54 protein-coding genes and 2 riboswitches (2 of these 56 only partly in view) are annotated in these 55,131 nt (G+C 65.5%); of the genes, 22 read left to right on the top strand and 32 right to left on the bottom strand.

Going from position 1 to position 55,131, the window contains the following annotated elements; genetic code table 11:
• Positions 1–1,011, bottom strand: the 5' portion of a protein-coding gene (locus F9Z44_RS14070) for a M20 aminoacylase family protein (RefSeq protein WP_159607148.1). It extends 165 nt beyond the left edge of the window; 1,011 of the gene's 1,176 nt are visible here — the first part of the coding sequence; its start codon is at positions 1,009–1,011; the stop codon falls past the left edge of the window.
• A 108-nt stretch (positions 1,012–1,119) separates the two neighbouring features.
• On the opposite strand from F9Z44_RS14070, the gene F9Z44_RS14065 reads away from it, so the two are divergent.
• Together F9Z44_RS14065 and F9Z44_RS14060 are read left to right on the top strand one after the other, a co-directional pair.
• Positions 1,120–2,022: a LysR family transcriptional regulator gene (locus F9Z44_RS14065; RefSeq protein ID WP_159607146.1), complete on the top strand. Its 903-nt coding sequence runs from the start codon at positions 1,120–1,122 to the stop codon at positions 2,020–2,022.
• A gap of 65 nt (positions 2,023–2,087) precedes the next feature.
• Positions 2,088–2,831 (top strand): pseudouridine synthase, encoded by a 744-nt coding sequence (locus F9Z44_RS14060; protein ID WP_159608731.1) that lies wholly within the window; start codon positions 2,088–2,090, stop codon positions 2,829–2,831.
• A gap of 15 nt (positions 2,832–2,846) precedes the next feature.
• Here F9Z44_RS14060 and F9Z44_RS14055 read toward each other — a convergent pair whose 3' ends face one another.
• Together F9Z44_RS14055 and F9Z44_RS14050 are read right to left on the bottom strand one after the other, a co-directional pair.
• Positions 2,847–3,575, bottom strand: a complete 729-nt coding sequence (locus tag F9Z44_RS14055; protein WP_159607144.1) for a DUF2726 domain-containing protein — start codon at positions 3,573–3,575, stop codon at positions 2,847–2,849.
• Positions 3,576–3,790: 215 nt separating this feature from the next.
• The gene (locus tag F9Z44_RS14050) at positions 3,791–4,612 is read right to left on the bottom strand and encodes an alpha/beta fold hydrolase (protein ID WP_159607142.1); all 822 of its coding nucleotides are present in this window, start codon (positions 4,610–4,612) and stop codon (positions 3,791–3,793) included.
• Positions 4,613–4,739: 127 nt separating this feature from the next.
• Here F9Z44_RS14050 and F9Z44_RS14045 point away from each other — a divergent pair, with 127 nt between their 5' ends.
• From F9Z44_RS14045 to ntrC, 6 genes are all read left to right on the top strand, one after another.
• Positions 4,740–5,636: an EI24 domain-containing protein gene (locus tag F9Z44_RS14045; RefSeq protein WP_159607140.1), complete on the top strand. Its 897-nt coding sequence runs from the start codon at positions 4,740–4,742 to the stop codon at positions 5,634–5,636.
• A gap of 31 nt (positions 5,637–5,667) precedes the next feature.
• The gene (locus tag F9Z44_RS14040) at positions 5,668–6,483 is read left to right on the top strand and encodes a competence/damage-inducible protein A (RefSeq protein WP_159607138.1); all 816 of its coding nucleotides are present in this window, start codon (positions 5,668–5,670) and stop codon (positions 6,481–6,483) included.
• Between the two features lie 264 nt (positions 6,484–6,747).
• The gene (gene glnA / locus F9Z44_RS14035) at positions 6,748–8,163 is read left to right on the top strand and encodes a type I glutamate--ammonia ligase (RefSeq protein ID WP_159607136.1); all 1,416 of its coding nucleotides are present in this window, start codon (positions 6,748–6,750) and stop codon (positions 8,161–8,163) included.
• A gap of 191 nt (positions 8,164–8,354) precedes the next feature.
• On the top strand, positions 8,355–8,876 hold the full coding sequence (locus F9Z44_RS14030; protein ID WP_159607134.1) for a hypothetical protein: 522 nt from the start codon (positions 8,355–8,357) through the stop codon (positions 8,874–8,876).
• A 119-nt stretch (positions 8,877–8,995) separates the two neighbouring features.
• The gene (gene glnL, locus F9Z44_RS14025; protein WP_236574137.1) at positions 8,996–10,021 is read left to right on the top strand and encodes a nitrogen regulation protein NR(II); all 1,026 of its coding nucleotides are present in this window, start codon (positions 8,996–8,998) and stop codon (positions 10,019–10,021) included.
• Between the two features lie 51 nt (positions 10,022–10,072).
• A complete protein-coding gene (gene ntrC / locus F9Z44_RS14020; RefSeq protein ID WP_159607130.1) occupies positions 10,073–11,632 on the top strand; it encodes a nitrogen regulation protein NR(I) in 1,560 nt (519 codons plus the stop codon).
• Here ntrC and xth read toward each other — a convergent pair.
• Genes xth through F9Z44_RS13985 form a run of 7 tightly spaced genes read right to left on the bottom strand, consistent with a single transcriptional unit; the run spans position 11,619 to position 17,480 of the window.
• Complete coding sequence (gene xth / locus F9Z44_RS14015) at positions 11,619–12,395, bottom strand: exodeoxyribonuclease III (protein ID WP_159607128.1); 777 nt, start codon at positions 12,393–12,395, stop codon at positions 11,619–11,621. The two genes, ntrC and xth, sit on opposite strands and share 14 nt — an antisense overlap.
• 4 nt (positions 12,396–12,399) lie before the next feature.
• A complete protein-coding gene (locus F9Z44_RS14010) occupies positions 12,400–12,912 on the bottom strand; it encodes a dihydrofolate reductase (protein WP_159607126.1) in 513 nt (170 codons plus the stop codon).
• Between the two features lie 4 nt (positions 12,913–12,916).
• Positions 12,917–13,822, bottom strand: a complete 906-nt coding sequence (locus F9Z44_RS14005; RefSeq protein WP_236574136.1) for a DMT family transporter — start codon at positions 13,820–13,822, stop codon at positions 12,917–12,919.
• Between the two features lie 7 nt (positions 13,823–13,829).
• A complete protein-coding gene (locus F9Z44_RS14000) occupies positions 13,830–14,660 on the bottom strand; it encodes a thymidylate synthase (RefSeq protein WP_159607124.1) in 831 nt (276 codons plus the stop codon).
• Positions 14,657–15,562, bottom strand: coding sequence for a lytic transglycosylase domain-containing protein (locus F9Z44_RS13995; RefSeq protein ID WP_159607122.1), 906 nt, complete (start codon positions 15,560–15,562; stop codon positions 14,657–14,659). Before F9Z44_RS13995 ends, F9Z44_RS14000 begins: the two co-directional genes overlap by 4 nt.
• Positions 15,559–16,995, bottom strand: a complete 1,437-nt coding sequence (locus F9Z44_RS13990; protein WP_159607119.1) for an FAD-binding oxidoreductase — start codon at positions 16,993–16,995, stop codon at positions 15,559–15,561. The genes F9Z44_RS13995 and F9Z44_RS13990 overlap by 4 nt, the downstream gene beginning before the upstream one ends.
• Entirely contained in the window at positions 16,992–17,480 is a 489-nt protein-coding gene (locus F9Z44_RS13985) for a DUF2069 domain-containing protein (RefSeq protein ID WP_159607117.1), read from the bottom strand. Before F9Z44_RS13985 ends, F9Z44_RS13990 begins: the two co-directional genes overlap by 4 nt.
• 35 nt (positions 17,481–17,515) lie before the next feature.
• On the opposite strand from F9Z44_RS13985, the gene F9Z44_RS13980 reads away from it, so the two are divergent.
• Complete coding sequence (locus F9Z44_RS13980) at positions 17,516–18,802, top strand: YihY family inner membrane protein (protein ID WP_159607115.1); 1,287 nt, start codon at positions 17,516–17,518, stop codon at positions 18,800–18,802.
• Positions 18,803–18,809: 7 nt separating this feature from the next.
• Here F9Z44_RS13980 and F9Z44_RS13975 read toward each other — a convergent pair whose 3' ends face one another.
• Complete coding sequence (locus F9Z44_RS13975; RefSeq protein WP_159607113.1) at positions 18,810–20,093, bottom strand: cytochrome P450; 1,284 nt, start codon at positions 20,091–20,093, stop codon at positions 18,810–18,812.
• Between the two features lie 90 nt (positions 20,094–20,183).
• Here F9Z44_RS13975 and F9Z44_RS13970 point away from each other — a divergent pair, with 90 nt between their 5' ends.
• Complete coding sequence (locus F9Z44_RS13970; RefSeq protein ID WP_159607111.1) at positions 20,184–20,417, top strand: hypothetical protein; 234 nt, start codon at positions 20,184–20,186, stop codon at positions 20,415–20,417.
• A gap of 3 nt (positions 20,418–20,420) precedes the next feature.
• Here the strand turns inward: F9Z44_RS13970 and F9Z44_RS13965 are convergent, their stop codons facing one another.
• Both F9Z44_RS13965 and F9Z44_RS13960 read right to left on the bottom strand, forming a co-directional pair.
• Positions 20,421–21,239: an alpha/beta fold hydrolase gene (locus F9Z44_RS13965; protein WP_159607109.1), complete on the bottom strand. Its 819-nt coding sequence runs from the start codon at positions 21,237–21,239 to the stop codon at positions 20,421–20,423.
• A gap of 2 nt (positions 21,240–21,241) precedes the next feature.
• Complete coding sequence (locus tag F9Z44_RS13960; protein ID WP_159607107.1) at positions 21,242–22,552, bottom strand: O-acetylhomoserine aminocarboxypropyltransferase; 1,311 nt, start codon at positions 22,550–22,552, stop codon at positions 21,242–21,244.
• A gap of 131 nt (positions 22,553–22,683) precedes the next feature.
• Between F9Z44_RS13960 and F9Z44_RS13955 the strand changes: the two genes are divergently transcribed.
• Positions 22,684–23,151 (top strand): CBS domain-containing protein, encoded by a 468-nt coding sequence (locus F9Z44_RS13955; protein WP_159607105.1) that lies wholly within the window; start codon positions 22,684–22,686, stop codon positions 23,149–23,151.
• Positions 23,152–23,212: 61 nt separating this feature from the next.
• Here F9Z44_RS13955 and F9Z44_RS13950 read toward each other — a convergent pair whose 3' ends face one another.
• Positions 23,213–24,424, bottom strand: coding sequence for a polyhydroxyalkanoate depolymerase (locus tag F9Z44_RS13950; RefSeq protein ID WP_159607103.1), 1,212 nt, complete (start codon positions 24,422–24,424; stop codon positions 23,213–23,215).
• Between the two features lie 133 nt (positions 24,425–24,557).
• On the opposite strand from F9Z44_RS13950, the gene F9Z44_RS13945 reads away from it, so the two are divergent.
• A complete protein-coding gene (locus tag F9Z44_RS13945) occupies positions 24,558–25,214 on the top strand; it encodes a glutathione S-transferase (protein WP_159607101.1) in 657 nt (218 codons plus the stop codon).
• 179 nt (positions 25,215–25,393) lie between these two features.
• Here F9Z44_RS13945 and F9Z44_RS13940 read toward each other — a convergent pair whose 3' ends face one another.
• The gene (locus F9Z44_RS13940; RefSeq protein WP_159607099.1) at positions 25,394–25,816 is read right to left on the bottom strand and encodes a cupin domain-containing protein; all 423 of its coding nucleotides are present in this window, start codon (positions 25,814–25,816) and stop codon (positions 25,394–25,396) included.
• A 163-nt stretch (positions 25,817–25,979) separates the two neighbouring features.
• On the opposite strand from F9Z44_RS13940, the gene aroC reads away from it, so the two are divergent.
• From aroC to F9Z44_RS13920, 4 genes are all read left to right on the top strand, one after another.
• Complete coding sequence (aroC, locus tag F9Z44_RS13935) at positions 25,980–27,080, top strand: chorismate synthase (RefSeq protein WP_159607097.1); 1,101 nt, start codon at positions 25,980–25,982, stop codon at positions 27,078–27,080.
• Positions 27,081–27,219: 139 nt separating this feature from the next.
• Positions 27,220–28,395 (top strand): MFS transporter, encoded by a 1,176-nt coding sequence (locus F9Z44_RS13930; protein WP_236574135.1) that lies wholly within the window; start codon positions 27,220–27,222, stop codon positions 28,393–28,395.
• Positions 28,396–28,585: 190 nt separating this feature from the next.
• A complete protein-coding gene (locus F9Z44_RS13925; RefSeq protein WP_159607095.1) occupies positions 28,586–29,500 on the top strand; it encodes a 4-hydroxyphenylpyruvate dioxygenase in 915 nt (304 codons plus the stop codon).
• Between the two features lie 4 nt (positions 29,501–29,504).
• Positions 29,505–30,416, top strand: a complete 912-nt coding sequence (locus F9Z44_RS13920) for a sugar phosphate isomerase/epimerase family protein (RefSeq protein ID WP_159607093.1) — start codon at positions 29,505–29,507, stop codon at positions 30,414–30,416.
• Between the two features lie 23 nt (positions 30,417–30,439).
• Here the strand turns inward: F9Z44_RS13920 and F9Z44_RS13915 are convergent, their stop codons facing one another.
• From F9Z44_RS13915 to F9Z44_RS13880, 8 genes are all read right to left on the bottom strand, one after another.
• Complete coding sequence (locus F9Z44_RS13915) at positions 30,440–31,309, bottom strand: DMT family transporter (protein ID WP_236574133.1); 870 nt, start codon at positions 31,307–31,309, stop codon at positions 30,440–30,442.
• Between the two features lie 7 nt (positions 31,310–31,316).
• Positions 31,317–32,150 carry a shikimate dehydrogenase family protein gene (locus F9Z44_RS13910; RefSeq protein ID WP_159607091.1) on the bottom strand — a complete coding sequence of 278 codons (834 nt, stop codon included), beginning with the start codon at positions 32,148–32,150 and terminating at the stop codon, positions 31,317–31,319.
• 31 nt (positions 32,151–32,181) lie between these two features.
• The gene (gene aroQ, locus F9Z44_RS13905; RefSeq protein WP_159607089.1) at positions 32,182–32,628 is read right to left on the bottom strand and encodes a type II 3-dehydroquinate dehydratase; all 447 of its coding nucleotides are present in this window, start codon (positions 32,626–32,628) and stop codon (positions 32,182–32,184) included.
• Positions 32,629–32,729: 101 nt separating this feature from the next.
• Positions 32,730–33,731, bottom strand: a complete 1,002-nt coding sequence (locus F9Z44_RS13900; RefSeq protein ID WP_159607087.1) for a TRAP transporter substrate-binding protein — start codon at positions 33,729–33,731, stop codon at positions 32,730–32,732.
• A 92-nt stretch (positions 33,732–33,823) separates the two neighbouring features.
• On the bottom strand, positions 33,824–35,107 hold the full coding sequence (locus F9Z44_RS13895; protein WP_159607085.1) for a TRAP transporter large permease subunit: 1,284 nt from the start codon (positions 35,105–35,107) through the stop codon (positions 33,824–33,826).
• An 18-nt stretch (positions 35,108–35,125) separates the two neighbouring features.
• Positions 35,126–35,659, bottom strand: a complete 534-nt coding sequence (locus tag F9Z44_RS13890; RefSeq protein WP_159607083.1) for a TRAP transporter small permease — start codon at positions 35,657–35,659, stop codon at positions 35,126–35,128.
• A 120-nt stretch (positions 35,660–35,779) separates the two neighbouring features.
• Positions 35,780–36,460, bottom strand: a complete 681-nt coding sequence (locus F9Z44_RS13885) for a TetR/AcrR family transcriptional regulator (RefSeq protein ID WP_159607081.1) — start codon at positions 36,458–36,460, stop codon at positions 35,780–35,782.
• Positions 36,461–36,494: 34 nt separating this feature from the next.
• Positions 36,495–37,385, bottom strand: a complete 891-nt coding sequence (locus tag F9Z44_RS13880; RefSeq protein WP_159607079.1) for a DMT family transporter — start codon at positions 37,383–37,385, stop codon at positions 36,495–36,497.
• A 184-nt stretch (positions 37,386–37,569) separates the two neighbouring features.
• Between F9Z44_RS13880 and F9Z44_RS13875 the strand changes: the two genes are divergently transcribed.
• Positions 37,570–38,619, top strand: coding sequence for an SGNH/GDSL hydrolase family protein (locus tag F9Z44_RS13875; protein ID WP_159607077.1), 1,050 nt, complete (start codon positions 37,570–37,572; stop codon positions 38,617–38,619).
• Here the strand turns inward: F9Z44_RS13875 and aroE are convergent.
• A complete protein-coding gene (gene aroE, locus F9Z44_RS13870) occupies positions 38,600–39,421 on the bottom strand; it encodes a shikimate dehydrogenase (RefSeq protein ID WP_159607075.1) in 822 nt (273 codons plus the stop codon). The two genes, F9Z44_RS13875 and aroE, sit on opposite strands and share 20 nt — an antisense overlap.
• A 100-nt stretch (positions 39,422–39,521) precedes the next feature.
• On the opposite strand from aroE, the gene F9Z44_RS13865 reads away from it, so the two are divergent.
• Positions 39,522–40,181 carry a DsbA family oxidoreductase gene (locus tag F9Z44_RS13865; protein WP_159607073.1) on the top strand — a complete coding sequence of 220 codons (660 nt, stop codon included), beginning with the start codon at positions 39,522–39,524 and terminating at the stop codon, positions 40,179–40,181.
• Between the two features lie 57 nt (positions 40,182–40,238).
• Here the strand turns inward: F9Z44_RS13865 and F9Z44_RS13860 are convergent, their stop codons facing one another.
• The 6 genes from F9Z44_RS13860 to F9Z44_RS13835 all read right to left on the bottom strand — a co-directional run bounded on the left by F9Z44_RS13860 (position 40,239) and on the right by F9Z44_RS13835 (position 49,654).
• Entirely contained in the window at positions 40,239–42,167 is a 1,929-nt protein-coding gene (locus F9Z44_RS13860) for a B12-binding domain-containing radical SAM protein (protein WP_159607071.1), read from the bottom strand.
• Positions 42,168–42,486: 319 nt separating this feature from the next.
• Positions 42,487–45,384: an aminomethyl-transferring glycine dehydrogenase gene (gene gcvP / locus F9Z44_RS13855; protein WP_159607069.1), complete on the bottom strand. Its 2,898-nt coding sequence runs from the start codon at positions 45,382–45,384 to the stop codon at positions 42,487–42,489.
• Positions 45,385–45,405: 21 nt separating this feature from the next.
• The gene (gene gcvH, locus F9Z44_RS13850; protein ID WP_159607067.1) at positions 45,406–45,777 is read right to left on the bottom strand and encodes a glycine cleavage system protein GcvH; all 372 of its coding nucleotides are present in this window, start codon (positions 45,775–45,777) and stop codon (positions 45,406–45,408) included.
• A gap of 105 nt (positions 45,778–45,882) precedes the next feature.
• Entirely contained in the window at positions 45,883–46,956 is a 1,074-nt protein-coding gene (gene gcvT, locus F9Z44_RS13845; protein ID WP_236574366.1) for a glycine cleavage system aminomethyltransferase GcvT, read from the bottom strand.
• Positions 46,957–47,077: 121 nt separating this feature from the next.
• Positions 47,078–47,182: riboswitch (glycine riboswitch) on the bottom strand.
• Positions 47,183–47,194: 12 nt separating this feature from the next.
• Positions 47,195–47,296, bottom strand: a riboswitch (glycine riboswitch).
• A gap of 30 nt (positions 47,297–47,326) precedes the next feature.
• Complete coding sequence (locus F9Z44_RS13840; protein WP_159607063.1) at positions 47,327–47,839, bottom strand: hypothetical protein; 513 nt, start codon at positions 47,837–47,839, stop codon at positions 47,327–47,329.
• Between the two features lie 129 nt (positions 47,840–47,968).
• The gene (locus tag F9Z44_RS13835; protein ID WP_159607061.1) at positions 47,969–49,654 is read right to left on the bottom strand and encodes an electron transfer flavoprotein-ubiquinone oxidoreductase; all 1,686 of its coding nucleotides are present in this window, start codon (positions 49,652–49,654) and stop codon (positions 47,969–47,971) included.
• A gap of 132 nt (positions 49,655–49,786) precedes the next feature.
• On the opposite strand from F9Z44_RS13835, the gene F9Z44_RS13830 reads away from it, so the two are divergent.
• From F9Z44_RS13830 to F9Z44_RS13820, 3 genes are read left to right on the top strand one after another with little or no spacing between them, the layout of a single operon-like run.
• Positions 49,787–50,569, top strand: a complete 783-nt coding sequence (locus F9Z44_RS13830) for an SDR family oxidoreductase (RefSeq protein ID WP_159607059.1) — start codon at positions 49,787–49,789, stop codon at positions 50,567–50,569.
• Positions 50,570–51,514 (top strand): DMT family transporter, encoded by a 945-nt coding sequence (locus F9Z44_RS13825; RefSeq protein ID WP_236574132.1) that lies wholly within the window; start codon positions 50,570–50,572, stop codon positions 51,512–51,514.
• Positions 51,511–51,933, top strand: coding sequence for an acyl-CoA thioesterase (locus F9Z44_RS13820; protein ID WP_159607057.1), 423 nt, complete (start codon positions 51,511–51,513; stop codon positions 51,931–51,933). The genes F9Z44_RS13825 and F9Z44_RS13820 overlap by 4 nt, the downstream gene beginning before the upstream one ends.
• 10 nt (positions 51,934–51,943) lie before the next feature.
• Here the strand turns inward: F9Z44_RS13820 and F9Z44_RS13815 are convergent, their stop codons facing one another.
• Positions 51,944–54,340 carry an MASE3 domain-containing protein gene (locus tag F9Z44_RS13815; RefSeq protein WP_159607055.1) on the bottom strand — a complete coding sequence of 799 codons (2,397 nt, stop codon included), beginning with the start codon at positions 54,338–54,340 and terminating at the stop codon, positions 51,944–51,946.
• 11 nt (positions 54,341–54,351) lie between these two features.
• Positions 54,352–54,939: a peroxidase-related enzyme gene (locus F9Z44_RS13810; protein WP_159607053.1), complete on the bottom strand. Its 588-nt coding sequence runs from the start codon at positions 54,937–54,939 to the stop codon at positions 54,352–54,354.
• Between the two features lie 105 nt (positions 54,940–55,044).
• Between F9Z44_RS13810 and F9Z44_RS13805 the strand changes: the two genes are divergently transcribed.
• Positions 55,045–55,131: the 5' end (the start) of a carboxymuconolactone decarboxylase family protein gene (locus tag F9Z44_RS13805; protein WP_159607051.1), read on the top strand. Its footprint extends 300 nt past the window's final position; 87 of the gene's 387 nt are visible here — the first part of the coding sequence; its start codon is at positions 55,045–55,047; its stop codon lies beyond the right edge, outside the window.

The following is a 55,131-nucleotide window of genomic DNA, read 5'->3' as shown; positions in this document are numbered from 1 at the left end:
TTCGAGCATGAAGGCAAAGTCTTCGCTGCCCGTGAGCATGGGGCCCTGGGCCACCACCTGTTCGGGCGGAAAATGCGCCCGTGCCACGGCCAGAGCGCGTTCGGTCTGCAACGCGTCGTTGACCAGTACCGCGTAGCCCGGGCGCCAGTCCAGCTCGGCGCGCACACCAAAGCTGTCGGCCTGCAAGCGAACCAGTTCGCGGATGCGCTGCTCGACGCTGCGACGCACCTGTGGGTCGAGCGCGCGCACGCTCAGCTCCAGCCGGGCCGTGGCCGGGATCACGTTGTTGGCCTGGCCCGCGTGCACGGCGCCCACGGTCACCACGGCCGGCTGCATCGGGTCCACATGGCGCGAGACGACGGTCTGCAGCGCCATGACGATGGAGGCCGCGGCGACCACCACGTCGGTGGCCTTGTGGGGCATGGCACCGTGACCGCCAACGCCGTGCAGCGTGACCGTGGCGTAGTCCGAGGACGCCATCGTCGGACCGCTGCGAAACACCAGCTGGCCCTGCGCGAAGCCGGGCATGTTGTGCATGGCAAAGATGGCGTCGCAGGGAAATCGCTCGAACAGTCCGTCCTCCATCATCTTCAGGGCGCCGCCTCCGCCTTCCTCGGCGGGCTGGAAGATCAGGTTGAGCGTGCCGTCGAAGGCGCCTTCGGTGGCCAGGTGCTGCGCGGCGGCCAGCAACATGGCGGTGTGGCCGTCGTGGCCGCAGGCGTGCATCACGCCGTGGTGGCAACTGGCCCAGTCGGTGCCGGAGTCCTCGACGATGGGCAGCGCATCCATGTCCGCGCGCAGGCCGATGGCGCGCTCTGAGTGACCGCGGCGCAATTGCCCCACCACCCCGGTGCCACCCAGGCCGGTGGTCACCGCGTAGCCCCAGGCCCGCAACTTCTGCGCCACCAGGGCGCTGGTGCGGTGTTCATCAAAGGCCAGCTCCGGATGCTGGTGGATGTCGCGCCGCAGCGCGATGAACTCTTGAACCGCTTGATCGCTGAGTCGTTCCAAGGCCGTGCTCCTGTTGAATCATGAACTTTGTTGCATGTTAGGAACCGCCTGTTTTAAAGTCCAATGCATTGATGATCAACGATCCATAACTTTCACTGAGGAATCGAAATGACGTTGGTGCAACTGAGACACCTCGTGGTGCTGGCGGACATGGGCTCGTTCGTGCAGGCATCTGCCGCCTTGTTTCTCACCCAGCCAGCGCTCACCCGCAGCATCCACGCACTGGAGGACGAACTCGGCGGCACCCTGTTCGATCGTCTGGGCCGGCGCATCGCCCTGACCCCGTTCGGCCACGAGGTGCTGGGGCGCGCGCGGCGACTGGTCAGCGACGCCGAGGCGCTCAAGCAGGCTGGCCAGGGACTGCACGCCGGGCTGATCGGCCAGTTGCGCGTGGGCCTGAGCTCCGCGCCGGGCGCGCTCTTGAGCACGCCGCTGATGCTGCACATGGCAGAGCACCACCCCCGACTGCAGGTGCAGATTTCGCGCGGCAACACCGCCGTGCTGCTCAAGGCGTTGCGCGAACAGCAGCTGGACGCGGCGATCGTAGATATCCGCGACATGCGGCCCTCGGCCGAGTTGCAGGTGACGCTGGCGTTTGAACTGGCCGCCGGATTTCTGGCACGCCCGGACCATCCGCTGGCGCACAGGAGTGGTCTGGTGAGCCTGGACGATGTGATGGCTTATCCGGTGGCGTCCACACCGCTGAGTGACGAGGTGGCGCGCCTGTTGATCGCGAGGTATGGCCCCCGAGCCAACCCGGATGACATGGTCACGCTGCGCTGCGACGAATCGCTGAGCATCGTGGAGGTGGCGCGGCGCAGCAACGCGATCGTGCTGACCGTCAATGCGGTGGCGCAGGGCCTGACCCGTCTGGACGTGTCACCCAGCCTGGAGGCAACGGCACGCTTCGGTCTGGTCACCCTGGCCCAGCGCCAGGAAGCGCCGGCGCTTCGGATCCTGCGTGAGCGGTTGCCGCATTGGATTGAGCGCTTCTCCACGCTGTGGCCGTGAGCCAGTGTCCTTGAGGCGTGCACCGAAGCGGGCGCCTTCAGAGCGACGACAATGCGCGCACCATGATGCAATTGCAGGACATTCTTTTTTCACAAGGTTTTGGTACCCGCCGAATCTGTTGCGGGCTCATTCAGCAGGGGCTGGTGAAGGTGGAAGTGGGCGCGGGCTTGCAAACATGCACCGATCCCACCGCTTCGTTCGTCGAGGAGGGCCTGGTGTTCCAGGTTCAGGGAGAAGCTTGGGCATACCACGAGCGGGCGTACCTCATGGTTCACAAGCCGGCGGGCTTCGAGTGTTCGCAAAAGCCCAGCACCTACCCGAGCGTCTACACCTTGTTGCCCGGCCCGTTGCGTGCCCGGGGCGGTGGAGCGGCTGCCGGCGTGCAGGCTGTGGGTCGTCTTGATCAGGACACCACGGGCCTCTTGTTGATGTCGGATGACGGCAAGTTCATTCACCGGCTCACCTCTCCCCGTCACCACGTTCCCAAGGTGTACGAGGTGCAGGTGAAGCATCCTCTGGACGAGAAGCAGGTGAACCGCCTGCTGGAAGGCGTTGTTCTGGACGACGATCCCAAGCCTGTGAAGGCGCAGGCGTGTTCAGCCGAGAGCGAGTTTCATCTGAAACTGACGCTGACCGAGGGCAAGTACCACCAGGTCAAACGCATGGTGGCTGCGGTCGGCAACAGGGTGGAGGCCTTGCACCGGTCGTCGGTGGGGGTGCTTTCGTTGACCGGTGATTTGATGCCCGGTCGCTGGAGGTGGCTGACACCGGAGGAAGTGGCGTCGCTCACGCAAAAGGCCTCTGGCTGAGACCCACAAGCGATCTCAGAGGAGATCGCCTTTGCGGCTGTCGAGCGGCATGAGGAACGAGTTCTCTTGCCACTGGGAGTTGAAGTCGCTTCGAGGTTCGCCCGTGGTGCTGTTGGGCCAGGTGGAGAGCGGGGAAAAGTCGCTGGCGCGGGTGCTGCGCTGGCGCGTCAACACCGTGCGCAGATTGGCTTGTGCGGCAATGATGGCGCGCTCCTCCATTTCACGCTCGCGCATCGACTGGCTCAGCGCAGACTCGCCCAGGAATTCGGCGCGAATTTCGGCCACCGTGGGAAGGCTGTTGGAGCGGACGACCCAGTAGGGCAGGCCACACTGGGTCAGCAATGAGTGCTTGAGCGCCCGCGTGCTGCGAGGAAGACCTGCACTCCCGGGGACATCAAGGCAACCGAGCACCCGACCGTCGGAGCGGCACACGGTGAACGTGCAATACACACTGCCCAGCAACTTGTACCACTCCATGCCCTGCTCTCGGTCGCGGGGCAGGGTGAAACGCGTCACCGGGAGCTTGATCATCACGTGATGGTCGTAGAAAGCCCTGGCCAGCCAATGCCACACCCTGGCTTCCTCGCTGTTGGCCAGCGCGCGGGTGCTCAATGGCCAATGTTTCGGAATGCGTCTGCGCTGCCTGGCCTGCCGATCGGCCCACATGCGGTGCAGCAGCGCGCCCAGCGCCAGCATAGCGGGCACCAGCACTGCAAGCAGCCATGGGTTGGTCCAGTTGGTCATGAGCATTGGAGGGTGTTCGTCGATCTGTATCAAAGTGTATGCAGTTGCTGCCAGCCGTGGGGAGTCTGCAATCTCGATACACGAAGAAGGTGTGAACTTCTTGGGGTTTACGCCCCCTTTGATGGGTCATTTGATCCACATGCACACCTTGCTCGATTGTGCACAGCCGCTGGACGTTCGTACATCCTACATACTGGGTAACTGCGAAATGGCGCTCAAATCAAGTGACTCAGGAAGCCTTGCACCGCTTCAGTCAGTCGATCGGGTTGATCGCGGTGAGGGCTGTGTCCGCACTGGGCAAGCTCGACCTTGATGGCCCGGGGGATCGCCGTTTCAATCGATTTCAGTTGCTCCATGGTGCCGTACTCGTCGTCCACACCTTGCACCAACAGCAGAGGCGCGGTGATGGAGCGTATGTCATCTCTGATGTCGAATGCGTGGAATGCCTCGCTGAGCCAGACATCGTTCCACTGCCAGAAGGCGTTGTCGACGTCCCGATGGTGGCGGGCCAGCCGCTGCCGCAGGCCATTCTCGGACTGTGGCTCGGCCTCATAGAGCGTTTTCGCTTGAGCGATGGCGGTCAAAGACATCGCTTCCACGAACACATGGGGTGCGATCGCCACGCAGCCGGTCAGGTCATGGCGTGCTGCATGCAGCAACGCGATGGTGGCACCATCGGAGTGACCAACCAGCACCGGGCGGGCGATGCCCAGCCGCTGGAGCAGTTGTGGCAGCACCTCGTTGGCCTCCAGATGCATGTAGTCGGGTTCGTGGCGTCCGATGTGCCATGGTCCACTGCGGCGGGGGAGGCCCCTCACGTCCTCCACCGGGTCGGATTGACCGTACCCGCGTCTTGAATACAGCCAGCCCTCGCGCCCTGTCGCCGCGCACAGTTCGGCGGGCCAATGCCGCCCCCGCTGCTGCCAGAGCGACACGCTTCCCAGGCCCTCGTGCAAGAAGACCAGTGGAGCCTTGTCGATTGGGCCGGGAATGTGGGCTACTTCGAGCGCCACGCCAGAAATCACGATGCGGTTCATTGTCCGGATGCTAGCTTTGGAGCGGCGGTGAGCTTGTCTTCAACGTGATCGGCAGCTCCCCCGCGATACGTCGATCCGAGGCATTTCGCGCCCGGTCTGTGTCTTGGATTGGTTGTATTCTCATGAGATGAGTTTGTTGTTCGATTCTTTCTGGCGGGCCGTCGCGTACTGTGTGCACCCCAGGGTGATCGCCCTGTCCTTCCTCCCGTTGATCTTGATGGTCGTCCTGTCGTTCGGGTTGGGGTATTTCTTCTGGGAGGGTGCGGTCGCCTCGGTGGGGGCCTGGCTGGCTTCGTTCGAGCTGGTGGAGACTTTGCTGGGCTGGATGGACCAGATCGGGATGGGTCCGCTCAGGGGCGTGTTTGCACCTCTGCTGGTGTTGGTGCTGGCCACGCCCGTGATCGTGTTGTTGTGTCTGTTGCTGGTGGCGATGTTCATGACGCCGGCCATGGTGGATCTGGTGGGCCAGCGTCGCTTTGCAAGCCTGGAGCGCAAACACGGTGGGTCTCTGGTGGTCAGTGTGCTCTGGTCGCTGGGCTCCACCTTGCTCGCCATCGTCGCGTTGGTGATTTCCCTGCCGCTGTGGCTGGTGCCCCCTTTGGTGTTGATTCTTCCGCCCCTGATCTGGGGCTGGCTCACTTACCGCGTTTTTGCGTTTGATGCGCTGGCCACGCATGCCAGCAGCGAAGAGCGCAAATCCATCTTGAAGGAGCACCGCGGCAGCCTGCTGCTCATGGGGGTGCTCAGCGGTTATCTGGGCGCTGCGCCGAGCCTGTTGTGGGCCTCCGGCGCCATGTTCATTGCCATGGCGCCGTTGCTGGTACCGCTGGCCATCTGGATCTACACGCTGGTGTTTGCTTTCGCGTCGCTGTGGTTTGCCCACTTTGCACTTGCGGCGCTGCAGCGACTGCGTGCCGTCGTGCCAGTCGAAGTGCTGGATGCCGACCCCGAGCGTGTTCGCCCGACTGACGCACATCCCGACACGCCGCAGTTGCGGGGGCCAGACCACACAGGTGCGGCGTAACTTCTCTCTTCCATTTATTGTTGGGCACCTCATGACGCCAGCCATCGGCCTGATCATCATTGGCGACGAAATTCTCTCAGGCAAGCGCCAGGACAAACACCTGTCCAAAGTCATCGAACTGCTGAGCGCACGGGGCATGTCGCTCTCCTGGGCGCGGTTCGTGGGCGACGACCGCAAGAGCATCACGGCCAACTTGCGTGACGTCTTCGCGCAGCCAGGCATCGTGTTTTCGTGCGGCGGTATCGGAGCCACACCAGACGATCACACGCGCCAGTGTGCCGCTGCTGCGCTCGAGGTCGAACTGGCCTTGCATCCCGAAGCCAAGGCCTTGATCGAGTCGCGCATGCGTGACGTGGCGGCCGAGCAAGGCCAGGTCTTCGACCCGCAGCGTGCGGACAACGTGCACCGCTACAACATGGGGGTGTTTCCGGTGGGCTCGACCATCATCGAGAACCCGTACAACAAGATCCCTGGCTTCAGTTGCGCGGGTGTTGGTGGCGGGCAGGTGCACTTCGTACCTGGTTTCCCCGTCATGGCATGGCCGATGATTGAATGGGTGCTGGACCATACCTACGCTCACCTGCACCAACAAGGGTCCTCGCTGGAGCGTTCGGTGATCGTGATGGGCGCCATGGAGGCCGCGCTGACACCGTTGATGGAGCAGATCGAGCGCGAGTATCCGGTCAAGGTATTCAGCCTGCCCAGCGTTGACCATCCCGAGTTCGGGCGCCACATCGAGCTGGGCGTCAAAGGGGCCTCCGGCGCTGTTGCAGATGCCTTTGCCAGTCTGCTCGCTGGCCTGCGTCTGCATGGGGCCGAACTGGGCCCCGAAATGGTGCGAAACTAAAGTGCACAAATATGGTGCACTGAATGATGCATGCACCGTGAGTGTGCGATGCGTCCGTTCATCGGTCCAGCCTTCGCGTTGAACCCTGAAAACCACGGGCAGCCGCCATGGCGCGGGCCTTTATGGCGCATCTCCTGCGCCATAATCCCCGGGCGTTTGGAGACGAATGCCCCGTTCAGGTGAATCTGGGGGGCGTTTGGCACAAATACTGCTTCATCCCCAAGTCGATTTTCATTTTTCACTCACCAGCTACAGGAGTATTTGATGGCCAAGACCGTCGCAGACGTGATGCAAATGGTGAAGGACAACGACGTCAAGTTCGTTGACTTCCGTTTCACCGACACCCGGGGCAAAGAGCAGCACGTCACCGTGCCTGTGTCCCACTTCGACGAAGACAAGTTCACCTCGGGCCATGCGTTCGACGGCTCTTCGGTTGCAGGCTGGAAAGGCATTGAAGCCTCGGACATGCAACTCATGCCCGACTCCAACACCGCCAACATCGACCCCTTCTTTGAAGAGACCACGCTGTACCTGCAGTGCGATGTGATCGAGCCGGGCGACGGCAAGGCCTACGACCGCGATCCGCGCTCCATCGCCAAACGTGCCGAGGCTTACCTCAAGGCGTCTGGCCTGGGCGACACCGCTTTCTTCGGACCAGAACCCGAATTCTTCATCTTCGACGGCGTGCGCTGGAGCAACGAACCCGGCCGCGTGATGTGCGAGATTGAAGAATACGAAGCCCCGTGGAACAGCGGTGCCAAGCTCGAAGGCGGCAACCGTGGCCACCGTCCCACTGTCAAGGGCGGCTACTTCCCCGTGCCTCCCGTCGACAGCACGCAAGACATGCGCGCCGAGATGTCCCTGATCCTCGAATCGCTGGGCATCCCGGTCGAGGTGTTCCACCACGAGGTGGCGGGCGCAGGCCAGAACGAAATCGGTACCCGGTTCAGCACGCTCGTGGAGCGCGCCGACTGGACGCAGGTCTTGAAGTACGTGGTGTGGAACGTGGCCAATGCCTACGGCAAGACCGCCACCTTCATGCCCAAGCCCTACGCTGGCGACAACGGCTCCGGCATGCACGTTCACCAGTCGATCTGGAAAGATGGCAAGAACCTGTTCGCTGGCGACGGCTATGCTGGTCTGAGTGATTTCGCCCTGTATTACATCGGCGGCATCATCAAGCACGCCCGTGCGCTCAACGCCATCACCAACCCTGGTACGAACTCGTACAAGCGCCTGGTGCCCGGCTTTGAGGCCCCGGTGAAGCTGGCCTACTCGGCCCGCAACCGCTCGGCCTCGATCCGCATTCCGTACGTGGCGAACCCCAAGGGCCGCCGCATCGAAGCGCGTTTCCCCGATCCTTCGGCCAACCCCTACTTGTGCTTCTCGGCTCTGATGATGGCCGGCCTGGACGGCGTGGAAAACAAGATCCACCCGGGTGAAGCCGCCACCAAGGATCTGTACCACCTGCCGCCCGAAGAAGACAAGCTGGTGCCGACCGTGTGCCACAGCCTCGACCAGGCGCTGGAGTACCTTGACGGCGACCGCAGCTTCCTGACCAAGGGTGGTGTGTTCACCGACTCCATGCTGGACGCCTACATCGAACTGAAGATGGGTGAAGTCACGCGTTTCCGCATGGCACCGCACCCCGTCGAATTCGACATGTACTACAGCCTGTGATGGATCGCCCGGCTTGGCTGGGCGCTCATGCAGACAAGGGACGGCGCGAGCCGTCCCTTTTTGTTTCGGGGCGACATCTGGCCCCGTCATCGGGGCCGGCGGCGGCACTTTTCAAAGCGATTTCCGTCATACTGATTCGCGATGAACGGCGCCAGTCTTTGCCGTGTCGACCCAACGGAGACTTTGTGCCCATGTCCGCTCTGCCTTTCTCTTTTGTCCCATGCCTCGCCGCAGGTGCTGTGGCCTTGTGCAGCCTGCAAGTGCTGGCCCAGGAACGCATTTACCGCTGCGGCAACGAATACACCAACAACGCGCAAGTGGCCAAGAGCCGCAACTGCAGCCCGATGGAGGGTGGCAACATCACGATTGTCGAGGGCGTCAAAACCGCGCCGGCCGCGCGCGCCACGCCGGCTGCCGCCCCTCGCAGTGGAGCCGATCGAGTGGATCCCAATGCCCAGCGTGCGCGCGACAGCGATGCCAAGGTCATTCTGGAAGCCGAGTTGCGCAAGGCCGAGGAGCGTCTTGCGCAGGCGCGCAAGGAGTACGCCAACGGCGAGCCCGAAAAGCAGGGCATCGAATCGCGCAACTACCAGCGCTACCTGGACCGCGTGGCCGAACTCAAGGCCGCCGTGGCACGCGCCGAGAGCGATGTTGCAGGTCTTCAGCGGGAGCTTGGCCGGCTGCCTGCCGCGCCGGGCAATGCCGCAAGATGAGCGGCCTGAAAAAAACACCATCGCCAACTCCCATCAAACGCCGGGCACTGCCCCAGCCGACGGGTGCTGGTGGCGCGAAGCGGCCCGCTGCCACACCGGGGCGCTTTCAGTCGCTGGACATGCTGGCCACTCTGGTGGCGGTGGTCGATGCCGATGGGCATGTGCTGTATGCCAACGCGGCACTGGAAGACGCGCTGGGCACTTCTCGTCGCAGCATCGCCAACACCCTGTTTCAAGATTGCTTCACCGAACCTGCGCTGCTGGAGAACGCGCTCAGTGGTGCCCGAGGCAACGAGTTTGCTGCCTTGCGCTACGACGCCTGGCTCAAACGGGTGAATCACGAAGCCCTGCCGGTGCACGTGGTGGTGGCGCAAACCGAGAGCAAGGGGGAGGTGGTTGTGGAGCTGCTGCCGCTGGAGCAGCAGGCCCGGCAGGAGCGAGAGGAGCGCCTGATCGATCAGGCGCAGGCCAACAAGGAGCTCATTCGCAACCTGGCGCACGAGATCAAGAATCCGCTGGGCGGGATTCGCGGCGCAGCGCAACTGCTGCAGATGGAACTCGATTCGCGCGAGCTCATTGAGTACACCCAGGTCATCATCCACGAGGCCGACCGCTTGCAGTCGCTGGTCGATCGTCTGCTCGCGCCGCACCGTCGTCCGCACGTGGTGGGCGACGTGAACATTCACGAGGTTTGCGAGCGGGTGCGCTCCTTGATACTGGCCGAGTTTCCCAGGGGACTGCGCGTGGTGCGCGACTACGACGCTTCCATTCCCGAGTTTCGCGGTGATCGCGAACAGCTCATCCAGGCCGTGCTCAACATTGCGCACAACGCGGCGCAAGCGCTTGCCGAACGCATCGCAGCGGGCGACGCGCAGATCATTTTCAAGACCCGCGTGGGACGGCAGGTCACGTTTGGCAAGCAGCGCTATCGCCTGGCATTGGAATTGCATGTCATCGACAACGGGCCTGGCGTTCCAGACTCGATCAAGGACCGCATCTTTTTCCCGCTTGTGTCGGGACGCGATGGCGGTTCCGGCCTGGGGCTCACGCTGGCGCAAACCTTTGTCCAGCAGCACCACGGATTGATCGAGTGTGAGAGCGTGCCGGGATGCACGGACTTCAAGATCCTGATCCCCTTGCCCTAGAACCGACACACCATTGCCGAGCGCTGAGCCACAAGAAGGGACGACACCAACATGAAGCCGATCTGGATAGTGGACGACGATCAATCGATCCGCTTCGTGCTCGAAAAGGCGCTGTTGCGCGAGAACCTGCCCACACGCAGCTTCACCAATCCGCAGGACGTGCTCAAGGCTCTGACGGACACGCCCGAGAGTGAAGGCCCGCAGATCCTGGTGAGCGACATCCGCATGCCCGGCGGCTCCGGCCTGGAGCTGCTGGAGAAGGTCAAGGAAATGCTGCCCGGCTTGCCGGTGATCATCATGACGGCGTTCTCCGATCTTGACAGTGCGGTCTCGGCCTTCCAGGGCGGCGCTTTCGAGTACCTGCCCAAGCCGTTCGATCTGCCCAAGGCGGTGGAGCTGATCCGTCGCGCGGTGGAGGAGAGCCAGCGCGAGGAGGTGGCCGAAGAACGCATGACCGCCGCGCCCGAGATGCTTGGGCAGGCGCCGGCCATGCAGGACGTGTTTCGCGCCATCGGGCGGCTGAGCCAGAGCCAGGTCACGGTGTTGATCACCGGGGAGTCGGGCTCGGGCAAGGAATTGGTGGCACGTGCCCTGCACAAGCATTCACCGCGCGCCGCCGGACCGTTCGTGGCCATCAACACGGCGGCCATCCCGAAAGATCTGCTGGAGTCCGAACTGTTCGGCCACGAGCGCGGTGCCTTCACCGGTGCGCAGACGATGCGCCGAGGCCGCTTCGAGCAGGCCGATGGCGGCACGCTGTTCCTCGACGAGATCGGCGACATGCCGTTTGACTTGCAGACGCGCTTGCTGCGTGTGTTGTCCGACGGACACTTCTACCGAGTAGGGGGCCACAGTGCAGTGCGCGCCAACGTGCGCGTGATCGCGGCCACGCACCAGAACCTGGAGCAGCGCGTCAGGGAAGGTGTGTTCCGTGAGGATCTCTTCCACCGCCTCAACGTGATCCGTCTGCGCCTGCCCGCCTTGCGCGAGCGCCGTGAAGACGTGCCCATGCTCACGCGCTTTTTCCTGCAGCAGAGTGCCAAGCAATTGGGCGTGGAGCCCAAGCGCATTTCAGAGTCGGCCATCCGGTTGCTGGGCACATTTGATTTTCCGGGCAACGTGCGGCAACTGGAGAACGTTTGTCACTGGCTCACCGTGATGGCGCCCGCCCAGGTGATCGAACTCAAGGACTTGCCGCCCGAGGTGCTGGCCATGGCGGGTACGTCGGTGGCGGCGTTGACGGCATTGCCTGATGCCATGGTCACGCCATCCGCGGTGGCACCGATGGCCGCCGCAGCGACACCTGCGGTGCTCTCGGACGCGTCGCACATTGGGTTGCCCACATTCGCTGCGTCCGACTTGGTGCCGGTGCCCGATGCCGTCACGGTGGCATCGGTGCCAGGCTGGGAAACCGGTCTGCAGGTGGAGGCTTTGGCCTTGCTGGAAGAAGGCCGTACCGATGTGTGGGATGTGCTCACGCGCCGATTTGAGACCAAGCTGATTCAGACAGCCCTGGTGAACACGCGAGGGCGGCGCATCGAGGCGGCGCACAAGCTGGGCATCGGGCGCAACACGATCACCCGGAAAATCCAAGAACTCAACCTAGAGTGATCACCACCGGTGCGTGGTCGCTGGGTTGCGGGTTCTTGCGGGGCGCGCGGTCGATGGTGCAGGCCTTCACCGCACCGCGCAGCGCCTCGCTCACCAGGATGTGGTCGATGCGCAGCCCGCGGTTCTTCTGGAAGCCCAGCATGCGGTAGTCCCACCACGAGTAGCTTTTCTCGGGTTGCTCGAACATCCGGTAAGCGTCGGTGAGGCCCAGGGCCAGCAGATTCTGGAAGTGCGCGCGCTCTTCCACCGTGTGGTGGATGGTGTCTTTCAGGCCCACGGGGTCAAACGAATCGCGGTCCTCTGGCGCCACGTTGAAGTCGCCCACCAGCACCAGCCGGGGGTGCGCCTGCATTTCTTCAGCGATCCAGCGGTGCAGCGCGGCCAGCCACTGCAGCTTGTAGGCAAACTTCTCGCTGCCGGGCTCCTGTCCGTTGACGAAATAGCAGTTCACCAAGCGCAGCGGGCCCTCGGGCGTGTCCAGTGTCGCGGCGATCACGCGGGCTTGTTCGTCGGTGTGACCGGGGATGTTGCGCACCACGTCGCGCAGCGGTGTGCGGCTCAAAATGGCCACGCCGTTGTAGGTCTTCTGGCCGAAGGCGGCGGCGTGGTAGCCGATCTCCTTCAAGGCCTCGAAGGGAAACTTCTCGTCAACCAGCTTGAGCTCTTGCAGGCCCAGCGCGTCCACAGGGTTCGCGGCCAGCCAATCCAGCACCTGGGGCAGGCGAACGTTGAGCGAGTTGATGTTCCAGGTGGCGAGTTGCATGGCTTCAGCGAGTTTGGATGTAGGTGACGAAGGCGAACGGCAGACCGTTGGCCGCCGTGTGCGATTCGCGCGCGGTCTCGCGCCAGGTAGACCCGAACACCGGTGCGAAGGCGTCGCCGTCGAAGTCTTGTGCGATCTCGGTGACCACGGCCGTGTCGGCCAGGTGCAGCGCGGCGGCGTAGATCTGCGCCCCCCCGATCACCCAGGCTTCGGCGCCGGGCGGGCACAGCGCGATGGCGTGCTCAAGCGAGCTTGCACGAGCTGCGCCCTCGGCCTGCCAGGCCGGGTTGTGCGTGATGACGATGTTGAGTCGGCCCGGCAGCGGCCGGAACTTCGCCGGCAGCGAATCCCAGGTCTTGCGACCCATGATCACCGGGCAACCCAACGTGGTGCGTTTGAAGTGCGCCATGTCTTCCGGCAGGTGCCAGGGCAGGGCGTTGTTCCGTCCGATCACGCCGTTGGCGGCGCGCGCAAAGATCAGGTGAAGGCGAGGACTGGGCGGTGCGGTGTCGGACATGCCGCTATTGTGCCGCCGACCCCGAGCTGGCCCTTTGGGTGCGCGTCGGCAGCAGCACGCTGGCAATGGCCATCATCACGAAGCCGATGGCCACCCAGTCCTGCCAGTGCGGCACCTCACCCACGATGAAGGTGGCGCTCAGTGTGCCCACCAGCGGGATCGCCATGACGCTCATGGCGCTGGTGGCCGGTGGCAGGTCGCGCGCCATGCCGAACCAGATCAGTTGCGCCACGCCGTAGTTGATGAAAACGCCATACACAAGGCTGATCCACAGGGGAATGGAGAAGGTCGACGGTGCGGGCAACGGCTCCAGCGCGAGGGCCAGCGCCCACACGACCCCGCTGCCGAGCAACAGCATCCACACCGTGACCACCATGGGCGAGAGCGTGAAGTGCGCTCGGCGAAACATCAGGGTGCCCAGGCCCCAGCAAAACGCCGCGCCCAGCATCCAGGCGATGCCCACCGGCCGCCCGCTCAGGCTCTGCAGTTCGTGCCACAGCAGCAGGCCGATGGCGATGCCCGCGCACACCACTGCCACGCGCACGCGCGGTGTGATGCGCTCGCCAAAGAACGCAGCGCCGATCAGCACGGTGAAGATCGGCATGGTGAAGCCCAGGATGGCCGCGCGCCCCGAGGCCAGCTCCTTCACGCCGAAGATGGACAGCGTGTGCCAGCCCAGCACGTTGGGCAGGCCAAGCCAGGCAATCGTGGCCCACTCGGCGCGGGCAGGCCACATGCGCTCGCCGCGCCGGGCCACATAGGCAAACAGCCAGAGCGCGCCCAGCAGCATGGTGCTGGCGCGGAAGTACAGGGGCGTGAGCTCCTGCAGCGAAAGCTTCATCATGGGCCAGTTCACGCCCCACATGAGCGTGAGCGCGAGCAGCGCCCACAGTTGGCGGCGGTTGATCACGCAGGCGTCACACGGCGACAGGCGCCTTGATGGCCGCGTGGTGTTGGTAGTCCTGCACCTCGAAGTCTTCGAACTCGTAATCGAAGATGCTGGCCGGACGGCGCTTGATGTGCAGGCTGGGGTAGGCCAAGGGTTGGCGCGAGAGCTGCAGCGCCACCTGCTCGTGGTGGTTGCTGTAGATGTGGCAGTCGCCACCGGTCCAGATGAAGTCGCCCACATCCAGGTCGCACTGTTGCGCCACCATGTGCGTGAGCAGCGCGTAGCTGGCGATGTTGAAGGGCACGCCGAGGAAGATGTCGGCGCTGCGCTGGTAGAGCTGGCAACTGAGCTTGCCACGGCCACCGGGCTCGGTGGGGGGCGCCACGTAAAACTGGAAGAAGGCGTGACAGGGCATGAGCGCCATCTTCGAGAGCTCGGCCACGTTCCATGCGCTCACGATGATGCGGCGCGAATCCGGGTTGCTCTTGAGGGTGTTCATCACGTCGGTGATCTGGTCGATGTGACCACCGTCGGGTGTGGGCCAGCTGCGCCACTGAACGCCATAGACCGGTCCGAGGTCGCCGTCCTCGCGGGCCCATTCGTCCCAGATGGTGCAGCCACGCTCCTGCAGCCATTTCACGTTGCTGTCGCCACGAAGGAACCACAACAGTTCCACGATGATGGCGCGCAGGAACACCTTCTTCGTGGTCACCAGCGGAAAGCCTTCGTTGAGGTCGAAGCGCATCTGGTGGCCGAACACGCTGGTGGTGCCGGTGCCGGTGCGGTCTGTTTTCTGGACGCCCGTGGTGAACACATGGCGCATGAAGTCTTCGTACTGCGATCGGATGGGGCGGGTCATGGAAGGCGCAAAGGCAGGGCCGGTGAAGGGGATGTGATGCGGGCGTCGAACGGGTGGTGCTGCAGCGCGAATACCTGCTGGATGCGTTTGATGTAGCCCTGAGTCTCGGGGTAGGGCGGCACGCCGCGGTAGCGGTCGACCGTGCCTTCGCCGGCGTTGTAGGCGGCCAGCACCAGGGGCACGTCGCCCCTGAAATAGGCCAGCAGCCACTGCAGGTACGACAGGCCGCCGCGGATGTTCTGCTCGGCGTCGAACGGCTTGCGCACACGAAAGCGCGCCGCCGTCTCGGGGATGAGCTGCATCAGGCCCTGCGCATTCTTGTCGGAGAGCGCGTTGACGTTGAAGTTGGATTCAGCGCGGATCACCGCGAACGCCAGACCCGGCTGAATGCCGAACTGCGGCGCCAGCTTGTGCACGATCTTCATGATGCGCTGCTCCTCGGGTGTGTCCACGAGGGTCTGGTAGCGGGTGGCAAGCTCGGTCACTTCGGCCGCCTGTCTGGCTTCATTGGCCTTTTGCAGGTCGCTTCTTTCGGCCAGCTGAACGCACTCGGGTTTGTCGGCCTGCGTGGCCAGGCGGTTGAACATCGCCTCGGCCTTGGTGTCGCCGAGCAGCGCGGCGCGAGCGAACCAGTGCGCGGCATAACCATCGTTGCGCGCCACACCGCGGCCGTTGGCGTAGATCCAGCCCAGGTTGTAGGCCGAGGTCGCGTCGCCCGCCAGAGCGGCCTGGCAATACAGGCCGATGGCTGCCTCGGTGTCCCGCTTCACGCCTTCGCCATGCTCGAAAGCCTGTGCCTGATCTCGCCAGGCCTGGCGCTGGGCCGCATCCACCGCGTGCGCCTGCCCCGCGGCAGCGAGCGCCAGCGCCAGCAGGAGGCGGAGCAGGTGTCGGCGGATCATGGTGTGAGGACGCGGCCAGGGTTCATGAGGTTGTGCGGGTCCAGCGCCTGCTTGATGGCCCGCATCAGACCCAGTGCAACCGGGTCCTTGTAGTGGGGCAGGTGGTCGGCCTTGAGGCTGCCCACGCCGTGCTCGGCGCTGATCGAGCCATGGTAGCGCGCCACGGCGTCGAAGACCAGCGTGTTCACGCGCGTTTCCTGTTCGCTCAGGAAGTTTTTGGCATCACCGCCGGCGGGCGCCTGCACGTTGTAGTGGAGGTTGCCGTCGCCCAGGTGGCCGAAATTGACCAGCCGAACGCCCGGGATCTCGCGCTGCAACAAAGCGTCGGTCTCGGCGCAGAAGGCCGGGATGCGCGAGACCGGGATGCTGATGTCGTGCTTGATGTTCAGGCCTTCTTCGGCCTGCGCCAGGGGGATGCTTTCGCGGATATGCCAGAGCGCATGGGCTTGCGCCAGGCTCTCGGCCACCACCGCGTCGCTCACCAGACCCTGCTCGAAGGCGGTTTCCAGCAGCCGCTCGAACTGGGCGCGGGCGTGTTCTTCGGATTCGCTGTCGCTGTTTTCCAGTAACACACAGTAGGGTGTGTCTTGCCACAGCGGCACGCGCAACTGAGGCATGTGCTTGTCCACCAGGCTCAGCGCAAACTGCCCCATGACCTCGAAGCCGGTGAGGCCTGCGCCCAGGTGCTGGTGCGCCAGCCCCAGCAGGGCCACGGCGGCGTCCAGCGTGGGCAGGGCCGCCCAGGCCGTGAGCTGCGCGGCGGGCAGCGGGTACAGCTTGAGTGTGGCGGCGGTGATCACGCCCAGCGTTCCTTCGCTGCCCACGAACAGGTCGCGCAGGTCGTAGCCGGTGTTGTCCTTGCGCAGGCCACTCAGGCCTTGCCACACCTCGCCCTGGGCGGTCACCACCTCCAGGCCCAGGCACAGGTCGCGCGCATTGCCGTAGCGCACCACCTGCGTGCCGCCGGCGTTGGTGGCGAGGTTGCCGCCGATGCTGCAGCTGCCTTCGGCCGCCAGGCTCAGGGGGAACAGGAAGCCTGCCTTTTCTGCCGTGTCCTGCAGGGCTTGCAGCACGCAGCCCGCCTCCACCGTCATGGTGAGGTTGGCTGGGTCAAGGGCGCGCACGGTGTTCAGGCGCATGAGGCTCAGCACCACCTGCGTGCCCGATGCGTCGGGCACCGAGCCCACCACCAGGCCGGTGTTGCCGCCCTGGGGCACGAGCGATGCGCCCGCCCGTGCGCAGGCCCGCACCACGGCAGCCACCTCGACCGTGCTGCCAGGGCGCACCACGGCGAGTGCCCGGCCGTGCGCGCGTTTGCGCCAGTCTTGCTCCCAGGCCGACAGATCGGTGGCCGGGTCTTCGTGCGTGAGCACGTGCATGGCACCCACAGCCTCACGCAGTTCCGTCAGCAGGTCGAGGTGTTGCGGGCTCATGGTTGTGCCGGTGAGATGGGCGCCGTGCCTTGCGCGGCGGCAGTGGCGCTGGCCACGTCGGCCGCCACGGCTTCCTTGCCGGCCGCGCGCAGGCGGATGCGCACGTGCAGGGCGCAGGCCACAAACAGCGCCACGCACAGCAGCGTCTGGACCAGTGCCAGCCAGACCGAGGGGCCGGTGTCGCTGGTGGCGCGCACCACACCTTCGGTGAAGTACAGCCACACGATCAGGCTGACCCAGCGGTAGGTGTACATGCGGTTTTTCAGCAGGCCGGCCAGCGGGATGGTGAGGGGCAGCACCTTGAGGACCAGCCACGAGCCGCCCTCGCGCAGCGGTGCCAGCCACATTTCCCAGAGAAAGCCCAGCACGATCAGGCCCAGCAGGCTGGCCACGGCAAGCCAGCGCGTGGCGTTGATGGCGCGTGCTGGATCCCCCTGTGCAAGGGGGTGGGCGTCGGGGGTGGAGGGGGTAGAAATGTGGGGCATGGCGGGGGAGAAAGAGCAGGTGGCATGATACCGGGATGACCTTCAACGAGCGCCTGCGTGCCCTGGAAACCCTCGCTCGCGCCCTGTGGCGCGACGCCTTGAACTTCCCTTGGGCCAACACCGCCATCACCCTGCGCGAACGCTTCCGCGAGGACCGCCTGGGCATCACCGCCAGCAGCCTGACCTTCACCACGACCATCTCGCTGGTGCCCCTGTTCACGGTGGCGCTGGCCATCTTCAGCGCGTTTCCCATGTTCGACCGGCTGCAGGTCACGCTGCAGCGCTGGCTGGTGCAAAGCCTGGTGCCACCCGACATTGCCAAGCAGGTGTTCAGTTACCTCAACCAGTTCGCCAACAAGGCCGGCCAGATGGGCTGGGCGGGCGCGCTGGTGCTGCTGGTCACGGCGCTTGCACTGATCCTCACCATCGACCGCAAGCTCAACGACATCTGGCGCGTGCGCCAGCCCCGCTCTTTCACCCAGCGGGTGCTGGTGTACTGGGCGGTGCTCACCCTGGGACCGTTGTTGCTGGCCGGCAGCCTGACCGTGACGACCTATGCGATCACCCTCTCGCGCGACGTGGTGGCCGACGTGCCTGGCGGTGTGCGCTTCCTGCTGGGCACGGTGCAGTTCATCCTGCTCACGGTGGGCCTGGCCGCGCTCTACCGCTATGTGCCCAACACCCGGGTGCGCTGGAGCCACGCCCTGGTGGGGGCCTTGTTCGTGGGCACCGGGCTGGAGATGGCCAAGAAGCTGCTGGCCTGGTACCTCGCGCAGGTGCCCACCTACTCGGTGGTCTACGGCACGTTTGCCACGGTTCCGATCTTGCTGGTGTGGTTCTACGTGGCCTGGGTGATCGTGCTGCTGGGTGCGGTGGTGGCGGCGTACCTGCCCAGCTTGCTGTCGGGCATCGCACGGCGCGGAGATTCGCCGGGCTGGAGTTTTCAGCTGGCGCTGGAGGTGCTGGAGCAACTGCACACCGCGCGCGACACCGCGCCCAAGGGCCTGAGCCTGGAGGCTCTGGCCCAGGTGCTGCGGGTGGATGCCTTGCAGCTGGAAGAGCCTGTGGCCACGCTGGTGTCGCTCGACTGGCTGGGCCGGCTCGACGAAGACGGCGAACGTTATGTGTTGCTGGTGGTCCCTGGCGACACGCTGATGGCGCCGCTGGTGGACCGCCTGCTGCTGGCGCGCCAGTCGAACACCGCGCGCTTCTGGTCCGAGAGCCACTGGGCCCGGCTCACCCTGGCGCAGGCGCTTGCGGCCACGCCATCGCCGCCGTTGGTCCAGGAGCTGGCCGAAGGCCCCTCGGTCGCCTCGGGCTGAAGCGCCTTCACGCCACCGAGAACGGTGCGTGCAGGAAGCCGCGAAACCGCGCGCGGCCACCACGCAGTGGAGCCTCGGTCAGGCGGAAGTCGGGGAAGCGCTGCAGGAAGCGGCCGATGGCAATGCGTCCCTCCAGCCGCGCCAGGCTCAGGCCCGCGCACTGGTGGATGCCGAAGCCGAAGGCCAGGTGCTTGTTGCCCTCGCGCGCGAGGTCCAGCACTTCGGGGTCGGTGAACTGCGCGGGGTCGCGGTTGGCCGCGCCGATGCACAGCGTCACCAGCGTCCCGGCGGCCAGTTCCACACCCCCCACCTGTGTGTCTTTCACCGCGCGTCGGTTGCCCAGCTGGTTCGACGATTCGAAGCGCAGGAACTCGTCGACCGCGCGGGCGAGCACCATCTCTTGTGCAGTGGTGTCACCTTCTGTCTGCTTCAACGCCGTGTGCAAAAAATGGCGCGCCTGCGGGTGTTCCTGCAAGGCGATCAGACCGTTGCCGATCAGGTTGGTGGTGGTCTCGTGACCGGCGTTGAGCAGGAAGATGCAGTTCTGCAGCAGCTCGACTTCGCTCAGCTGCTCACCGCCAGCCTCGCCCTGGATCAACCGCGTGAGCACGTCGCGCTCCGGGTCGCCGGGGTGCTGGCGGCGCTGTTCCACCAGCGTGCGCAGGTAGGTCAGCATGTCGGTCACGGCCGCGTTGCCCAGGGCCTGCTGTTGCGGCGTGAGGGTGGGCTCCAGCGCGCCCAGGATGGCGAGTGACCAGGCGCGCAGTGGGCCGCGGTCCGGGTGCGGCACATCGAGCAGGTTGCCGATGATCTCCACCGGAATGGCCGAGGCGAAGTCTTCAATCAGGTCGCCGCCGCCACGCTCGGCCAGCGAGTCCAGCAGGCTGTCGACCAGCGTGATCAGACCCGGCTCCATGTCGGCGATCGCCCGGCGCGTGAGCGCGCCCATGATCAGGCGGCGCACGCGGGTGTGCAGCGGAGGGTCGTTGAACACCAGGCTGGTGGTGTGGTGCTCGAACAGCGGGGAACCCACGCCGTACTTGGGCGCGAACTCGACCTGTTTGTCGGAGCTGAAGGTCTGCGCATCGCGGTACACCGCCATCAGGTCGGCGCAGCGCGTGAGAAACACCGAACCGTCGGGCATGCGGCGCACCGGCTCGCTGTTGCGCAACGCGGCGTACACCAGGTAGGGGTTGGCCAGGAATTCAGGCGTGAGCGCGCGCAGATCAAAAGACGCGGCGATCTCGTGGGCCCGGGCGAGGGTCATGGGTGGCGTGATGTCGAAGCTCATGGGATCGAAACAGGTGCTCGGGGCAACGAAGCAGCGGCGTAGCATGCGAGGCAGCGCTGATGGTGGCGTTGGTGAATCAAGGAGAACTTCATGACTTCCTGCATTTCTCGACTGTCCGTGTGGGTGCTGGCACTCTCGTTTCAGACCGCGCCGGCCTGGGCGCAAAGCGTCATGTCGGCACCGGCCTGCCAGTGTTCGGCACCCACGCTGGTGGTCACGGGTGGAGCCAGCGTGGTGCATTGCATGTGCGGCGCCATGTCCTGTGTGATCACCGTGCCACCGTCTTCCGGCAAGGACAGCAGCCAGCTGCAGTGCGTGAAGTGAGGCTCAGGTGGCCAGGAAGTTGCGCATGGCCATCAGGGTTTCCTCGGGCGCTTCGGTCATCTGGTGGTGACCCACCGGCACGCTGGTGACCGACACGCGCAGGCCCTTGGCCCTGGCCGCCGCGATCAGGCCTTGCGCGGCCTTGGGGTGTGTCATCTGGTCTTGGCCGCCCAGCAAAAACAGCACCGGGCAGGTGATCTGCGCCACGGCCGCTTCACCGCCTGCATAGCTGCCGCAGGCCACGAAGCCACGGTGAAACACATTGACCTTCGTGTTGCTGCGCAGCACGCGACGGCCCAACGCCAGGCTGGTTCCATAGACCCAGGTGCCGGGCCCGAGCGAGGACGGTGGCGCGGCCAGCGTGCTGCGCGAGAACACGTTGATCATCTTCAGGCCCTTCTCGGGCTCGTTGAGGGCTGCTTCGATCAGGGCTGGCGAGACCTTCATGGGGTAGGCCGTGCCCACCAGCACCAGGTGGCTCGCACGGTCTTTCAGCCTTGCTGCAGCCTCAAGCGCGATCAGCGAGCCCCAGCTGTGGCCGACCAGCGCGGCCTTCTGCACGCCCGCGGCGTCGAGCAGCGCCACCACGAAATCGGCTGCGGCCTCCACCGAGGCGGGGGCTTCGCCATCGCTCTTGCAGTGGCCTGGCAGGTCCACCGCCAGCACGTTCCAGCCATGGTGGGCGAGGTAGCGGCTTTGCAGCCCCCAGACGCTGTGGTCGTTGAGCACACCGTGGACGAAGACCACGGTGGGTTTGGCCGCATCGAAGGCTTTGCCGCCGGTGTAGCAGTAGGTGGGGGCGCCATTGACGTTGAGGTACATGGTCAGGCTCCGGCTTTCTCGGCCGCCTTGAGCGCGCGCTTCAAGTCGTCGATCAGGTCGTCCGGGTCTTCCAGGCCGATGGACAGGCGGATCGTGCCGGGGCCGATGCCCCCGGCGGCCAGCGCCTCGTCGCTCATGCGGAAGTGCGTGGTGCTGGCCGGGTGGATCACCAGCGAGCGGCAGTCGCCCACGTTGGCCAGGTGGCTGAAGATCTTGAGCGCTTCGATGAATGCCTTGCCCTGTTCGCGGCTGCCTTTGATGTCGAAGCTGAACACCGAGCCCGCGCCCTTGGCGCCAAAGCGCAGCAGCTTGCCCGCCAGGGCGTGGCTGGGGTGGCTCTCCAGCAGCGGGTGGCCCACGCGGCTCACCAGCGGGTGGCTGGCGAGAACCTGCACCACTTTTTCCGTGTTGCTCATGTGGCGGTCCATGCGCAGCGAGAGTGTTTCGATGCCTTGCAGGATCAGCCACGCGCTGTGCGGCGAGAGGCAGGCGCCGAAGTCGCGCAGGCCCTCGCGGCGCGCGCGCAGCAGGAAGGCGCCCACCGTGCTTTCTTCGCTGAAGACCATGTTGTGAAAGCCGGCGTAGGCCTCGGTGAGCTCGGGAAAGCGCCCCGACTTTTCCCAGTCGAAGCTGCCCGCGTCCACCACCACACCGCCGATCACGGTGCCGTGGCCGCTCAGGAATTTGGTGGCCGAGTGGTAGACCAGGTCGGCACCGAGCTCGAAGGGTTTGATGAGGTAGGGCGTGGTGAGCGTGGAGTCCACCAGCAGCGGCACGCCGGCCTCGTGTGCGATCTGCGAGACCGTGGGGATGTCCAGCACGTCCAGCCCGGGGTTGCCCACGGTTTCGCCGAAGAAAAGCCGGGTGTTGGGCCGCACCGCAGCGCGCCATCCATCAATGTCGCCGGGCTTGACGAAGGTGGTCTCGATGCCGAAGCGGCGCATCGTGTAGTGCAGCAGGTTCTGGCTGCCGCCGTAGAGCGCGGTGCTGGCCACGATGTGCGAGCCAGCGCCCATGAGCGTGGCCACGCTCAGGTGCAGCGCGGCCTGGCCGCTGGCGGTGGCAATGGCGCCGATGCCGCCTTCGAGCGCGGCCATGCGCTGCTCGAACACCGCGTTGGTCGGGTTGCTGATGCGGCTGTACACATGGCCCGCGCGCTCCAAGTTGAACAGGGCTGCTGCGTGGTCGCTTGACTCGAACACGAAGGAGGTGGTGAGGTGGATCGGCACGGCGCGCGCGCCAGTGGTGGGGTCGGGTGCGGCGCCCGCGTGCAGCGCGAGCGTGTCGAAGCCAGGGTCTGAATAACCGGACATGGGGAAGTCTCCTCGGAGGGCCGTGCTGTCTCGCCAAGGGCTGGCGCGCACTGGTTTTGAGCGGTATTGTGGGGGTATATTGCACGGACGCCAGCCTTGCTGGGGACACCACCAGAAACAGGAGACCAGACATGAAAGTCAGCGACATCCTTCGCGTCAAGGGCGGCACGCTCTACACCACCCACCCGCTTGAGACGTTGCACCGCGCGGTGGAGACGATGTCCCAGTTCGACATCGGTTCGCTGGCCGTGATGGAACACGGCGAACTGGTCGGCATGTTGACGTTCCGTGAGGTCATCCACACGCTGGCGCGCAACGGTGGAGCGCTTGGCGAGAAGACCGTGCGCACCGTGATGGACGACCACCCGATGACCTGCACCCCCGAAACCGAGCTGGAGCAGGTGCGCCCCATGATGCTGGAGCGGCACACCCGCTACATGCCGGTGATGGACAACAAGATGCTCATGGGCGTGATCAGCTTCTACGACGTGGCCAAGGCGGTGGTGGACAGCCAGAATTTCGAGAACCAGATGCTCAAGGCCTACATCCGCGACTGGCCGGCCGAAGACGAGGCGCAGCCCGCTGCACCTGCGCGCTGATCCGCACAGACCCCATGAAAAACGCCCCGCATGTCGGGGCGTTTTTCATGGGTCAAAGGTTTCAACCCATCGTGGCGTGGATCATGTCCCGGACCCTTGGGTAAATCTGCTGGTTCCAGCGCCGACCGCTGAACACGCCGTAGTGGCCCACACCGGTCTGCACATGGTGCGTCTTGAGGTAGGGGCGCACGCTGCTGCAGAGGTCTTGCGCGGCCACGGTCTGGCCCACGGCGCAAATGTCGTCGCGCTCGCCTTCCACCGTCATCAGGGCGGTGCGGCGTATGGCGGCCGGGTTGACCTTGCGGCCGTTCCAGGTGAGTTCGCCACGCGGCAGGTCGTAGGTCTGGAACACCTTGGCCACGGTCTCCAGGTAGAACTCGGCCGGCAGGTCGTTCACCGCCAGGTATTCCTCGTAGAAGTCCTGGATCGCCCGCGCTTCTTCGGTGCGGCCGTGCTCCAGGTGGTCGTAAATGTTGCGAAACGACTGCTTGTGGCGCTCCGGATTCATGGCCATGAAGGCCGAGAGCTGGATGAAGCCGGGGTAGACGCGGCGCATGAAGCCGGCGTGGGGCAGCGGCACATGGTTGATGAGGTTCTTCTCGAACCATTCGATGGGTTTGCTGGTGGCGAGCTTGTTCACCTCGGTCGGGTTCACCCGGCAGTCCACCGGGCCGGCCATCAGCGTGAGGCTGCGCGGCTGGGCCGGGTTGTCGTCTTCGGCCATCACCGCAGTGGCGGCGAGCGCGGCCACGCAGGGCTGACACACCGCCACCATGTGGCTGCCCGGGCCCACGGCTTCGGTGAAGCGGATCATGTAGGTGATGTAGTCGTCCAGCGAAAAGCCGCCGTGCAGCAGCGACACGTCGCGCGCGTTGTGCCAGTCGGTGATGTACACGTCGTGGTCTTGCAGCAAGGTGCGCGCGGTTTCTCGCAGCAGGGTGGCGAAGTGGCCCGAGAGCGGCGCCACCAGCAGCACCGGCGGCTGCGGCTCCACGCCCTCCTTGCGAAAGTGCAACAAGGTGCCAAAGGGCAGGGTGAGCACGGCTTCCTCGGTCACCGGCACCGCCTGGTCACCCACCATCACCTGGCCGATGTTGTAGGGCGGGCGCGAGTGGGTGAGGCGCAGCCGCGAGAGAACGTCGCAGGCCGAGGCCACTTTGCGCACCACGCTGCGTTCGGTGTCTTGCAGCCACAGCGATGCACTCAGGTGCTGGGCCATGAGCCGCAACGGCGAGAGCAGGTCGGACTGGGTCTGGTAGGCCTGGTACAGCATGTGTGAAATCCTGAAACAACGTCAACGGGTGCAGGCAAGTAACGCGCCAGCCGCTGCCGCACCGCCCCGGTGCGCAGCCGAGCACTTTTGTGGCACAGCCCTTGCTCAGAGCAGGGTCAACGAGGAGCAAGTCATGACCACCACGGTACTCACGATCAGCAGCAAGAACTACGGTGCCTGGGCCTTGCGGGGCTGGCTGATGGCGCGGCTGGCCAAGCTGGAGTTCACCGAGAAAGTCATTTCCCCCGACGACCCGGCCATGAAGGCCGAGATGCTGTTGCTCTCGGCCTCCATGCGGGTGCCGGCGCTGGAGCACCAAGGGATTCACGTGTGGGACACGCTGGCCATTGGCGAATACCTCAACGAGATCAAGCCCAAGGCGGGCCTGTTGCCGGCCGACCGCGCGGCACGCGCGCACTGCCGGGCCATCTGTGGCGAGATGCATTCGGGCTTCAGTTCCATGCGTTCGTCGTTGCCGATGAACATCAAGGCCCACTTCCCGAACTTCAAACTCTGGTCGCGCGCGCAGACGGACATCGACCGCATCGAGGCGATCTGGATGGAGTGTCTGGAGACCTACGGCGGCCCTTACCTGTTTGGCGCCAAGCCCTGCATGGCGGACGCGATGTTTGCGCCGGTGGTCACGCGTTTCATCACCTACGGGGTGGCGATCGACGAGGTGTGTGTGGCGTATTGCGACACCATCATGGCGTTGCCGGCGATGAAGGAGTGGGTGGCGGCTGCGGAGGCTGAACCGGATGACATCGATGAACTCGACGCTGAGTTCTGAGGTGGTTGTGTTCGTGGCGTTGTAAGCGGCCACCTCGCGCTGGATCGGGCACCCGGGCGTTCTGCTCCGCGAATGTCCTCCGGCGGCTGGTGCCGCCTCCCCCTTGATTTCGCTGAGCAGAGCGCCCAGGCGCCCGATCCTCCACGGGAGGTTGGCCAACCATCTCCGACCGCGAAAACCTAAACCCAAGGGGTTGGCTTCGGAATCTCACAAACCGGCTCAACATCGATGGTCTTGAAGTCCGCTGGAGACACGATTTCCAGGTACTCCATGTCCGGCGAATAGTCGAACAGGTAGTGGCGAATCCCTGGGCGCTGGTGCACGCAGTCGCCGGCTTCGACCAGCGTCACCTGGTCTTCATACATGAACTTCGCCCAGCCTTTGATCATGATCACGATCTGGAAGTCCGCCTCGTGCCGGTGCCAGCCCGTACCTTCCTCGGGTGGCAGGTTGGCCTTGACCAGGTGCGCGATCACCTGGCCGTGGGTGGCTGCGGCGATGCCGAGGTCGCGGTAGAGGAAAAAGTCCCTCAGTCCGCCAGCGGCGTAAGGGTTGTCGGCGCCTTTGACGTGCGAAAACAGGGTGCTGGTGCGGTCGAGCATGGAAAGCTCCTTTCTGGGGCTGCGCAACAACGATTTGCTGCACTGCAGCGCAAAGCACGAAATGTTCCTGTGGCCCGGGGGCGCCCAGGCATGGCATTCGGAGCAAATCGCGCACCAGACTGGCCCACCGATGCACCAGCGGGCCTCGGGGATAATCCAGCGCATGAGCGGCAACACCTTCGGCACCCTGTTTTGCGTCACCAACTTTGGTGAATCCCACGGCCCGGCCATTGGCTGCGTGATCGACGGCTGTCCGCCGGGCATGGAGCTCAGCGAGGCCGACATCCAGGTCGAGCTGGACCGACGCCGCCCGGGCACCAGCAAATTCGTCACCCAACGCAACGAGCCCGACGCGGTGGAGATCCTCAGTGGCGTGTATGAAGGCAAGACCACCGGCACACCCATCGCCCTGTTGATCCGCAACACCGACCAGCGCAGCAAGGACTACGGCAACATCGCCCAGACCTTCCGCCCCGGCCACGCCGACTACACCTACTGGCAGAAATACGGCATCCGCGACCCACGCGGTGGCGGGCGCAGCTCGGCCCGCCTGACCGCGCCCACGGTGGCTGCCGGTGCGGTGGCGCGCAAGTGGTTGAAAGAGCGGTATGGCACCACCTTCCGGGGTTGCATGACGCAGGTGGGCGACGTGGTCGTGCCCTTCGAGAGCTGGGACCACGTGCCCCACAACCCGTTCTTCGCGCCCGTGGCCGACGTGTCCGCGATCGAGGATTACATGAACGCGCTGCGCAAGAGCGGCGACTCGTGTGGCGCGCGCATCCGCGTCACCGCGCAGGGCATGCCCGTGGGCCTGGGCCAGCCGCTGTACGACCGGCTCGATGCCGACATCGCCTACGCCATGCTCGGCCTCAACGCGGTCAAGGGCGTGGAGATCGGCGCCGGGTTTGCCAGCGTGAGCGACAAGGGCAGCACGCACGGCGACAGCCTCACGCCCGAAGGCTTTGCGGCCAACAAAGCCGGCGGCGTGCTGGGCGGCATCAGCACCGGACAAGACCTGGAGGTGTCGATCGCGATCAAGCCGACCAGCTCGATCCTGATCCCGCGCGAGACCATCGACGTGGCGGGTGCGCCCACCGAGATCATCACCAAAGGTCGCCACGACCCCTGCGTGGGCATTCGCGCCACGCCGATTGCCGAAGCGCTGCTGGCGCTGGTGGTGATGGACCACGCGCTGCGCCACCGCGCGCAGTGTGGTGACGTGCAACTGCCCACACCCGACATCGCGGCCAAAGCGCGCGGGTGAGCCACAACCCGTTCGGGCTTAGCCTGTCGAAGCCCTCGCCAACATTGCCAGAGCGTTTCGACAAGCTCAACGCGAACGGATGTTTTTCCAAGCGTCCTGAGCCTGTCAAAGGGCAAGCTCAGGGCGAACGGGAACTCTTGTGAGCCAGAAAAAACAGCTGTTGCCGTTTGCCATGCTGAGCGCGAGCTACTTCGCGCACATCGGCTTCTTCAACCCCTACCTCCCGCTCTGGCTCAAGGAGCTCGGGTTCAGCTTGCTGGCCATCAGCGTGTTGACCTCGGTGCAGTCGGCCTCGCGCCTGTTCGCGCCCTACCTGTGGGGTTCGCTGAGCGACCGCACCGGCGAGCGTGTGCGGCTGCTGCGCTATGGCGCCACGGTGGCCCTGCTGCTGTCCACGGGCTTGTGGTTCGACCTCGGCGGGGTGGGCCTCTTCGTGGTGCTGCTGCTGATGTTCACCCACACCAGCGGCATGATGCCCATGAGCGAAGCCGCGCTGGCGCACCTGGTGAGCCACGGCGGCGCGTTTGATGCCCGGCGCTATGGCCGCATCCGCCTGTGGGGCTCGCTGGGGTTTCTGGTGACGGTGGTGGCCGCGGGGCTCTGGTTCGAGCGGTTCGGCCTGGTGCACTTTCCCGCCTGGACGCTGGCCACGCTGGCGGCCGTGACGCTCAGCGTGTGGCTGCTGCCCGACTTTCGCGAACCCGCGCACACCGACGAGACGCAGCCCAGCGTGTGGCCGGTGTTGCGCCAGCCGCAGGTGCGCTGGTTCTTCGCTGCGGTGTTCTTCCATGTGCTGGCGCACATCTTCATCTACGTCTTCTTCTCGCTCTACCTGGACTCACTGGGCTACAGCAAGACGGTGATCGGCCTGCTGTGGGCGCTGTCGGTGGTGATCGAGATCGGCTGGTTCTTCACCCAGGGCCGCTGGTTGCCGCGGCTCTCGCTCTCGGCCTGGCTGGTGCTGGCCGCCGCACTCATGGCCCTGCGCATGGGGCTCACGGCCGGCTTCCCTCTGGTGTGGCCGCTGCTGCTGGTGGCCCAGGCCCTGCACGCCATCACCTTCGCCGCGCACCACACGGTGTGTATCGCCATGCTCTCGCACCATTTCCCGGGTCGCTTGCGCGGGCGCGGTCAGGCGCTCTACACCGTGGTGGGCTATGGGTTGCCCGGTGTGGTGAGCGGTGTGGCTGGCGGCTTGCTCAGTTCGGTCTTCGGGCTGGCCAGCGTGTTCTGGTTGTCTGCGCTGGTGGCGTTGGCGGCGACCGGCTGCGCCCTGCAGGCGCGCAGGCTGGCGCACCGCCAGATGCCAATCTGAGTCCGCACAAGAATCACGCAAGGCTCGTGCAGCCTTCAGAAATCGATCAAATGCATGCGAACATTGCAGCGTTGGCAGTGTCGCCTCTGCAGGCAGCGAGCGCGGCAGTCCATCGGTTGCGAAGAAGGTCGGGATTGGTCCACACCATCCCTGTCTTGACGCCTTGTTTACTGTTTCCGGAGTTGTCGAGATGAGTGATTTCCTGCTCACCCCCCCCGAAGGCCGCGAGCCCTTGCAAGCCTCTTTCAGCGATATCGCCAACCCGCTGGGCCTGGACGGCATCGAGTTCATTGAGTACACCACCAACAAGCCGCAGTCGCTGGGCCAGGTGCTGGAGACGATGGGCTTTCGCCCAGTGGCGCGGCACCGCTCGCGCGAGGTGCTGCTGTACCGCCAGGGAGGGCTCAACATTGTTGTCAATGCCCACCCTGTGGATGCGATGGGCGCCAGCCACGGCAGCGATGTGCCGGCGATTGCGGCCATGGCGCTGCGCGTGCGCGATGCGCGTGCCGCCTACCAATACGTGCTGGAGCGCGGTGCCTGGTCGGTGCCCACGCATCCCGAGGTGATGGAGCTGAACATTCCGGCCATTCATGGCGCTGGCGGCAGCCGCATCTACTTCGTCGACCGGTACAAAGAGTTCTCGATCTACGACGTGGACTTCGTGCCCATCCCTTCGGTGGATCAGCGCCCGCCCGCCACTGCGGGCATCCACTTCTTCGGCATCGTGCAATACATTGGCCCGGGACGCAGCAACGACTGGATTGCGTTCTACAACGATCTCTTCGGCACCGAGCTCATCCCCGATGAGCAGCGCTTCGGCATCATGCCCAAGGGCACGTTGCTGCGCACGCCGGCGCTCGACCCGAATCAGCGCTTCATGCTGCAGTTGATCGAGCCCGAGGTGAATGTGGTTGACGTTGACGAGCGCCTGCAGCGCATCGGCCTGGGCGTGCCGGATGTGCTGGTCGCGGTGAAGGCGCTGCGCGCTCTGGGCGTGGAGTTCGTCGAAACCGAGGCGGCGCACACCGAACGGCGTGGCGCCATCAGCAAGACCTACCTCGGCTCGGTGGTGTTCGAGCTGGTTCACAGTGAAAAGGAATGAGGCCATGAGCCCGAACCGCGCTGCGATCGAAGCCATCAGCGGCTTCGGCATGGACACCATCACCCTGGCTGGCCCGCTGGAGGCCAAGCTCGCTGCCATGAAGAATGCCGGCTTCTCGCAGGTGATGCTCAAGGCCAACGACCTGGTGGGGCATCCCGGTGGCCTGGGTGCGGCGGTGCAGGCCGTCAAGGACAGCGGCCTGCGCGGCACAGGCTTTCAGGTGCTGCGCGACTTCGAGGGCCTCTCGGGCCACCTGCACCACTACAAGGTCGACATCGCCAAGAGCATGCTCGAGATGTGTGCCGCGCTGGACTGCAAGGTGCTGCTGGCCTGCTCGTCGACCTCGGCGCACGCCTCGCAGGACCTCGACCACATCGCTCGCGACCTGCGCAAGCTCGCCATGCTGGCGATTCCGTTTGGCATCCGCATCGCTTATGAAGGCCTTTCGTGGGGTCGCACGATCAACGAGTTCACCACCGCCTGGGACGTGGTCTGCCGCGCCGACTGCCCCAACCTCGGGCTGGGCATCGACTCGTTCCACATCTTCGCCGCCAAGACCTCGCTGGAGGAGATCGACTACCTGGATCCGTCCAAGATCTTCCTGGTGCAGCTGGCCGACTTCATGTGGCAGGAAACCCGCACCTTCGAGGAACGCATGACCACCGCGCGCACCTTTCGCGTGTTTCCCGGTGAAGGCGTGCACAGCGAGCAACTGGTCGAACTCGTGCTCAAGCTCGATGCGCTGGGCTACGAGGGCGACTACAGCTTCGAGGTCTTCAACGACGACTACCAGCAGATGCCGCTGCCGGTGGTGGCCGAACGCGCGCGCCGCTCGGCGCTCTGGCTGGCCGAGGATGTGATGCACCGCTCGATGCCCTTGCCCAACCGGATGCGCCTGAAAACCTCGCGGGGCTGAGATCGGCCTGGGCGCGACGGGGCTCAGCCCCGCTTTGCCCGCACGCCCAGTCCGCCGCACAGCGCGATGAGCGCGATGCCCGCGATCGAGCAGGCGTCGGGCGCGTGGCCAAAGACCATCCAGCCCGCCAGCGTGGCAAACGCGATCTGGGCGTACAGGTAGGGCGTGAGGCGCGAGGCTGGTGCGTGGTGGTAGGCCTGGATCAGCATGTAGTGGCCAACCGAACCAAACACCCCCAGCAGGCCCGCGAGCGCCCACAGCCGCCAGTCGGCCATGGGTGCCCAGGCCCAGGGCAGCACCAGCGAGCAGCAGACCAAGCCGAGCAGCCCGGTGTAGAAATGCATGGTGCCGGGGTCTTCGGTGCGCACCATGCGGCTGGTCAGGATCTGGTAGGCGGCATTGACGAGCACCAGCAGCAAGGGCAGCAGCATGGCGCCACGGAAGTCGGCTCCTTGTGGGCGGATGACGATCAGCGCGCCGGCCAGGCCGCCGGCCACCAGCGCCCAGCTCAACGCGGGCACGTGTTCGCGCAGCAGCAGCGCAGCCAGCAGCGTGACCACCAGCGGCACCAGCATCATGATGGCGGTGAACTCGCCCACCGGCACATGGCGCAGGCTGATGAAGGCCACCACGCTGGAGCCCACCATCAACACCCCGCGGCCCAGGTGCCAGCCCGGTGCCCGGGTGTGCAGCAGACTGCGCCCGCGCTGCGGCCACAGCAGTGCCGTGGTCATCGCGGTCTGGGTGACATAGCGCAGCCACACGGCCATGACCACCGGCACGACGGGGCCCACGTATTGCGATGTGGTGTCGAGCAGGGCGAAGCACAGCGTGGCGCCAACGACCAGTGCGATGCCCAGGGCGGGGTGCTGCGTTGCAGCGCGGTCGCTCACGCCGGCTTCAGTAGCTCAGCCTCGCCACCGAGCGCAACACCTCGGCGCTTGTGGTGGGCAGACCGAAAAACTCAAGGTAGGCCGGGATCTGCTCGAACAGCATGTCCGAGCCCACCTGGACCCGGCAACCCCGGGCCTGCGCGGCCGCCAGGAAGGCGGTCATCTCGGTCTTCATCACCACCTCGCCGACGAAGGTACGGGCCTCCAGGCGCGAGACATCCATGGGCAGCGCATCGCCCTCGTTCATGCCCATGGGCGTGGCGTTGACCACCAGGTCGAAGCCGGCCGGGTCGTTGCTGCCGGTGCTCACCTCGATCCGCGGGTAGTTGGCCTTCAGGCGCTGAGCGAGCGCATCGGCCGACGAGGAGTTGACGTCGTACAGCGCGATGGCGCCGATACCGGCGCCTGCCAGCGAAGCGGCGATGGCACAGCCCACACCGCCGCTGCCCACCACCAGCACGCGCGCACCTTGCAACTCCAGCCCCTTGCGCTGCACCCCGCGCACGAAGCCCGCGCCGTCGAACATGTCGCCCACCAGGCGGCCGTCGGCACTGCGCTTGACGGCGTTGCAGGCACCGGCCACCTTCACTGTGGGCGTGACCTCGTCGAGCAGACCGACCGTGACCACCTTGTGCGGCATGGTGATCAGCGCACCCCGGATGTTGGTGAGCGCAAAGACCGATTTCAGGAACGCCGGGTAGTCCGGCGACTGGCAGCCCATCGGCACCACCACCACGTTCACGCCCACATGCTCGAAGTAGGGGTTGTAGATCATCGGCGACTTGAAGGTGTGTGTCGGATAGCCGATGTGGGCGATGAGCTCGGTGGTGCCGTTGATCATGGTGGGTGGGTATTCGGGGGAACGAGGGACGTCAGGCCTGTTTGGCGCGCACGAGGTTCACGGCCGTGCGCAACCCCAGCAGGTAGCTGTCGACACCGAAACCCGCGATCTGGCCCTGCGCGATCTCGGCCAGCACCGAGTGGTGGCGGAAGGCTTCGCGGGCATGGATGTTGGACATGTGCACCTCGACGATCGGGCAGGTCAGGATCGCGAGCGCATCGCGGATGCCGTAGCTGTAGTGCGTCCAGGCGCCAGCGTTGATCAGCACCGCGTCCACCTTGTCCAGGTAAGCCTGGTGAATGCGCTCGCACAGGGCGCCTTCAAAGTTGGTCTGGAAGTTCTGTACCTCCACACCGAGCTCCTTGCCCAGCGCATCGACCTGCGCGTTGATCTGGTCGAGGGTGATCGTGCCGTACTGCTTGGGGTCACGCTTGCCGAACATGTTGAGGTTGATGCCGTGCAGCATGAGAACGTTCATCGGTGCTCCAGAAGTTGGGGGTGTTGAAAGGGATCGGGCTCTGGCCTTCGCATGCGTTCGCCAGCGGGAATCCGTCCCCGCGCGGCGGCGCTGCGGAATGTTTATTTGCTGCGCACCTTGGCCAGTTCGGCCTGCAGGCTCTGCATGGTCTCCTGACCCACGGCCACCGAGTACTTGGCGATCACCGGGCGCAGGCGATCGCGCAGTTTGTCGGTCTCGGCCGCCGAGAGTTCGGTCACCTGCATGCCGCCTTTTTTCATGTTGTCCAGCGCGGCCGCAACTTGTCCGCGTGCCTGCTCGCGCTGGTACTTCGCGGCTTCCGTGGCCGCGTCGGCAATGATTTTTTTCTGGGCCGCGTCCAGCGTGTCCCAGAACTTCTTGCTGATGATCACCGACTGCGGGTTGTACTGGTGGTTGCTCAGCACCACGTGCTTCTGCACCTCGTAAAACTTGTTCGCGTTGATCACGGTGATCGGGTTTTCCTGACCGTCAATGGCCTTTTGCTCCAGCGCGGCGTAAACCTCGGGGAAGGGCAGGGGCGTGGGGTTGGCGCCCAGGGCCTTGACCCAGTCCACGTTGATCGGGTTGGGGATCACGCGCAGCTTGAGACCATCCAGGTCTTCCAGTCGGGTGATGGGGCGCTTGCTGTTGGTGATGTTGCGAAAGCCCAGCTCGAAATAGGCCAGACCGATCAGTCCCTTCTCCTGGAGCTTGTCGTGCAGCTTCTTGCCGAACGGGCCGTCGACCACGGCATCGGCTTCCTTCGAGTTGGCGAACATGAACGGGAAGTCGTAGATCGCGAATTCCTTGACCTGGGCCGCGAAGATGCCCGAGTTCATCGAAGACATCTCCAGCGTGCCACCCTGGATGGCCGAGACGTTGGCCTGGTCGCTGCCCAGCGTGCCGCCTGGGAAGAGGTTGACCTTGATCTTGCCGCCCGACTTGGCCGCGACGATCTCGGCGAACTTCTCCATGCCCATCACGATGGGGTGGCCCTTGGGGTTCTGGGTCGCAAACTTGATGGTCTTGTCCTGCGCGTGGACGGCACCGAAGGCGGCCACGGCAAGCGCTGCGACGAGGGTTTTGAGCATCAGGCGTTTCATGGTGTCTCCAAAGAATGGGTAGGCAGTGCGCTGGGACCGAAAGCCACGGCCCGTGGCGCACCACGCACAGGCCGTGTGAGGGAGAGAGGAGTTCAGTTGCCGATCAGCCAGCGCGCCGGCACCATGACCAGCGACGGGAACAGAACCATCAGGAACATCACCGCGAACTGCACCAGCATGAACGGCATCACGCCGCGCGTGACGTCGTCCATGCGCATGCGGCCCACGCCGGCCACGGTGTTGAGCACGGTGCCCACGGGCGGTGTGACCAGGCCAATGGAGTTGTTGATGATGAACAGCACCCCGAAGTACACCGGGTCGATGCCGGCGGCCTTGACGAGAGGCATCAGCACGGGGGTGAGGATCAGGATGGTCGGCGTCATGTCCATCGCCGTGCCGACGATGATGACCAGCACCATGATGGCCATCATCAGCAGCGTCGGGCTGTCCAGCAGCGGCTGCAGCAGCGTGACGATCTGGTCGGGCAACTGGGCCACGGTGATCAGCCAGGCCGAGACCATCGCCGCTGCCACCAGGAACATGATCACAGCCGTGGTCTTGGTGGCGTTGAGGAACACCTCGTACAGCTGCTTGAGCGTGAGTTCGCGGTAGATGACGCCGGCCACGAACAGCGCGTAGACGGCGGCCACCACGGCCGCTTCGGTCGGTGTGAACACACCCATGCGCAGACCCACCAGGATGATCAGCGGCAGCATCAGCGCCCAGCCCGCGCTGCGCATGGCGGACATCACCTCGCCCACGGTCTTGCGCGGTGGTGGCTCCAGCACCTCGCTGCGCGTGGTCCACCACCAGGTGGCCCACAGGCCGGCGGCCAGCAGGATGCCGGGGAAGATGCCCGCGAGGAACAGCTTGGAAATCGACACGTTGCCCGCGACGCCGAAGATCACGAAGCCGATGGAGGGCGGGATGATGGGGCCGATCACGCCGCACGCCGCGATCAGGCCACCGCTGCGGGCCTTGTTGTGTCCGGCGTGCACCATCATCGGCAGCAGCAGGGCCGTCAGCGCGGCCGCGTCGGCCACGGCCGAGCCGGACAAGGCCGAGAGCAGGCAGGCCGCGACGATGGTCACGTAGCCCAGGCCGCCGCGCACATGGCCCACCAGCGCCATTGCGAAGTTCACGATGCGGCGCGACAGGCCACCGGTGTTCATGATCTCGCCAGCCAGCATGAAGAAAGGCACGGCCAGCAGGGGAAAGCTGTTGGAACCTTCGATCAGGTTCTGCGCGAGGATCTGCGCATCGAACATGCCGAGGTGCCACATCAGGGCAACACCGGTCAGCAGCAGGGAGAAAGCGATGGGGACGCCGATGGCCATGGAGGCCAGCAGGGCACCGAGGAAGACAGCAATGGTCATGGTGGTTCTGCCTGTGGTTCAGGGGCGCGGATTGGCGAGCGGCTCTTCTTCGGATTCGCGGATGCCGATGAGTTCGCTCTCGCTCAGCTGGCCTGTGAGCAGGCGCCACAGGTGCAACAGCAAGACCGGTGCGCCCAACAGCGCGAACGCCATGCCGCTGGCGTAGAAATAGCCCATGGAGGTCTCCATCACCGCGCTGGTGGAGTCCCAGTTGATCTTCACCTGCTCCCAGGCACCCTGGTAGATCAGCCAGCACACGAAGAGCATCAGCGCCAGGCTCGCCCCCAGGCAGAGCTTGCGACCGGCCACCGGCAGGCGCGCGATCAGCGAGTCGGTGCCGAGGTGGGCGCGTTCGTTGAGCGCCACCACGCCACCGAGGAAGGTCATCCACACAAAGAGCCAGCGAGACAGTTCTTCGGACAGGGTGATGCCGGAGTTGAAGCCGTAGCGCATCACCACGTTGCCAAACACCATGATCACCATCAAGGCGAGGAAAAGCACCATCAGCCATGACAGCAGCTGGCAGTACTTGTCGATGAGTTTCTGGATCATTGTTGTCTCCTGAGTCGTTCGAGACGTTAATGTACGAACTGGTTAGTTTTTATAGATTGGTATTTACCCTAGTGTCCGCCGCCGGCCGTCGGCCCGCTTTCTGGCCCGCCCTGCCAGGGCTCAGGCGCGCACGAAACGCACCACCATCTCGGTGATGCTGGCGCGGCGCTGGGCGGCGATCGCCGGGTCGGTCAGGTCGCGCTTGAAGATCAGGCCGAAGGTGTGGCGGTTGGACACGTTGAAGAACGTCAGCGCCGAGATCGAGGCGTGGATGTCGATCGGGTCGAGCCCCGGGCGGAAGTCGCCCGAGGCCACGCCGCGCTCGTAGAGCTGGCGAATGGCCGAGATGGCGGGCACGTTGAGCTGCTGGATGCTCTGGCTTTGTGCCAGGAACTGGCCCCGGTTCATGTTTTCCGAGATCACCAGCCGGATGTAGTTTTCGTGGCTGACGTGGTGGTCGAAGGTGAACTCGACCAGCCGGCGCAGCGCGGCCTCGGGCGGCAGGTCCTCCAGGTGCTGCTGGCTTTCGATTTCCCGCATTCGTCGGTACGACTCCTCAAGAGCCGCCAGATAGAGGCCTTCCTTGCTCTCGAAGTAGTAGTAGATCATGCGCTTGCTGGTCTGCGTGGCGGCTGCGATCTCGTCGATGCGCGCGCCCGCCAGCCCCTTTTCCGCAAACTCCGCCATGGCCACTTCCAGGATGTTGGCCATGGTCCGCTCCGGGTCGTTGGTGCGGGAGGTCTCCTTCACGGGTGCTGCGCCGCGCGCGGCTCGCCGCCTGGAATGTACCGTTTCGTTCATTTGCGCAGTATAGGGTCCGCGCGAGGCTTGCGGATCAGGGCACGGTGGCCTGCACGCCACCGCGGCGCAGTGGGTTGAAGCCAGTGACCAGCGCCGTGGCCAGCAGCACCAGCGCACCGCCGGCAAAGATGCCGGTGGACAGGGACTCACCCAGAAACAGGTGGCCCCAGGTCACGCCAAACACAGGGATCAGGAAAGCCGGGCTCATGGCCGCCACTGGCGTGACGTGGCGGATGATCCGCAGGTGCGCCCAATAGGCCAGGCCCGAGGTGACGACACCCATGACCAGCAGAGCACCAACGGCGGTGGGCGTGAAGCTGGCCTGCGGCCAGGCCCACAGCGCACCCGGGAACACCAGCACCAGGGCCGCGAAATGAATGCCTGCCGCGATGGCCAGCGGTTGCATGCGGGTGGTGGCGCGTTTCATGAGCGGCGTGGAGCATCCATAGCAGGCCGCCGCCAGGATGCAGGCCAGTGCCGCGCCGATGGTGCCGGCGTCCGGCCGCACCGGGCCCAACCGCACGATGAGACCCACGCCGATGAAACCGCAGAGGCAGCCCAGCAGCTTGCGCGCGGTGAGCGTGTCTTCCTTGAACCAGGCAGAAGCCAGCGTGCCGAACAGCACCGCCGTGGTGTTGAGCAGGGCGCTGTAGCCCGCTGGCAGGCGCAGTGCAGCCCAGGCGTAGAGCAGGAACGGCGCGGCCACCGAGAGCGCGCCCAGCAGCAACAGTTCGCGCCAGTGTTCCCATGGCCAGCGCTGCTTCAGGCCCCGCATGATGAGGGCCAGGGTGAGGCCGGCCAGCGCCACGCGGCAACCCGCCAGCACCATCGGCCCGATCACGGGGCTGGCGATGCGGATGAACAGGAAGGACGCGCCCCAGAGGGCGGAGAGGCCCACGAGCTGGGCGAAGTGGCGTGTGTGCACTGCGCCATTGTGCGGTGCGTCATGGTGACGCCCGGTGTCCACGCTGTCGCGGGCAGGACTCGTGAGCGCTCAAGCGACCGCAATGCCCAGGCTTCCATGGACTGCACGAGGGTTTGTACGGTGTCGTCGTGGCGAGCACGCTGTGATCCTGCGTGTTCACAACAATCTTCCAGGGAGTCACGCCATGAGCTTCAAACGCTTCCAGTCCGGCTTGCGCGCCTTTTTGATGCCCGCGCTGTTGGCCGCGTCGGTGTCGGTCCACGCCGGCTCGTTTTCCGGCATCTTTGTGTTCGGTGACAGCCTGTCGGACACCGGCAACCTGAGCCTGGTCACGGCGGGCAGCGCCGACCCGCAGCCCAACCCGACCCAGCCCTATGACGGAGGGCGCTTCTCCAATGGGCCGCTGTGGGTGGAAGGCCTGGCTTCGGGCCTGGGACTGGCCGGTCAGGCCAATCCTTTCCTGTTGGGGGGCAACAACTTTGCGTTCGCCGGCGCCCGCACCGGCACCTCTGACAGCCCGCCCGGTGTGCTGGCGCAGGCCTTCGGCATCTGGGGGGGCGGCCTGGCGCCCAATCCTCTGCGCGCCGACCCCGATGCGCTCTATGTGGTGGTGGGCGGGGGCAACGACATGCGTGACGCACGCCTGGCCTTCACTGGCGACACGGCGGCCGATGTGCTCGGTCGGCAGACCGCGGCCGCCCAAGCCATCGATGGCCTGGCCCAGACCATCGCCTACCTGGCGGCCAGCGGTGCCCGCCACGTGCTGATCGCCAGCCTGCCCGACCTGGGCAACACGCCCGAGGCGGCGCTGCTGGGTCTCAAAGCCGCTTCCAGCGACGCGTCCCAGCACTTCAACGCGCTGGTGCCCCTGCTGTTTGGCCTGGAGTCGATCTTCGCCGGTCTGAACATCGAGTTGCTCGACATGGCCGGCATCGCCAGCAACGTGCTGGCCAACGCAAGCGACTTCGGCGTCACCAACACCGACCTGCCCTGCGGCACCTTCCTCTACAGCGCGGGTGCGGACTGCGCGACCTCGCTTTTCTCCGATGTGCTGCACCCGTCAGCCTTCGTGCACGGCCTGTTCGCTCAGGCCGCGCTGGGGATCTATGGCGTGCCGGTCCCTGGCACGCTGGCGCTCATGGTGTTGGCGCTGCTGGTGCTGGTGGGTGTGCAGCGCAACCGCGCGGGCCGCGGCAGCGTGATGGTGGCCGGGCTCAGGCCAGTGGCACGGTGAGCTGCTGAATCACCGGTGGTGTTTCGGGCCGCACGCCGCGCCACCAGGCAAAGGCTTCGGCGGCCTGTTCCACCAGCATGCCCACGCCGTCGGCCACGGTGCTCACCCCTGCGGCCCGGGCCTGCCTCAGAAACGGCGTGAGGCCCTTGCCGTAGACCATGTCGTAGGCCACTGCACCGGGTGCGAACAGGCCCGGCGGCAAGGGCAGGGCGTCGCCACTGAGCCCGGCCGAGGTGGCGTTGATCACGATGTCGAAGGTCTGGCCGGTGAGGTCGTCGTAACCGCCGGTCTGCAAGGCTGCGTGACCAGCGAAATCGCGCCGCAGCTCGTGGGCCTTGTCGGCCGTGCGGTTGGCCACCGCGAGCAGCGCCGGCGCCTGGCCCGCCAAGGGCAGGATGGCCCCGCGCGTGGCGCCGCCAGCACCCAGCAGCAGCACGCGTTTGCCCTTGATCGGGCAGCCCAGGTTGCGCTGCAGATCGTTCACCAGGCCCACGCCGTCGAAGTTGTCGGCCAGGATGCTTTCCCCCTCGAACTTGAGGCAGTTGGCCGCGCCGGCCAGGCGGGCACGCTCGCTCGGCTGGGTGGCGATCTGAAACGCCTGCAGCTTGAAGGGCAGGCTCACGTTGAGCCCGCGCCCGCCGCCGGCACGAAAGCCCAGCACGGTCTCATCGAAGCCGTCCAGCGGGGTCTCGATGGCGGTGTAGCCGATGTCCTGGCCGGTGGCCTGGGCAAACAGACTGTGAATCAGGGGCGACTTGCTGTGGCCAATGGGGTTGCCGAGGACGGCGTAGCGGTCGGTCATGGAGTTGCGGTGTTGAGGAATGCGCCGAGGGTTGTGCGGCGATTGTGGCGCAAGCCCCTGCGGCGTTTGCGGTCAAGGGCCACGGCCTACCATCGCGTCCATGACCACATCCCTCAAGATTGATTTTGTGTCCGACGTGTCCTGCCCCTGGTGCGCCGTCGGGCTGGGCGCGCTCGAAGAAGCGCTGGGCAAGCTGCGGGGCGAGGTGTCGGCCGAGCTGCACTTTCAGCCGTTTGAACTCAACCCGAAGATGGGCGCTGAGGGCCAGGACATCGGCGAGCACCTGACGCAGAAATACGGCTCCACCGCCGAGCAGCAGGTGCAGATACGCGAGACCATCCGCGCGCGCGGCGCAGAGGTGGGCTTTGAATTCAACCGCAACGGCCGCGGCCGCATCTGGAACACCTTTGACGCGCACCGCCTGCTGCACTGGGCCGAGCTTGAGGGCGCGCCGGGGCAGCAACACGCGCTGAAGAAGGCGCTGCTGGCGGCCTGCCACACACGTTCTGAGGCCATGGGTGATCACGGTGTGCTGCTCGGCTGTGTGCGCGAGGTGGGCCTGGATGAAGCGCGGGCTGGGGCCATTCTGGCAAACGACGAGTTTGCGCAGGCTGTAAGGGAGCGCGAGGGCTTTTACACCAGCGTCGGCATCCATTCGGTGCCCGCGGTGATCGTCAACGACCGGCACCTGATTTCGGGTGGGCAGCCGGCGGCGGTGTTCGAGCAGGCGCTGCGGCAGATTGCTTCTGAAATGGCTTGATGGGCAGGCGGGCCCTCACCCCCGCCCTCTCCCATGGGGAGAGGGAGTGGAGGCACGTTAGGCCGGCTGTGTGAGTGCTTTCGCGATGCGGTTCCTGCCCACGGTGGTCTTGGGCACCTTGCCCGGCAAGTGGCTGAACCAGGCGCGCACGTCTTCATCGAGCCCGATGCCGTGCATGTAGTTGTAGATCGCCTTGCGCAGGCCGATGCCCAGGGCTTCGTGGTCCACGCCGCTGGGGTCGATGAAGCCGATGTCGTTCTTGGCAAACGTGACCGGGGGCAGCGGGATCAGTTCGATGCCGTAGGCGGCGGGGTCCAGGCCCACGGGTGAGTGCACGGTGCACGAAAACCGATGGAAGAAGCCGCTCTGGATGCAGCCGTTTTCGAACAGCTGGCGCACGTATTCGAGCGCGTCCACCGTGTCCTGCACGGTCTGCGTGGGAAAGCCGTACATGAGGTAGGCGTGCACCAGGATGCCGGCGTCGGAGAAGCCCTTGGTCACGCGCGCTACCTGTTCCACCGACACGCCTTTTTTCATCAGCGTGAGCAGGCGGTCGGAGGCCACTTCGAGCCCGCCGCTCATCGCTATGCAGCCGCTGTCGGCGAGCAATTGGCAGAGCTCGGGCGTGAAGGTTTTTTCAAACCGGATGTTGCCCCACCACGAGATGGGTAGCTGCCGGCTGATGAGCTCGTTGGCCAGCGCTTTCAAGGCCTTGGGTGGTGCCGCCTCGTCCACGAAATGAAACCCGGTCTGGCCGGTCTCGTTGACGATGGCCTCGATGCGATCCGCCAGCGTGGCGGCCGATGCGGTCTCGTAGCGGCTGATGTAGTCCAGGCTCACGTCGCAGAAGCTGCACTTCTTCCAGTAGCAGCCGTGCGCCACGGTGAGCTTGTTCCAGCGCCCGTCGCTCCAGAGCCGGTGCATGGGGTTGAGCATGTCGAGCAGGCTGAGATACCGGTCCAGCGGCAGGCCGTCCCAGGTGGGCGTGCCCACCTCTTCGAACGGCACTTCGGGCTCGACGAAGTTGATGTAGCGCACGGTGTCTTCTTCGCGCACAAAGGTTCTCACCAGGCGCTGCTTGGATCGTTTGCGCTGCAGGTACTCCATCAACGCCAGCAAGGGACGCTCGCCCGAATCGAGCGTCACAAAATCGACCAGGTCGAACAGGCGGGGCTCGGCCAGTTCGCGCAGCTCGGTGTTCACAAAGCCGCCACCGAGCGCGATGGTGATGTGCGGGTTCTGCGCCTTGATGGTCTGCGCGATGCGCAGCGCGGCATAGAGCGCGCCGGGGAAGGGCACCGAGAGCAGTACCAGGTCGGGCTTGTGCTGCGACAGCGTGGCCAGCGTGAGCGTGTGCAGCAATTCGTCCACCAGCGTGAAGGGCGCGGCGAGTGCGGCGGCCATGGGCTCGAAGGTGGGCTGGCTGCTGGCGAGCGACTCGGCGTAGCGCACGAAGGCAAAACGCTCGTCCACGGCGTCGCGCAACACGTCGGCGAGGTCGTTGAGGTAGAGCGTGGCGATGTGGCGCGCCTTGTCCTGCACGCCCAGCGCACCGAAAGCCCAGGCCAGCGGGTCGCCGCCTTCTTCGCTCAGCGCCGCGTCCACGTACACCTCCAGCGCGGCAAAGCGCGGGCCTTCGGGCAGCAGCTCGCGCGCGGCGATGCGGTGCGCCAGGGTCGAGTCGCGTCCCTGCAGGAAGGCGATGACCAGGCCGATGGTGGCGCGGTAGCGGGCGAACTGGTCGAGGAAGGCGTGCACGCTGGCCGAGCGCTGTGCTTCAGGTTGCGCCATCGCATGGCTGCGCACGGACTCCAGCCCGGCCGGTGAAAACAGCTTGAGCACCAGCGCCAGCGCCAGGTCGGCCTGCACCGCATCGACCCCGCGCGAGCGCAGGAAGCCGGTGATGTAGGCGGTGGAGGGGTAGGGCGTGTTGAGCTGCGTCATCGGGGGGATGAGGCTCAGCACGCGCATTGGTGGCGTGTTCATGGTGTCGCTTCAGGGAAGCCTCGATTGTGAGGCTTGGGGTCTTCCCTGCGGGGCGGCGGGGTTGGTGCTTTGAGGTTTCACTCATAGACCTCGCGCCAGGACGGTGGAGCACCACCGTGTGCGCGCAACCATTGCACTGGGGCGGGTGGTTTGGGTCAGGCGGACGCTGGCCTCATTCGCGGTTGCCACAGAGGTCGAGCGCCCGCCCGGTGTTGAGAAAGCGGTGCCTGCAAACCCGGGCAGACACCCGCGAGCAGCCAGCGTCCGAATGGCCCGGACCACCCGACCTCACCCACCAAGCAGGCGTGAAATCAAAAAATCAAGCCGAGTAGTCAGACAAAGGAACGCAGCTGCAGAACAGATTCCGATCCCCATAGACGTTGTCCACCCGGCCCACCGGCGGCCAGTACTTGGCGTGCGCCCGGGTCGAGGTGCTCGCCGCACCCACGTCTCGTGCGTAGGGGTGTGACCAGTCGGCCGTCATGAGGCTTGCAGCCGTGTGTGGCGCGTTCTTCAGCGGGTTGTCGTCCTGCGGCCAGGTGCCGGCTTCCACGAGCCGGATCTCTTCGCGGATCGCGATCATCGCGTCGATGAAACGGTCCAGCTCTTCCAGCGTCTCGCTCTCGGTGGGTTCGACCATCAGCGTGTTGGCCACCGGGAAGGACAGCGTGGGCGCGTGGAAACCGTAGTCCATCAGGCGCTTGGCCACGTCCTCGGCCATCACGCCGCTGGTGTCCTTGAAGTGGCGCAGGTCCAGGATGCACTCGTGCGCCACATGCCCGTTGGCGCTCGCGTAGAGCGTAGGGTAGTGGGGTGCGAGCCGCTTGCTGATGTAGTTGGCCGCGAGGATGGCGGCTTCGGTGGCGTGCTTCAGGCCGTCGGCGCCCATCATGCGGATGTACATCCAGCTGATCGGCAACACCGCCGCGTTGCCCAGCGGCGCTGCGGAAATGGCGCCCACGCCGTTGACCGGCAGGCCGCCCGTGGCGTGCCCCGGCAGGAAGGGCACGAGGTCCTCGACCACGCACACCGGGCCCACGCCCGGGCCGCCACCGCCGTGGGGGATGCAGAAGGTCTTGTGCAGGTTGAGGTGGCTCACGTCGCCGCCAAATTCGCCCGGTGCGGCCACGCCGACCAGCGCGTTCATGTTGGCGCCGTCCACGTACACACGCCCGCCATGCCGGTGCACCAGCGCGCAGAGTTCCTTGACCGTGGTTTCAAACACGCCGTGCGTGCTGGGGTAGGTGATCATCACCGCGGCCAGGTTGGCGCTGTGCTGTTCGCACTTGGCTTGCAGGTCGGCCATGTCCACGTTGCCGTTCTCGTCGCACTTGGTCACCACCACTTGCATGCCTACCATCTGCGCGCTCGCCGGGTTGGTGCCGTGCGCGCTGCTGGGGATCAGGCAGATGTTGCGGTGGCTCTCGCCGCGCGAGGCGTGGTACGCCTGGATCACCAGCAGGCCGGCGTATTCACCCTGCGAGCCGGCGTTGGGCTGCAGGCTGATGCCGGCGTAGCCCGTGGCCTGGCAGAGCCAGGCGCGCAGCTGTTCGTCGAGCTTTTTGTAGCCGAGCAACTGACCGGCCGGCGCAAACGGGTGCACGTTGGCAAAGCCCGGCCAGGTGATGGGAATCATCTCGCTGGTGGCGTTGAGCTTCATGGTGCACGAGCCCAGCGGGATCATGCTGCGGTCCAGCGCCAGGTCCTTGTCGGACAGCGCGCGGATGTAGCGCAGCATGCCGGTCTCACTGTGGTGGCTGTGGAACACCGGGTGCGTGAGGTAGGCGCTGGTGCGGCGCTGCTCGGCGGGAATGCGCGGCTCGATGCCTTTTTCGAACGCGGCAAAGCCGGGCAGGCTCTGGCCCTGCAGCGCGAACACCGCCCACAGCTTTTCGATGTCCTCGCGCGTGGTGGTCTCGTCCAGAGTGACGCCCACGTACTCACCCCAGGAGAGGCGCAGGTTCATGCCGGCGGCCACTGCGCGCTGGAGCAGCGTTGCGGCGCGGTCACCTGCTTTGAAGGTCAGGGTGTCGAAGGCGCTGTCGCTGGTTGGCGTCCAGCCCAGTTGCTCCAGACCGTTGGCGAGCACCGCGGTGTAAGCGGCCACGCGCTGCGCGATGCGTTTCAAGCCCGCCGGGCCGTGGTACACGGCGTACATGCTGGCCACCACCGCCGGCAACACCTGCGCTGTGCAGATGTTGGACGTGGCCTTCTCGCGGCGGATGTGCTGCTCGCGCGTCTGCAGCGCAAGGCGGTAGGTGGGGTTGCCGTGGGTGTCCACGCTCACGCCCACCAGGCGGCCGGGCAGCGAGCGTTTGAATTCGTCGCGACAGGCCATGAAGGCGGCGTGGGGGCCGCCCGCGCCCATGGGCATGCCGAAGCGCTGGGTGGTGCCCACCACGATGTCGGCGCCCCATTCGCCGGGTGGCGTGATGAGGGTGAGCGCTAGCAGGTCGGCCGCGGCGATGAAGGCCGCGCCCTTGCCTTGCACGGTCTTCACATCGGCGGCCAGGTCTTCAATGCGGCCACTGGTGCTGGGGTACTGCGCGAGCACTCCGAAGTAGCCGTCGCCAGCCAGCGCTGCGTCCCACTCGGCGGCGGAGTTCGCCACCAGCACGGTGATGCCCAGCGGCGCTGCACGCGTCTGCACCACCTCGATGGTCTGCGGATGGCAGTCGCCGGCCACCACGAACGTGTGACCCTTGCTCTTCACGGAACGCTTGGCCAGCGTCATGGCTTCGGCGGCGGCCGTGGCTTCGTCGAGCATGGAGGCGTTGGCAATCGCCATGCCCGTGAGGTCGCACACCATGGTCTGGAAGTTGACCAGCGCCTCCATGCGGCCCTGCGAAATCTCGGCCTGGTAGGGCGTGTAGGCGGTGTACCAGGCGGGGTTCTCCAGCACGTTGCGCAGAATCACGCCGGGCGTGTGGGTGCCGTGGTAGCCCTGCCCGATGAAGCTCTTGAGCAACTGGTTCTGCTCGGCAATCGCCTTGAGTTCGGCCAGTGCGGCCGCTTCGGTGATGGCGGGGGGCAGTTGCATTCCCTGGCTGCGCGCGATGCTGCGCGGCACGATGCCGTCGATCAACGCGCGGCGCGAGGCCTCGCCGATGACCGAGAGCATCAGCGCTTCGTCGGCTTCGCCGATGCCGATGTGGCGGGCCACGAACTCGGACGGATTCTCGAGTTCATCCAGGGGTTTGACAGACGGCATCAGCATGGAAGGCTCCGGCGGCAGGGATCAGGCGTTGGCGGAAAAAGCGTTGTAGGCGGTCTCGTCGAGCAAGGCGTCCACCTGTGCCGGGTCGGACAGCTTGACCTTGAAGAACCAGCCGCTCTTGAGCGGGTCGCTGTTGGCCAGCGATGGGTCGGCGCGCAGCGCTTCGTTGACCTCGGTCACTTCGCCGCTGATGGGCATGTACACGTCGGCCGCGGCTTTGACGGACTCGACCACGCCGGCCACGTCCTTCTGCGCGAAGGTCTTGCCCACCTCGGGCAGGTCGACGAACACCACATCGCCCAGCGCGTCCTGCGCGTGCACGGTGATGCCGACGGTGGCGATGTCGCCTTCAACGCTGATCCATTCGTGGTCTTCGGTGTACTTGGTGGTCATGGTTTCTCCAGGTTGAAATGAATCGGTTTCCGTTCGCCCTGAGCTTGTCGAAGGGCATCCAACGGTGGTGAAGGCTTCGACAGGCTCAGCCCGAACGGGTGTGGTTCAGCCGCGGAAATAGCGGTTGGGTACAAAAGGCATGGCGCTCACTTCCATGGGCACCGGCTTGCCACGGACCATGGCGTGCAGGCGTGTGCCCAAGGCTGCGTGCGCAGGGCTCACATAACCCATGGCCACGGGTTGGTCGGCGCTCGGGCCCAGCAGGCCGCTGGTGACTTCGCCAATGGTCTCGCCGCTGGTGGTTTGCAGTTCGGTGTGGTCGCGCACGGGGATGCGCTCGAGCGCGATCAGGCCCACGCGCTTGCGGGCCAGCGGCGCTGTGCCGTCGAGCTGGGCGAGCACGCGGGCCGCGCCCGGGAAACCGCCTGCGCGCGCGCCACCGGTGCGGCGCACCTTCTGCATGGCCCAGTTGAGCGCGGCTTCCACCGGCGTGGTGGTGGTGTCGATGTCGTGGCCGTAGAGGCACAGGCCGGCTTCCAGGCGCAGCGAGTTGCGCGCGCCCAGGCCCACCGGCTTCACCTCGGGCTCGGCCAGCAAGGCGCGGGCAAAAGCCTCGGCCCGATCGCCCGGCACCGAGATCTCGAAGCCGTCTTCGCCGGTGTAGCCGCTGCGGGTGATGAAGAGGTCGGTGCCTTGCCAGGTGAATGCTCCGCCGGTCATGAAGACCAGCTTGTCCACACCGGGCACGAGGCGCTGAAGCGCCGTTGCGGCAAGGGGGCCTTGCAGCGCGAGCAGACCACGGTCGAATTGCGGCTCGACGGTGCAGCGGCCGCCGATGCGATCAACGATGTGGGTCAGGTCGCCGTGTTTGCACGCGCCGTTGACGATGACGAAGATGTCGCCACCGTTTGCGATGTTCCGGTTCACGAACATCAGGTCGTCGATGATGCCGCCCTCGTCGTTGAGCAGGAGGCCGTAGCGCTGCTTGCCCACAGCGAGATCGATCACATCCACCGGCATCAGCGACTCGAAGGCCGCCGCGGCATCAGCCCCGATCAGTCGCAGCTGGCCCATGTGCGACACATCGAACAGGCCAGCTGCCGCGCGTGTGTGGTGGTGCTCGGCCATCAGGCCTGCGGGGTACTGCACCGGCATGCTGTAGCCGGCAAACGGCACCATGCGGGCGCCGAGTTCGTTGTGCAGTGCGTGCAGCGGGGTCTTGAGGAGATCGGTGTCGGACACGGAGGGCTCGCAGGCAAAAGGGGCAGGCCCCGGTGGGGCGGAACACGGTTCATCCGTGCGCTGCCCCGCTGTCCGCTCTACCTGAGAGATTCACGCGGGCGATGCCGCGTTTGCTCCTTCGGTGGATCGCCTCGGTGAGCGACCTCTCTCCAGGGGGGTACACCGGCCTTGCGGCCCGTGTTTGCCAGTCCTTTTGCCTGAGCGTTCAGGGCCACGTGGGTGACCTCCTGCGCCTTCGGCGGCCACCTCTCGGGCGGCGCTCTCCTGACCCGGCCGAGTGTATCCGACGGCATCCGGAAAAGGCAGTTCAGGCGTTTTCCAGGGCCGATTCGGGCAACAACTTGGCCAGCCGCTCGCTGATGGCGTCGGCCCGGCCGGCGCCGGCCATGCGCTCGATGGCGACCAGCATCTCACGGCTCACCGCCAGCATGGCGGCGGCATCGCGGGCTTCGCGCAGCGCGTCGCGAAAGTGCAGGGCCAGGGCCTTGTCGCGCGGGGCGAACATGCGTTCGCTGAGGTCGAACAGGAACATGCGGGCACTGGCGAGCGACCGTGGCCCCGAGAAGGCGTCGACCGAGCCCTTGGTTGCAACGGGCTCGGGCGGTGGTGGCGCGACCGGGGCGGGCGGGGCTTCGTCGACGATGTAGCCGTTGGCCAGCAGGTTGCGCACGATGTCGGCGCCCAGGCCGCCAAAAAGGGCTTGCAGCGAGGCGGTGGCCTTGCGGCCGTCGGCCACCAGCAGCACGGCTCGCTCGCGCTGGCCCAGGGTGCGTTGGCCGGGCTGCAGTTCGGCTCGGCCCTTGTCGGTCTTGTTCAGCATGGTGTGGCGGGATGTGAAGACACAAGCCCGCACTGTGGTCATGCCATGTGACGGAACAGTGAAACCAGGACGTGAAAAAGCCGCCCGCAGGCGGCCTTCAGTGCGAATGCCTGATGAGCGTGACTTCGCTCACATGCCCGCGTAGTTGGGCCCGCCACCGCCCTCTGGCGTGACCCAGACGATGTTCTGGGTCGGGTCCTTGATGTCGCAGGTCTTGCAGTGCACGCAGTTCTGCGCGTTGATCTGCAGGCGGTCGGTGTTGTCGTCGTTTTTCACGAACTCGTACACACCGGCCGGGCAATAGCGGCTCTCGGGGCCGGCGTACTTGGCCAGGTTGATCTGCACCGGCACGCTGTCGTTCTTGAGCGTGAGGTGCGCCGGCTGGTTCTCCTCGTGGTTGGTGTTGCTCACGAACACGCTGGAGAGCCGGTCGAAGGTGATCTTGTTGTCGGGCTTGGGGTAGCTGATCTTCGGCATCTCGGCAGCCGGGCGCAGCTTCAGGTGGTCGGGCGTGCTGTTGTGCAGCGTCCAGGGCGGCGTCTTCACGCCCACCTTGGGCAGGAACCAGTGCTCCACACCGGTCATGAGCTTGCCCAGCAGCGGGCTCTTCTTGAACCAGTTCTTGAAGTTGCGGTAGGTCCAGAGCTCTTCATGCAACCAGCTTTTCTCGAAACGCTGGGTGAAGCCGACAAGCTCGTCGCTCTGGCGGCCGGCGGCCACCGCTTCAAACGCAGCTTCGGCGCAGAGCATGCCGCTCTTGATGGCGGCGTGGCTGCCCTTGATGCGCGCGGCATTCAAAAAGCCCGCGTTGCAACCCACCATGGCGCCACCCGGGAACACCAGCTTGGGCAAGGCCTGCGGCGTGCCGTTGTTCAGCGCGCGCGCGCCATAGCCCAGGCGCTTGCCGCCGGCAATGTGGGCCTGGATGCTGGGGTGGGTCTTCCAGCGCTGCATTTCTTCGAACGGCGACATCCAGGGGTTCTGGTAGTCCAGGCCGACCACCAGGCCCAGCGTGACCTTGTTGCCTTCGAGGTGGTAGAGGAAACCGCCGCCGAAGGTGTCGGCATCCATGGGCCAGCCGGCGGTGTGCACCACCAGACCGGGCTTGGCTTTGTCTGCGGGGATTTCCCACAGTTCCTTGATGCCGATGGCGAAGGTCTGCGCGTCCTTGCCCTCAGCCAGCTTGTACTTGGCGATCAGTTGTTTGCCCAGGTGCCCGCGCGCGCCTTCGGCGAACACCGTGTATCTGGCGTGCAGTTCCATGCCGAGCTGGAAGTGGCCGGTGGGCTCACCGTCCTTGCCCAGGCCCAGGTGGCCGGTGGCCACGCCCTTCACCGAACCGTCGTCGTTGTAGAGCACTTCGGCGGCGGTGAAGCCAGGGAAAATTTCCACGCCCAGCGCCTCGGCCTGTTCGCCCAGCCACTTGGTGACGGCGCCCAGGCTGATCACGTAACAGCCATCGTTGTGGAAGTTGCGTGGCATCAGCCAGTCGGGCGTGCGGGTGGCGCCGGTTTCGGAGAGCACCAGCAAATCATCGCCTGTCACGGGCTGGTGCAGCGGGGCGCCGCGCTCTTTCCAGTCGGGGAACAGTTCGGTGATGGCGATCGGGTCCATCACCGCGCCGCTCAAGATATGCGCGCCGGGCTCGGAGCCTTTTTCCAGCACGCACACATTGATCTCGCTGCCTTTCTCGGTGGCCAGCTGTTTCAGGCGGATGGCGGTGGCCAGGCCTGCCGGGCCGCCGCCGACCACGACCACGTCGTATTCCATGGCTTCGCGGGGGCCGAACTGGGCCAACAATTCATCGTGGGTCATCGGGGGGTCTCGCAGATAATGATTTTTGAGAAGGCGCTGAGTGTGCCTTGCGTGTCACTCGACAGACAGCATTTTATGCGGCACCCGCACAAAATCGAACGGTCGTTCTAATCTTCACTGAGGGCTTGCATCGTGGCATACAGCATGGACTTGTCGGGCCGCGTTGCCCTGATCACTGGTGCATCGGGCGGCCTGGGCGAACAGTTCGCCAAAACCCTGGCCAAGGCCGGCGCCGCCGTGGTGCTGGCCAGCCGCCGCACCGACCGCCTCATGGCCCTGCGTGCGCACATCGAAGCAGAGGGCGGTGATGCCCACGTGGTGGCCATGGACGTGACCGACCACGCCTCGATCAAGGCAGCTGTGGCACACGCCGAAACCGAGGTGGGCGCGATCGACATCCTCGTCAACAACTCGGGCGTGAGCACCACGCAGCGCCTGCAGGATGTGAGCGAGGAAGACTACGACTACATCTTCAACACCAACACCAAGGGCGCGTTTTTCGTGGCGCAGGAAGTGGGCAAGCGCATGCTGGCCCGCGCCAAGGGTGCCGCGCCGGGCACCTATGTGGGTGGGCGTATCGTCAACATTGCCTCCATGGCGGGCCTGAAGGTGCTGCCGCAGATCGGCGTGTACTGCATGAGCAAGGCTGCCGTGGTGCAGATGACCAAGGCCATGGCGGTGGAGTGGGGCAAGTTCGGCATCAATGTGAACGCCATCTGCCCGGGCTACATCGACACCGAGATCAACCACCACCACTGGCAGACCGAGCAGGGACAGAAGCTCATTGGCATGCTGCCGCGCAAACGCGTGGGCGTGCCGACCGACCTCGACGCGGTGCTGGTGATGCTGTGTTCGAGCGAGAGCCATTTCATCAATGGCGCGGTGATCGCCGCCGACGACGGCTTTGGCGCATAAATGAACGTTGCTGTCATGGGCCGGCCTTCAGGCTGGCCGCCGGGCATGGTCACCGGCATCCTGGCCGGCGTGGGGGCCGGCGCTTTCTGGGGCACGACCTTCGTTGCACCCTTGATCGCACCGGGCTTCAGCTCGATCGACCTCACCGTGGGCCGCTACCTGGCGTGTGGCCTGCTCTCGGTGGTGCTGTTGCTGTGGGCTGCGTTGCGTGGCAACGCGCAGCGCCCCACGCTGGCCCAGGCGGGTGCGGCGCTCTGGCTCAGCCTGCTGGGCTACACCGGTTACTACCTGCTGCTGGTGCTGGCCATCCAGGCCGCGGGTGCGGCCTTGCCCGTGCTCGTCATCGGCACCATTCCACTGTGGATCATGTTGCTGGGCAAGCCCCGTGGCTTGCTCTGGCGTTCGCTGGTGCCGGGCTTGTTGCTCACGGTCGCGGGCATGGTGCTGATGATGCAGGTCACGGAGCACGGGCAGGGCGACGGTGAGGGCACGAACCTGTGGCTGGGCATCGCCTATGCCGTGCTCGCCATGCTGTCGTGGACCGCGTTTGGCTTGCTCAATGCCCGGTGGCTGGCCAGGCACCCCGAGGTGAATTCCACCCTTTGGGCCAACTGGCTGGGTGTTGCCGCGGGGGCTGGCGCTCTGGCCATCTGGGCAGTGGCGGGCACCGATCTGGCTTCGCTGGTCTCCCGCCCCGGTTTCGGTACCTTCGTGGCCGTGTGCGCTGTCACCGGCATTGGTGCGGCCTGGGTGGCCTCGGTGCTCTGGAACATGGCCAGCCGGCGGCTGAGCGCCAGTCTGGCCGGCCAGCTCATCGTCAGCGAGACCGTGTTTGGCCTTGTCTACAGCTTCGCCTGGGACGGCGCCTGGCCTGCTGCCTTGCAGTGGGCGGCGTGCGCGTTGTTCGTCCTGGGCATCCTCGCGTCCATCAAGGCCCACCGATGAAGTTCGAACTGCCCGAGAAGAAGAAAGAAGTGTTTCGCATGACCATTCCCATTCGATGGGGTGACATGGACGCGATGGGGCACGTGAACAACACCATCTACTTCCGCTACCTGGAGACCATCCGCATCGAATGGATGCGCGGCATCGGATGCCAGCCCGACCCGCAAGGCGAAGGGCCGGTGATCATCAACGCCTTCTGCACCTTCCACAAACAGCTGGAGTACCCGGGCGACGTGATTGCCACGATGTACGCGAGCGATGTCGGTCGCACCAGCTTCGAGACCTGGTGCACCCTCACCCGGGCCGATGATCCGCAGACGCTGTACGCCTCGGGTGGCGCGACCACGGTGTGGGTGAACTTCCCGAAGCAGAAGTCGGCGCCCATCCCGGACTCCCTGCGGCGCATCCTCGAGGGCTGAGGCGCCACCTTCATCGTCTTGGCGCCTTGCCCGCCGTTTCGATCGAGCGCTCGATCGCCGCGGTGAGTTCGTCGAGCGATTTCTGCTTCTCCAGCACCGTTGAAACGCCCTGCGCCAGGCACAGGCGCTTGAGTTCATCGCTCACATACCCCGAGATGAGGATGGCGGGCAGGTCGGGGCGAAGCTCTCGCGCAACACGAATCACGGCCAGCCCCGACTGCCCCGGCATGTTGTAGTCGGTCACCAGCACATCGACATCGTCCGGGTGCTCGCCCAGCACGCGCAGCGCCAGCGCAGGATCGTGGAACACGCGGACCTCGAAGCGCGCGCGCTTGAGCAAGCGCTCCACCATGCGTGCCATCGTCTCGTCGTCGTCGATGTAGAGCACACGTTCTCCGTTGCCCATCACGCGCGGCATGCCCTCGTGGGCCGAGGGCGCGGCGGCTTCGGCCGGGCCCTCGGACACCGGCAGGAAGATGTCGAACCGTGTGCCGCCGCCCAGGCTGGTGTCCAGTGTGATGGCGCCGTCGTGCGATCGCACGATGCCATGCACCACGGACAGCCCCAGGCCCGTACCCTGGCCAGGGCTCTTGGTGGTAAAGAAGGGCTCGAACACGCGAAGGCGGGTGGCCTCGTCCATGCCGCAGCCGTTGTCCTCGACGCTCAGGCGGATGTAGGACCCCGGCAGCAGGGCACCCAGCGATACCGTCGAGGCATCCACCTTGACGATCGATGTGCTCACCGACAGGCGTCCGCCCGCCTCGCCCAGTGCATGCCAGGCGTTTGTGCACAGGTTCAACAGCACCTGTTCGATCTGCGTGCGGTCGATCAGGGCGCATGCATGCTGGTCGTCCAGCCGCTCGTCGAGCACCACGTTGCGCGGCAGGGTCGAGCGCAGCAGCGTGAGGGTCTCTTCGATGATCGGGCGCAGGGGCTGCACGGTGCGCAGCGGCGCTTCCCGCCGACTGAAGCTGAGGATCTGGTTGACCAGCGCGCGCGCCCGCGAACCCGACTTCCGGATCTGCGACAGGCCCAGCAATGCCTCGCCCTTGTCGCCACGCTGCACGTCTTCGATGACCATGTTGGTGTTGCCCAGGATCGCGGCCAGCACGTTGTTGAAGTCGTGCGCAATGCCGCTGGCCAGTGTGCCGATCGACTCCATCTTCTGGGACTGGTTGAGCTGCTCTTCGAGCTTCTTGCGGGCGGCGCCGACCTCGATGCGTTCGGTGATGTCGGTGGCCACGCCGTCCCAGGCGACGGAACCGTCGCTCAGCCGGCGCGGCGCGGCTGCGAAGTGCATGTGCCGTTGCACGCCGTCGGGGCGCACCAGGCGCACCTCGACATCGAAGTTCGACATGCTTTCCAGCGAACGGGCCTCGGCGGCCCGCATCAGCGGCATGTCTTGCGGCAGGATCAGTCGCTCCAAGCATCGGGGGTCGCGCGCCAGATCGGTGGCGCTGATGCCGCAGATGCGGTCGATGGAGTCGGACACCTCGGTGTAGGTCAGCGCACCGTCGGGCCGCCGCACCAGCTGGTACAGCACCGAATTGAGCAGGTTGGCACCGAGCGTGCGCATGCGCTCCTGGTTCTCCCGGATCAGCGCCTCGGAGGCCTTGAGCGCCTCGAAGGGCGCCCGGATGCCGGTGATGAAGATGGCCCGGTACAGCAGGGCATAAGCGATCACCTTGTACAGGTGACCGGCGATGTTCTGGAAGTCCGACGGTGCCTTGTACTGCGTGAAAGCCAGGCCCCCCATGCCCATGAAGAAGCTGGAGAGCGCGAGCAGCGCCTTCTCTCGCGAGTGCTCCCGGCGCGACTGGTGTCCCAGGTACAGCGCCAGTGCCAGGTTGGTCGCGCACAGCACGTACTCGAAACCCGCCTTGAACGGCGTGACGCCTTGACCCTCCACAAACGTCGCCGGGAAACGATCGAGATGGAAAGACCCGAAGATGATCAACGCTGCGGAAACCACCACGGCCAGCAGCAGCGGGGTCCAGCGAGAACCGCGCAGCACCAGTGAGAACGCCACCGCCGCCAGGGTGAGCGCCTCGGCCGTTCGCCCCATCAACCAGAAGAAGATCGCCTGCGGCGTGGAGCTCTCGGTGATGAATGCCGGCATGCCGCGGTAGGTCAGCACATGCATCACGTCGCACGCCATCACCACCAGGAAGCCCGCCACGAAGATCTGGGCGCTGGGCCGGCGGTGCTGCTCGAAGGTGTGCCAGGCCGAGGCGACCACCAGGCCGGCGATCAGGATGGCGAACAGCTCGAGCACGGCATGAACCCCCAGCATGCGCGAGCTCAGCCAGGCCGACGAGGTGCCGGCCGGGGCTGCCATCAGCACCACCATGCCCAGCACGGCCAGTGCGCAGATCAGCAGCGTGCTCGGGCGTGTGGGTGGGCTCATGTCGGTCGGGCTCAGGCCGCCTTGGCCTTGGGCTGCCGCCCCAGCAGGTAGAACTCGGGGTTGGGCGCCATGCCGGTCACGTTGGCCATGCGGTTGGACAGACCGAAGAACGCGGTGATGGCCGTGATGTCCCAGATGTCTTCGTCGTCGAAGCCGTGCAAATGCAGCGCCGCGAAATCGGCGTCCTCCACCTCGTTCGAGCGTTGGCAGACCTTCATCGCGAAATCGAGCATGGCGCGCTGGCGCGGGCTGATGTCGGCCTTGCGGTGGTTCACCGCCACCTGGTCGGCCACCAGGGGTTTTTTCTCGTAAATGCGCAGGATGGCGCCGTGGGCGACCACGCAATAGAGGCAGTGGTTGGCCGCGCTGGTGGCGGTGACGATCATCTCGCGGTCACCCTTGCTGAGGTGGCCACCCTCCTTGAGCATGAGCGCGTCGTGGTAGGCGAAGAAGGCCCGCCACTCGGCCGGGCGGCGGGCGAGCGCCAGAAACACGTTGGGAATGAAGCCCGATTTCTCCTGCACCTCCAGGATGCGTGCCTGGATGTCCTGGGGCAGGCTGTTGAGGTCGGGCAGGGGGTAGCGGTGCGCGGTGGTCATGGCGTGAGGCTCCTCGGGTCGTTGGTCGTGTTCGGTACGCAAGTATCGGCCAGGCCTTGGGTTATCGTTTCGACCGGTAATCCCCCCCATTTTCCGGACACCCTCATGGACCCCATCAACGATCCCGAATTCGACCGCGGCCTGGCCATGCGCAAGCAGGTCATGGGCGAGGCCTTCGTGGCCAATGCCTTT

The organism is Hydrogenophaga sp. PBL-H3, assembly GCF_010104355.1.
Lineage (GTDB): Bacteria > Pseudomonadota > Gammaproteobacteria > Burkholderiales > Burkholderiaceae_C > Hydrogenophaga.
This window is presented reverse-complemented; position numbering and strand designations above follow the sequence as displayed.

Excerpts from the sequence above, each read along its gene's own strand:
- xth (WP_159607128.1), bottom strand. The coding sequence starts at position 12,395 with ATGCAACTCGCCACCTGGAACATCAACTCGCTCAACGTTCGCCTGCCC.
- F9Z44_RS13970 (WP_159607111.1), top strand. The coding sequence starts at position 20,184 with ATGACTTCCTGCATTTCTCGACTGTCCGTGTGGGTGCTGGCACTCTCG.
- F9Z44_RS13990 (WP_159607119.1), bottom strand. The coding sequence starts at position 16,995 with ATGAGCCCGCAACACCTCGACCTGCTGACGGAACTGCGTGAGGCTGTG.
- F9Z44_RS14065 (WP_159607146.1), top strand. The coding sequence starts at position 1,120 with ATGACGTTGGTGCAACTGAGACACCTCGTGGTGCTGGCGGACATGGGC.
- F9Z44_RS14060 (WP_159608731.1), top strand. The coding sequence starts at position 2,088 with ATGCAATTGCAGGACATTCTTTTTTCACAAGGTTTTGGTACCCGCCGA.
- F9Z44_RS13950 (WP_159607103.1), bottom strand. The coding sequence starts at position 24,424 with ATGCTGTACCAGGCCTACCAGACCCAGTCCGACCTGCTCTCGCCGTTG.
- F9Z44_RS13975 (WP_159607113.1), bottom strand. The coding sequence starts at position 20,093 with ATGAGCTTCGACATCACGCCACCCATGACCCTCGCCCGGGCCCACGAG.
- F9Z44_RS13865 (WP_159607073.1), top strand. The coding sequence starts at position 39,522 with ATGACCACATCCCTCAAGATTGATTTTGTGTCCGACGTGTCCTGCCCC.
- F9Z44_RS13890 (WP_159607083.1), bottom strand. The coding sequence starts at position 35,659 with ATGATCCAGAAACTCATCGACAAGTACTGCCAGCTGCTGTCATGGCTG.
- F9Z44_RS13895 (WP_159607085.1), bottom strand. The coding sequence starts at position 35,107 with ATGACCATTGCTGTCTTCCTCGGTGCCCTGCTGGCCTCCATGGCCATC.
- F9Z44_RS13875 (WP_159607077.1), top strand. The coding sequence starts at position 37,570 with ATGAGCTTCAAACGCTTCCAGTCCGGCTTGCGCGCCTTTTTGATGCCC.
- F9Z44_RS14050 (WP_159607142.1), bottom strand. The coding sequence starts at position 4,612 with ATGAACCGCATCGTGATTTCTGGCGTGGCGCTCGAAGTAGCCCACATT.
- F9Z44_RS13985 (WP_159607117.1), bottom strand. The coding sequence starts at position 17,480 with ATGCCCCACATTTCTACCCCCTCCACCCCCGACGCCCACCCCCTTGCA.
- F9Z44_RS13810 (WP_159607053.1), bottom strand. The coding sequence starts at position 54,939 with ATGACCACCGCGCACCGCTACCCCCTGCCCGACCTCAACAGCCTGCCC.
- gcvH (WP_159607067.1), bottom strand. The coding sequence starts at position 45,777 with ATGACCACCAAGTACACCGAAGACCACGAATGGATCAGCGTTGAAGGC.
- F9Z44_RS13820 (WP_159607057.1), top strand. The coding sequence starts at position 51,511 with ATGAAGTTCGAACTGCCCGAGAAGAAGAAAGAAGTGTTTCGCATGACC.
- F9Z44_RS13980 (WP_159607115.1), top strand. The coding sequence starts at position 17,516 with ATGACCTTCAACGAGCGCCTGCGTGCCCTGGAAACCCTCGCTCGCGCC.
- gcvT (WP_236574366.1), bottom strand. The coding sequence starts at position 46,956 with ATGGTGCCGTTTGCCGGCTACAGCATGCCGGTGCAGTACCCCGCAGGC.
- gcvP (WP_159607069.1), bottom strand. The coding sequence starts at position 45,384 with ATGCTGATGCCGTCTGTCAAACCCCTGGATGAACTCGAGAATCCGTCC.
- F9Z44_RS13910 (WP_159607091.1), bottom strand. The coding sequence starts at position 32,150 with ATGATCAACGGCACCACCGAGCTCATCGCCCACATCGGCTATCCGACA.
- F9Z44_RS13900 (WP_159607087.1), bottom strand. The coding sequence starts at position 33,731 with ATGAAACGCCTGATGCTCAAAACCCTCGTCGCAGCGCTTGCCGTGGCC.
- aroQ (WP_159607089.1), bottom strand. The coding sequence starts at position 32,628 with ATGAACGTTCTCATGCTGCACGGCATCAACCTCAACATGTTCGGCAAG.
- F9Z44_RS13835 (WP_159607061.1), bottom strand. The coding sequence starts at position 49,654 with ATGACCCACGATGAATTGTTGGCCCAGTTCGGCCCCCGCGAAGCCATG.
- F9Z44_RS13995 (WP_159607122.1), bottom strand. The coding sequence starts at position 15,562 with ATGATCCGCCGACACCTGCTCCGCCTCCTGCTGGCGCTGGCGCTCGCT.
- F9Z44_RS13925 (WP_159607095.1), top strand. The coding sequence starts at position 28,586 with ATGAGTGATTTCCTGCTCACCCCCCCCGAAGGCCGCGAGCCCTTGCAA.
- ntrC (WP_159607130.1), top strand. The coding sequence starts at position 10,073 with ATGAAGCCGATCTGGATAGTGGACGACGATCAATCGATCCGCTTCGTG.
- F9Z44_RS13920 (WP_159607093.1), top strand. The coding sequence starts at position 29,505 with ATGAGCCCGAACCGCGCTGCGATCGAAGCCATCAGCGGCTTCGGCATG.
- F9Z44_RS13860 (WP_159607071.1), bottom strand. The coding sequence starts at position 42,167 with ATGAACACGCCACCAATGCGCGTGCTGAGCCTCATCCCCCCGATGACG.
- aroE (WP_159607075.1), bottom strand. The coding sequence starts at position 39,421 with ATGACCGACCGCTACGCCGTCCTCGGCAACCCCATTGGCCACAGCAAG.
- F9Z44_RS14000 (WP_159607124.1), bottom strand. The coding sequence starts at position 14,660 with ATGACCCGCCCCATCCGATCGCAGTACGAAGACTTCATGCGCCATGTG.
- F9Z44_RS13965 (WP_159607109.1), bottom strand. The coding sequence starts at position 21,239 with ATGTACCTCAACGTCAATGGCGCCCCCACCTACTGCTACACCGGCGGC.
- F9Z44_RS14045 (WP_159607140.1), top strand. The coding sequence starts at position 4,740 with ATGAGTTTGTTGTTCGATTCTTTCTGGCGGGCCGTCGCGTACTGTGTG.
- aroC (WP_159607097.1), top strand. The coding sequence starts at position 25,980 with ATGAGCGGCAACACCTTCGGCACCCTGTTTTGCGTCACCAACTTTGGT.
- glnL (WP_236574137.1), top strand. The coding sequence starts at position 8,996 with ATGCTGGCCACTCTGGTGGCGGTGGTCGATGCCGATGGGCATGTGCTG.
- F9Z44_RS13940 (WP_159607099.1), bottom strand. The coding sequence starts at position 25,816 with ATGCTCGACCGCACCAGCACCCTGTTTTCGCACGTCAAAGGCGCCGAC.
- glnA (WP_159607136.1), top strand. The coding sequence starts at position 6,748 with ATGGCCAAGACCGTCGCAGACGTGATGCAAATGGTGAAGGACAACGAC.
- F9Z44_RS13825 (WP_236574132.1), top strand. The coding sequence starts at position 50,570 with ATGAACGTTGCTGTCATGGGCCGGCCTTCAGGCTGGCCGCCGGGCATG.
- F9Z44_RS13815 (WP_159607055.1), bottom strand. The coding sequence starts at position 54,340 with ATGAGCCCACCCACACGCCCGAGCACGCTGCTGATCTGCGCACTGGCC.
- F9Z44_RS13945 (WP_159607101.1), top strand. The coding sequence starts at position 24,558 with ATGACCACCACGGTACTCACGATCAGCAGCAAGAACTACGGTGCCTGG.
- F9Z44_RS14030 (WP_159607134.1), top strand. The coding sequence starts at position 8,355 with ATGTCCGCTCTGCCTTTCTCTTTTGTCCCATGCCTCGCCGCAGGTGCT.
- F9Z44_RS14040 (WP_159607138.1), top strand. The coding sequence starts at position 5,668 with ATGACGCCAGCCATCGGCCTGATCATCATTGGCGACGAAATTCTCTCA.
- F9Z44_RS14055 (WP_159607144.1), bottom strand. The coding sequence starts at position 3,575 with ATGACCAACTGGACCAACCCATGGCTGCTTGCAGTGCTGGTGCCCGCT.
- F9Z44_RS13840 (WP_159607063.1), bottom strand. The coding sequence starts at position 47,839 with ATGCTGAACAAGACCGACAAGGGCCGAGCCGAACTGCAGCCCGGCCAA.
- F9Z44_RS13885 (WP_159607081.1), bottom strand. The coding sequence starts at position 36,460 with ATGAACGAAACGGTACATTCCAGGCGGCGAGCCGCGCGCGGCGCAGCA.
- F9Z44_RS14010 (WP_159607126.1), bottom strand. The coding sequence starts at position 12,912 with ATGTCCGACACCGCACCGCCCAGTCCTCGCCTTCACCTGATCTTTGCG.
- F9Z44_RS13960 (WP_159607107.1), bottom strand. The coding sequence starts at position 22,552 with ATGTCCGGTTATTCAGACCCTGGCTTCGACACGCTCGCGCTGCACGCG.
- F9Z44_RS13955 (WP_159607105.1), top strand. The coding sequence starts at position 22,684 with ATGAAAGTCAGCGACATCCTTCGCGTCAAGGGCGGCACGCTCTACACC.